This is a genomic window from Paenibacillus sp. An7, assembly GCF_009870785.1.
Taxonomy (GTDB): domain Bacteria; phylum Bacillota; class Bacilli; order Paenibacillales; family Paenibacillaceae; genus Paenibacillus.
On sequence record NZ_WTWX01000001.1, the window covers coordinates 268,065 to 325,735 of the forward strand.

At 42.6% G+C, this 57,671-nt stretch carries 47 protein-coding genes and 1 other annotated feature (1 of these 48 only partly in view); of the genes, 15 read left to right on the forward strand and 32 right to left on the reverse strand.

All coding sequences use genetic code 11. The features are described 5' to 3' along the window. From GQY27_RS01150 to GQY27_RS01200, 11 genes are all read right to left on the reverse strand, one after another. On the reverse strand, nt 1-1,123 hold a 1,123-nt coding region (locus GQY27_RS01150), incomplete at its 3' end, for a nicotinate phosphoribosyltransferase (RefSeq protein ID WP_236570427.1). Beyond that, the gene (locus GQY27_RS01155) at nt 1,120-1,689 is read right to left on the reverse strand and encodes a cysteine hydrolase family protein (protein ID WP_160032020.1); all 570 of its coding nucleotides are present in this window, start codon (nt 1,687-1,689) and stop codon (nt 1,120-1,122) included. The genes GQY27_RS01155 and GQY27_RS01150, both read right to left, overlap by 4 nt. A 184-nt stretch (nt 1,690-1,873) precedes the next feature. Continuing rightward, nucleotides 1,874-2,650, reverse strand: coding sequence for an NUDIX hydrolase (locus GQY27_RS01160; protein ID WP_160031679.1), 777 nt, complete (start codon nt 2,648-2,650; stop codon nt 1,874-1,876). 250 nt (nt 2,651-2,900) lie between these two features. Continuing rightward, complete coding sequence (locus tag GQY27_RS01165) at nt 2,901-5,108, reverse strand: DEAD/DEAH box helicase (protein ID WP_160031680.1); 2,208 nt, start codon at nt 5,106-5,108, stop codon at nt 2,901-2,903. Beyond that, nucleotides 5,105-6,445 (reverse strand): ATP-binding protein, encoded by a 1,341-nt coding sequence (locus tag GQY27_RS01170; protein WP_160031681.1) that lies wholly within the window; start codon nt 6,443-6,445, stop codon nt 5,105-5,107. The genes GQY27_RS01165 and GQY27_RS01170 overlap by 4 nt, the downstream gene beginning before the upstream one ends. Nucleotides 6,446-6,459: 14 nt before the next feature. Then, nucleotides 6,460-8,505: a TerB N-terminal domain-containing protein gene (locus GQY27_RS01175; RefSeq protein ID WP_160031682.1), complete on the reverse strand. Its 2,046-nt coding sequence runs from the start codon at nt 8,503-8,505 to the stop codon at nt 6,460-6,462. 426 nt (nt 8,506-8,931) lie between these two features. After that, nucleotides 8,932-10,260 carry an FtsW/RodA/SpoVE family cell cycle protein gene (locus GQY27_RS01180; protein WP_160031683.1) on the reverse strand — a complete coding sequence of 443 codons (1,329 nt, stop codon included), beginning with the start codon at nt 10,258-10,260 and terminating at the stop codon, nt 8,932-8,934. Between the two features lies 1 nt (nt 10,261). After that, on the reverse strand, nt 10,262-10,591 hold the full coding sequence (locus GQY27_RS01185) for a PadR family transcriptional regulator (RefSeq protein ID WP_160031684.1): 330 nt from the start codon (nt 10,589-10,591) through the stop codon (nt 10,262-10,264). A 198-nt stretch (nt 10,592-10,789) separates the two neighbouring features. Next, on the reverse strand, nt 10,790-11,158 hold the full coding sequence (locus tag GQY27_RS01190; RefSeq protein WP_160031685.1) for a ribosomal maturation YjgA family protein: 369 nt from the start codon (nt 11,156-11,158) through the stop codon (nt 10,790-10,792). 104 nt (nt 11,159-11,262) lie between these two features. Beyond that, nucleotides 11,263-12,492 (reverse strand): aminotransferase class I/II-fold pyridoxal phosphate-dependent enzyme, encoded by a 1,230-nt coding sequence (locus tag GQY27_RS01195; RefSeq protein ID WP_160031686.1) that lies wholly within the window; start codon nt 12,490-12,492, stop codon nt 11,263-11,265. A 58-nt stretch (nt 12,493-12,550) separates the two neighbouring features. Next, nucleotides 12,551-13,711, reverse strand: a complete 1,161-nt coding sequence (locus GQY27_RS01200; protein ID WP_236570428.1) for a glycoside hydrolase family 88 protein — start codon at nt 13,709-13,711, stop codon at nt 12,551-12,553. 233 nt (nt 13,712-13,944) lie between these two features. Here GQY27_RS01200 and GQY27_RS01205 point away from each other — a divergent pair, with 233 nt between their 5' ends. Beyond that, nucleotides 13,945-14,061, forward strand: coding sequence for a sporulation protein YjcZ (locus tag GQY27_RS01205; protein WP_160031688.1), 117 nt, complete (start codon nt 13,945-13,947; stop codon nt 14,059-14,061). 228 nt (nt 14,062-14,289) lie between these two features. On the opposite strand, the gene GQY27_RS01210 is transcribed toward GQY27_RS01205, so the two are convergent. The 3 genes from GQY27_RS01210 to GQY27_RS01220 all read right to left on the reverse strand — a co-directional run bounded on the left by GQY27_RS01210 (nt 14,290) and on the right by GQY27_RS01220 (nt 18,882). Then, nucleotides 14,290-16,629 (reverse strand): copper amine oxidase N-terminal domain-containing protein, encoded by a 2,340-nt coding sequence (locus GQY27_RS01210; protein WP_160031689.1) that lies wholly within the window; start codon nt 16,627-16,629, stop codon nt 14,290-14,292. 209 nt (nt 16,630-16,838) lie between these two features. After that, nucleotides 16,839-18,302, reverse strand: a complete 1,464-nt coding sequence (locus GQY27_RS01215) for a carboxylesterase/lipase family protein (protein WP_160032021.1) — start codon at nt 18,300-18,302, stop codon at nt 16,839-16,841. 85 nt (nt 18,303-18,387) lie between these two features. Continuing rightward, nucleotides 18,388-18,882: a GrpB family protein gene (locus GQY27_RS01220; protein ID WP_160031690.1), complete on the reverse strand. Its 495-nt coding sequence runs from the start codon at nt 18,880-18,882 to the stop codon at nt 18,388-18,390. 179 nt (nt 18,883-19,061) lie between these two features. On the opposite strand from GQY27_RS01220, the gene GQY27_RS01225 reads away from it, so the two are divergent. Beyond that, nucleotides 19,062-20,252, forward strand: a complete 1,191-nt coding sequence (locus GQY27_RS01225) for an FtsW/RodA/SpoVE family cell cycle protein (RefSeq protein ID WP_160031691.1) — start codon at nt 19,062-19,064, stop codon at nt 20,250-20,252. Nucleotides 20,253-20,313: 61 nt separating this feature from the next. On the opposite strand, the gene GQY27_RS01230 is transcribed toward GQY27_RS01225, so the two are convergent. After that, entirely contained in the window at nt 20,314-21,234 is a 921-nt protein-coding gene (locus GQY27_RS01230) for a LysR family transcriptional regulator (RefSeq protein WP_160031692.1), read from the reverse strand. Nucleotides 21,235-21,383: 149 nt separating this feature from the next. On the opposite strand from GQY27_RS01230, the gene GQY27_RS01235 reads away from it, so the two are divergent. Further along, nucleotides 21,384-22,136, forward strand: coding sequence for an SDR family NAD(P)-dependent oxidoreductase (locus tag GQY27_RS01235; protein ID WP_160031693.1), 753 nt, complete (start codon nt 21,384-21,386; stop codon nt 22,134-22,136). Nucleotides 22,137-22,297: 161 nt separating this feature from the next. Here GQY27_RS01235 and GQY27_RS01240 read toward each other — a convergent pair whose 3' ends face one another. Further along, complete coding sequence (locus GQY27_RS01240; protein WP_160031694.1) at nt 22,298-23,854, reverse strand: 2-isopropylmalate synthase; 1,557 nt, start codon at nt 23,852-23,854, stop codon at nt 22,298-22,300. 100 nt (nt 23,855-23,954) lie between these two features. Next, nucleotides 23,955-24,213: a binding site (T-box leader), on the reverse strand. A gap of 52 nt (nt 24,214-24,265) precedes the next feature. Then, on the reverse strand, nt 24,266-25,654 hold the full coding sequence (locus GQY27_RS01245; RefSeq protein ID WP_160032022.1) for an MATE family efflux transporter: 1,389 nt from the start codon (nt 25,652-25,654) through the stop codon (nt 24,266-24,268). A gap of 155 nt (nt 25,655-25,809) precedes the next feature. Between GQY27_RS01245 and GQY27_RS01250 the strand changes: the two genes are divergently transcribed. Then, on the forward strand, nt 25,810-26,676 hold the full coding sequence (locus tag GQY27_RS01250) for an AraC family transcriptional regulator (protein WP_160031695.1): 867 nt from the start codon (nt 25,810-25,812) through the stop codon (nt 26,674-26,676). 107 nt (nt 26,677-26,783) lie between these two features. On the opposite strand, the gene GQY27_RS01255 is transcribed toward GQY27_RS01250, so the two are convergent. Next, complete coding sequence (locus GQY27_RS01255; protein WP_160031696.1) at nt 26,784-27,680, reverse strand: DUF8580 domain-containing lipoprotein; 897 nt, start codon at nt 27,678-27,680, stop codon at nt 26,784-26,786. A 166-nt stretch (nt 27,681-27,846) separates the two neighbouring features. Between GQY27_RS01255 and GQY27_RS01260 the strand changes: the two genes are divergently transcribed. Both GQY27_RS01260 and GQY27_RS01265 read left to right on the forward strand, forming a co-directional pair. Further along, the gene (locus tag GQY27_RS01260) at nt 27,847-28,554 is read left to right on the forward strand and encodes a FadR/GntR family transcriptional regulator (protein ID WP_160031697.1); all 708 of its coding nucleotides are present in this window, start codon (nt 27,847-27,849) and stop codon (nt 28,552-28,554) included. Beyond that, on the forward strand, nt 28,541-29,761 hold the full coding sequence (locus GQY27_RS01265) for a CynX/NimT family MFS transporter (protein WP_160031698.1): 1,221 nt from the start codon (nt 28,541-28,543) through the stop codon (nt 29,759-29,761). Before GQY27_RS01260 ends, GQY27_RS01265 begins: the two co-directional genes overlap by 14 nt. Before the next feature lie 104 nt (nt 29,762-29,865). Here the strand turns inward: GQY27_RS01265 and GQY27_RS01270 are convergent, their stop codons facing one another. From GQY27_RS01270 to GQY27_RS01280, 3 genes are all read right to left on the reverse strand, one after another. Then, the gene (locus tag GQY27_RS01270; RefSeq protein ID WP_160031699.1) at nt 29,866-31,902 is read right to left on the reverse strand and encodes a catalase; all 2,037 of its coding nucleotides are present in this window, start codon (nt 31,900-31,902) and stop codon (nt 29,866-29,868) included. A gap of 154 nt (nt 31,903-32,056) precedes the next feature. Further along, nucleotides 32,057-33,238 carry a NupC/NupG family nucleoside CNT transporter gene (locus tag GQY27_RS01275; RefSeq protein ID WP_160031700.1) on the reverse strand — a complete coding sequence of 394 codons (1,182 nt, stop codon included), beginning with the start codon at nt 33,236-33,238 and terminating at the stop codon, nt 32,057-32,059. A gap of 119 nt (nt 33,239-33,357) precedes the next feature. After that, nucleotides 33,358-34,224, reverse strand: coding sequence for an aldo/keto reductase (locus tag GQY27_RS01280; RefSeq protein ID WP_442950868.1), 867 nt, complete (start codon nt 34,222-34,224; stop codon nt 33,358-33,360). Between the two features lie 158 nt (nt 34,225-34,382). Here GQY27_RS01280 and GQY27_RS01285 point away from each other — a divergent pair, with 158 nt between their 5' ends. From GQY27_RS01285 to GQY27_RS01305, 5 genes are all read left to right on the forward strand, one after another. Next, nucleotides 34,383-35,060, forward strand: coding sequence for a response regulator transcription factor (locus tag GQY27_RS01285; RefSeq protein WP_160031702.1), 678 nt, complete (start codon nt 34,383-34,385; stop codon nt 35,058-35,060). Next, entirely contained in the window at nt 35,057-36,445 is a 1,389-nt protein-coding gene (locus GQY27_RS01290; protein WP_160031703.1) for a sensor histidine kinase, read from the forward strand. The genes GQY27_RS01285 and GQY27_RS01290 overlap by 4 nt, the downstream gene beginning before the upstream one ends. Nucleotides 36,446-36,714: 269 nt before the next feature. Then, nucleotides 36,715-37,815 (forward strand): ABC transporter permease, encoded by a 1,101-nt coding sequence (locus GQY27_RS01295; protein WP_160031704.1) that lies wholly within the window; start codon nt 36,715-36,717, stop codon nt 37,813-37,815. Continuing rightward, nucleotides 37,815-38,516, forward strand: a complete 702-nt coding sequence (locus tag GQY27_RS01300) for an ABC transporter ATP-binding protein (protein ID WP_160031705.1) — start codon at nt 37,815-37,817, stop codon at nt 38,514-38,516. The genes GQY27_RS01295 and GQY27_RS01300 overlap by 1 nt, the downstream gene beginning before the upstream one ends. Nucleotides 38,517-38,690: 174 nt before the next feature. Next, on the forward strand, nt 38,691-39,512 hold the full coding sequence (locus GQY27_RS01305) for an SPL family radical SAM protein (protein WP_160031706.1): 822 nt from the start codon (nt 38,691-38,693) through the stop codon (nt 39,510-39,512). A gap of 104 nt (nt 39,513-39,616) precedes the next feature. On the opposite strand, the gene GQY27_RS01310 is transcribed toward GQY27_RS01305, so the two are convergent. The 4 genes from GQY27_RS01310 to GQY27_RS01325 form a co-directional block, all read right to left on the reverse strand. Further along, entirely contained in the window at nt 39,617-41,128 is a 1,512-nt protein-coding gene (locus tag GQY27_RS01310) for an MDR family MFS transporter (RefSeq protein ID WP_160031707.1), read from the reverse strand. A 63-nt stretch (nt 41,129-41,191) separates the two neighbouring features. Beyond that, nucleotides 41,192-41,737, reverse strand: a complete 546-nt coding sequence (locus tag GQY27_RS01315) for a PadR family transcriptional regulator (protein WP_160031708.1) — start codon at nt 41,735-41,737, stop codon at nt 41,192-41,194. 157 nt (nt 41,738-41,894) lie between these two features. Further along, entirely contained in the window at nt 41,895-42,290 is a 396-nt protein-coding gene (locus GQY27_RS01320; RefSeq protein ID WP_160031709.1) for a hypothetical protein, read from the reverse strand. A gap of 73 nt (nt 42,291-42,363) precedes the next feature. Beyond that, a complete protein-coding gene (locus GQY27_RS01325) occupies nt 42,364-43,827 on the reverse strand; it encodes a SulP family inorganic anion transporter (protein WP_160031710.1) in 1,464 nt (487 codons plus the stop codon). 144 nt (nt 43,828-43,971) lie between these two features. On the opposite strand from GQY27_RS01325, the gene GQY27_RS01330 reads away from it, so the two are divergent. Beyond that, nucleotides 43,972-44,520 carry a recombinase family protein gene (locus tag GQY27_RS01330; protein ID WP_160031711.1) on the forward strand — a complete coding sequence of 183 codons (549 nt, stop codon included), beginning with the start codon at nt 43,972-43,974 and terminating at the stop codon, nt 44,518-44,520. 116 nt (nt 44,521-44,636) lie between these two features. Here the strand turns inward: GQY27_RS01330 and GQY27_RS01335 are convergent, their stop codons facing one another. From GQY27_RS01335 to GQY27_RS01350, 4 genes are all read right to left on the reverse strand, one after another. Continuing rightward, nucleotides 44,637-45,755, reverse strand: coding sequence for a WD40/YVTN/BNR-like repeat-containing protein (locus GQY27_RS01335; protein ID WP_160031712.1), 1,119 nt, complete (start codon nt 45,753-45,755; stop codon nt 44,637-44,639). 191 nt (nt 45,756-45,946) lie between these two features. Next, entirely contained in the window at nt 45,947-46,360 is a 414-nt protein-coding gene (locus GQY27_RS01340) for a PaaI family thioesterase (RefSeq protein ID WP_160031713.1), read from the reverse strand. Between the two features lie 41 nt (nt 46,361-46,401). After that, nucleotides 46,402-48,078: a long-chain-fatty-acid--CoA ligase gene (locus tag GQY27_RS01345; protein WP_160031714.1), complete on the reverse strand. Its 1,677-nt coding sequence runs from the start codon at nt 48,076-48,078 to the stop codon at nt 46,402-46,404. Nucleotides 48,079-48,166: 88 nt separating this feature from the next. Further along, complete coding sequence (locus tag GQY27_RS01350; RefSeq protein ID WP_160031715.1) at nt 48,167-49,957, reverse strand: acyl-CoA dehydrogenase FadE; 1,791 nt, start codon at nt 49,955-49,957, stop codon at nt 48,167-48,169. A gap of 147 nt (nt 49,958-50,104) precedes the next feature. On the opposite strand from GQY27_RS01350, the gene GQY27_RS01355 reads away from it, so the two are divergent. Next, on the forward strand, nt 50,105-50,281 hold the full coding sequence (locus GQY27_RS01355) for a hypothetical protein (RefSeq protein WP_160031716.1): 177 nt from the start codon (nt 50,105-50,107) through the stop codon (nt 50,279-50,281). 375 nt (nt 50,282-50,656) lie between these two features. On the opposite strand, the gene GQY27_RS01360 is transcribed toward GQY27_RS01355, so the two are convergent. From GQY27_RS01360 to GQY27_RS01370, 3 genes are all read right to left on the reverse strand, one after another. After that, nucleotides 50,657-51,862 carry an acetyl-CoA C-acyltransferase gene (locus GQY27_RS01360; RefSeq protein WP_160031717.1) on the reverse strand — a complete coding sequence of 402 codons (1,206 nt, stop codon included), beginning with the start codon at nt 51,860-51,862 and terminating at the stop codon, nt 50,657-50,659. A 75-nt stretch (nt 51,863-51,937) separates the two neighbouring features. Continuing rightward, on the reverse strand, nt 51,938-54,370 hold the full coding sequence (locus tag GQY27_RS01365; RefSeq protein WP_160031718.1) for a 3-hydroxyacyl-CoA dehydrogenase/enoyl-CoA hydratase family protein: 2,433 nt from the start codon (nt 54,368-54,370) through the stop codon (nt 51,938-51,940). Further along, entirely contained in the window at nt 54,367-56,547 is a 2,181-nt protein-coding gene (locus tag GQY27_RS01370) for a (Fe-S)-binding protein (RefSeq protein WP_160031719.1), read from the reverse strand. The genes GQY27_RS01365 and GQY27_RS01370 overlap by 4 nt, the downstream gene beginning before the upstream one ends. Nucleotides 56,548-56,912: 365 nt before the next feature. Here GQY27_RS01370 and fadR point away from each other — a divergent pair, with 365 nt between their 5' ends. Then, nucleotides 56,913-57,497: a fatty acid metabolism transcriptional regulator FadR gene (gene fadR, locus GQY27_RS01375; protein ID WP_160031720.1), complete on the forward strand. Its 585-nt coding sequence runs from the start codon at nt 56,913-56,915 to the stop codon at nt 57,495-57,497. A gap of 72 nt (nt 57,498-57,569) precedes the next feature. Further along, a protein-coding gene (locus tag GQY27_RS01380; RefSeq protein ID WP_160031721.1) for an electron transfer flavoprotein subunit beta/FixA family protein crosses the window boundary here: on the forward strand, nt 57,570-57,671 show its beginning. It continues 666 nt past the right edge of the window; 102 of the gene's 768 nt are visible here — the first part of the coding sequence; its start codon is at nt 57,570-57,572; its stop codon lies beyond the right edge, outside the window.

The window sequence follows — 57,671 nt, forward strand, 5'->3', positions numbered from 1 at the left end:
TAATGATACGGAACACTTTTTTAAGCCCAGGCGTTGTAATTTTTTCAGGATTCGAACTAATTTTGATCGTATCCACCATTTCACCTTGCTCGTCTTCAATCGCAATCAGTTTATAGACTGCACCTAGTGCAGGCTGATCATAGGCCGTAATTAACTTTGTTCCGACTCCCCACACATCGATTCGTGCTCCCTGAGATTTGAGGTTCATTATCGTATGTTCATCAAGATCATTAGAAGCATAGATTTTGGCATTCGTGTATCCAGCTTCATCGAGCATGCGGCGGGCTTCCTTAGATAGATAAGCGAGATCACCGCTGTCCAAACGAATACCTTTAAAATGAATCCGATCACCTAGTTCATTCGCCACTTGAATCGCTGTGGGTACGCCAGATTTCAGCGTGTCATAAGTATCCACTAAAAACACGCAATCTTTATGAACTTCGGCATATTTTCGAAATGCAATATACTCGTCACGATAGGCCTGCACCATGGAATGAGCATGGGTTCCTGCTATAGGGATACCAAATATTTTCCCTGCCCTAACATTAGAGGTAGCCTCAAACCCAGCAAGATAAGCAGCTCTCGTCCCCCATATCGCAGCGTCCATCTCTTGTGCCCTTCTTGTTCCGAATTCAATGCATGAGTCATTACCTGCAACCTGTTTAATGCGAGAAGCTTTTGTAGCAATTAAGGTTTGAAAATTGACAATGTTCAGAATAGCCGTCTCTACAAGCTGTGCTTCAGCAAGCGGCGCCTCAATGCGCATCAGCGGTTCATTCGCAAATACCAGTTCTCCTTCTTGCATTGATCTCACCGTACCAGTAAACCTTAATTTGCGCAGATATTCAAGATAATCTTCGTTATATCCTTCTTCTCTAAGAAACGCCAAATCACTCTCGGTAAAACAAAAGTCGTGTAGATATCGAATTACGCGTTCCAATCCCGCAAAAACAGCATATCCATTCTGAAAAGGAAGCTTGCGGAAGTACACTTCAAATACAGCTTTTCGGTTATGCATACCCTCTTTCCAATAGACCTCAGCCATATTAATCTGATACCGATCCGTATGAAGAGCTAAACTATCATCTAAATGATTATACGGCGTAAGTTTCGTTTTTTTCATTTCACTATTCCTCCATTTCTATAGATTTCTGAACCTAGTGTCCCAGCAAAATGTTTCAGTGCTAAGTGATGAGCGGCTTGATCAAAGCTTGCAACGGCATCCTCATGAATAACAAGCCTGAACCCTTTGTTATAGGCATCTACAGCGGTATGAAGAACACAAATATCGGTGCAAACCCCGACAAGATGCAGTTCTTCTATCCCTCGTTCCCGGAGCTTCATTTCAAGATCGGTTCCTTGAAATGCGCTGTATCTCGTCTTATCTATCCAAAACACATGATTATCATCTTTATGATCTTCATATATTTTCCCCAAACCTCCGAATAGTTTGCGCCCGCTTGTACCTTCCATGTTATGCGGAGGAAAAAGTTTCGTTTCAGGGTGATAGGAATCTTCTTTTTGATGAAGATCGATTGTAAAAAAGACATCCTCATGATTATGAATAAACTCATTTGTTATTGCGTTAATCCTATCTTCAATTCTTTGACCCGGTTCTCCACAGGTGAGTGCTCCATCCTCTGCAACAAAATCATTTGTATAATCAATATTGATCAAGGCTTTTTTCATCTTCATTGATAACAGCTCCTTTAGTATATTTTAACTATTATATATTTGTTAATTGTTATAGCGAGAAGCAGCGAATATGATTTTTCACATTCCTTTTATATCTGCTTTACATATATTCACATACACGTTTTAGGAGGCACTTCACAGATGATTGCGAAGTGCCCTTATTTTAGAGACAATCAGATTATAGCTTCGCATGATAGATGGACTTATGAAGTTGTACGTCTACAAACCGATATAATTGGGTCGGCCTTTTCGAAGTTCTTGTTGTCTTCTGTCCGGTTACTTCCTCAATAAAAGGCAAAGATTTAATTTTTCGAGCAAAGGCTGCTTCAAGGGCGATTGCCGAATCATTCGTTATCGTGAGAAGAACAGCCTGAAGTTCAGAATAAGTAAACTCTTCCGGCAAGAATTGCTTTGCCACAGTTGTCTCGAGCAGCTTCTGTCTAATCACTTGTATGGCATCCGTAATGATCTTAGCATGGTCAAAGGCAAGATCTAGTTCAAGCACCTCACTTACGGAGAAAAGCTGAACATCAGATGCGTCGTCATTCGCTTCTCTTGCTGAAAGTTTATGCTCAGGTACAATCGCAAAATGTGCATTGGTTATAATCCAGCCCCTAGGATCGCGGCCTGGTTTGTCATAGACCCCAAAGTGTTCCAAATGAATGTTTTGAATTCCGGTTTCTTCGTACAGCTCACGTTCAGCACTTTGAAAAGCAGTTTCCTTCGCATCTACAAAGCCACCGGGGAGCGCCCATTTCCCAGCCTCAATATTAGGCCTTCCTTCCCCATCAATCATACTTCTTTGAATCAGCATAATTTTAAGATCCATTACAGGGGGTCTAAATTCTTGATTCTTAACGGGGACAATGGTAAAGACAGCAATGTCCGAAGTATATCCATCAGGTGTTTTGTATTTGTTAATATCGTATTGTTCTAGGGCTTCTTTATTAGACATCGCAATACTCTCCTCAGCTAACAATTATCATTTTGTTAATTGTATTATATGCAGGAAGGGTATGAATGTCAACCAATATTTACCTATTTTTCTTTTTCTATATTTTACTTATCATCTTGAAATTAGATTACCCTCGGCTCTCCTTGCCTATTACATTTAATGCAATAAAAAAGACTACAGACAAACTAGTATAGCTAGTTTGTCTGTAGTCTAACTTGTCCACTTAAGAATGAGAGTTTAAAAAACATAGTTAATTAACCGAAGTCGTTGAATGTCTGTCTATCAATACTTTCGCAAGTCCTTCTAAATCAAGACCATCTACATGAAATGCAGTACGAACAAGCTGCGGAGATACAAACTCATCATATTTACTGAGGTAAGGGGCTTCATCTTCATCAAGAAGTGTACTTGCGTCCTTATTGTTCTCAAGTTCGGAAAGAATCGCATTCCAGATTGCTGATTCATCTGTAGTTCCGGCAACCACCATATAATAGGGTTCCATTGGCACAAGAGAACGAAGTTCAAGCCGTCCTGCGAGGTTATGCTTCAGCATTCGTTCTAGGGTACGAAACTGCTTACTGCCTGCCCAAGGTAAAATAAAGAACGAGTCTCCTCCAGCCGGAATAACGACACTTTTCAAAAGACCGCTTTCTCTAGCAAGCCTTCTCGCACGTTCAAGTCGATTGGCTGCACTTGGTGTAAGGTAAGGATAGAGATCATCACTCTCGAGTACCTCGCGCATTTTCTGTATCACAAGTGTATGAATATCTCCGCCAGCACCGAGCCAGAGCGTGTCCACCTTGCCTTTAGCCGATTTTACATATAAGGATTTGTGCTTCGTATCTATTTCTTCTACTTTCCATAGCTTGCCTGCAAGTGAGAAACAATAACCTGGCGGGGGCACAGTGGTAATCGAGCCTATCTCCTCCGAACCGTTATATACGGTATGCTCTTCATCATCTTTAAACACGGCATAGAATCGGTAGTTATTCACAATTTTTTCTCCGCCTAGACCGATGATGAGCGTTCCTTCCTCTGTCCGCTCTATATGATCGATATCAAGGAGATACTGCAGGAACGTTTTATATTCAGCAGGTTCAATCTGCCGAAACGAAGGAAGCGTAAGCACTGCTCTAGCCAGTTCCGCCGGTTCCGCCTCACCCATGCTTTTCAGTGTACTCATCGTTTGATGATAAAGTACGCCCATTGGCTTTTTACGGATGTAGACTGGTTCGACCCATTTATGCCTTACGTATAGCTCCGTTACTGCAATTGCACGAAGTAAAGTCCACGGCATCCGGGCTGGAAGTTCGGCCTCTTCATCCTCTTCTTCGGGACACAGAAACAGCATCTCAGATGCCTGATCTCCCCTTCGGCCAGACCTTCCAAGACGCTGGACAAAGCTGGAACAGCTATAAGGCGCACCTAACTGAATCACACGCTCCAGCTCGCCGAGATCAATTCCGAGTTCGAGCGTTAATGTAGCCGCTGCTACTGCCGGTCCTTGCCCTTTACGAAGGGCATTTTCCGTTTCTTCTCGCAGCATGGCGGAGATGCTTCCATGATGAACATGGAATACATCTCGCTGTTCTCTTTTTGCAGCAATTCGTCTCAGTTCAAGGGTAGTTAATTCTGCATCGGACCGGCTGTTCGTAAATACAAGCGCTTTTTTCAGATGGGTTACATCGTATAGATAATCATAGTAAGCTTTTTTAGCCAGCTCCAGTTGTTCCGCCTGCTTCTCGTCTCTCGCATCCGGGAACGAAAAATGATCGATCGAGATACGCAGTTTCCGTCTTCCTTGCGGAGATACTACCTCCACCGCTTGAGGTGTTCCCGCTCCAAGCCATCCTGCCGCTGCATCATAATCACGGAGTGTTGCAGATAATCCGATTCTTCTCGGACTGCAGCCTGACATTCGCTGAATACGAATTAACTGCGAGATCACCTGCATTCCTCGGTCTGCGCCCATAAATGCATGAACTTCATCAATAATAATGTACCGGAGGTCATGGAACAGGGCAGGAATGGCATTCGGACGATTCATAAGAAGTCCCTCTAAGGATTCTGGCGTAATCTGAAGTACACCCGATGGCCTTTGCATTAGTTTCGTTTTCTCTGCTTGACTAACATCCCCATGCCAGTGCCATACAGGAACTTGTCCTTCTTTCAGCAGATCACTAACCCGTTCAAACTGATCGTTAATGAGTGCTTTAAGAGGGCCGATATATAGAATCCCCACGGATTCAGATGGATCATGATACAGCTCCGTTAACGCAGGAAAAAAAGCAGCTTCCGTCTTCCCCGAAGCTGTTCCGGATGCGATAAGCAGATGATGATCTGTATCAAAAAGGACACGGCATGCTTCTACCTGCGCTTCACGCAGTGTGTCCCATTTCTTTTTATAAATAAATTCTTGAATGAACGGTGCCAGTCTTCTGAACGGCCCGCTACTCATAGTTCAAACTCCGAGAATAAGTCATCAAGCTCGTCCTTGTCCCTAGATGGATTCACTTTTTGGCTGCCGGCAAATACCGCTTCTTTCTCACCGAGCAAACCTTCAAATGTCGCTTCCGGATGCTGATGCAAGGTATGAAGAAGATCCATAAAGTCTCTGACCACTTCACGCGTGGTTAACATCTCTTCGGCGCCGAGTCGTCCAACAGCTGCTTGCATAAAGGAGATCAACTGTTCATCGCTTAGCTGTGCTTCGTATCCAAAATGCATCGCGTGAATATCACGCAGTTTTTGCAGCAAGATCAGAATCTCTTCATGAGATAACAAGTCCAGCTTTAAAATGGGTGAAGTATACGTTTTGAGAGCTCCACCGCCATAACGCCCATCGATCAGTCTTGAGCGGAGGGCATCATAACTAAATAGCCCTCTTCGTTCATCTTCAACAAACTGCGGAGTACCGCCCATGTAAATCCCCAAATGTTCTGCTTTCCCTTGCATCGTATCATTGAACATCGTCAGCAGTTTCTCATAGTTACTCTGCCGCGATATCGTGTTCGTAATCTTATAGAGATTGACCCCTTCATCGATGAAAAGTAGCAATCCTTTATAGCCAATTTTCGCAGCAAATTCTGACCATAGTTTCATATAGTCATACCAGTTATCATCATCAATAATTACGCCAACACCAAGCTCCTTGCGCGCTTCCGTCTTCGTAGGGACTTCACCCCGAAGCCATCTCAGCGCAGCTGCTTTGCGGTCCTCGTCTGCAAGTTTATAACCAGACCAATAAGCGGCAAGAACTTTAGCAAAATCAAATCCATGCACAAGGTTCTGCATGTCACTCGTTACTGCGTAGATTTTCATTTCGACCGCTTCATTCATCGCCGGGTCATCCGGGCGCAGACCACTGCTATTCATCACTTCCTGCTGAAGGGAAGCAATCCATTTTTGCAACATGATTTCAAGTGCACCGCCATCAGGCCTCGTCTTCGTTGATAAATGCATCATCAGTTCACGATAGGTTGCGAGACCTTGGCCTTTTGTTCCCACAAGTCGGCGCTCCGGTGATAAATCCGCATCCGCTACTACAAAATCGCGATCCATGGCATATCCCCGAATCATCTGCAGCAAAAAGCTTTTCCCGCTCCCGTATCTTCCTGTAATCAGCCGAAAAGCAGCCCCGCCTTCCGCAATGTTATCCATGTCTCTCAGGATCGATTCGACCTCCGGTTTACGTCCCACCGCGATATGTTCCAGACCCACTCTTGGCACGACCCCTGCGGTTAAAGAATTGACGAGTGCTGTCGTTAGTCTTTTTGGTATTTTCAGTTGTTTCATGAAGCCGTTCACCTCTATTCATCCGTATAACTCAAAGATTGTAATGCTTCTATATATTCTTCTGTAATCTCTTCCCCATCAATCAAAATATCACCGATAATCTCCATCGATATTTCGTTAATTTCTTCAATCATTAGTTCAGGCATGGACCCCGCCTTAGTAGCGATCCTTTGCAGCTCAGCAGGCCCTCTTTGATCCCTAAGTATATAGAGAACCTCCAGTTGGTCTGAATTTAACCGCTCCGCCAGCTCCTGCCATTCTTCATCCATATTGTCGGTATTCCACACGAAGTGATAACCTGTCTGTTCCACACTTGTAACAGAATTCATTTCTACATTGGTCCTTCCTGCACCAGTCGTTTCTACATCCGTAGTTTTTACGTCAGTCTCTTCTGCCTTCAAAATTTCTATATTAGGAGATTGATCTTCATCTGCAGATGGAGGGCTGTATAGCACAGAACCGTCAAAGTTCATCTCCGTTTGTATCGTTTGCAGTTTACCTGGATTCGGTGCAGCTTGCTTTCTCGGCGTACCAACATTACCTGCTTCTTTAGCAGTATGTTCTGCATTATTATCATCGATCGTCAGCATGTCTCTTACTTCTTCCGACTCTTGCTGTAAACGTCTTAACTTCTTCGTATTAATCTTCACTGCAGGACGAGCTTTCTTCGCTGCTTGTACTTCACGTTCTTTTATTTCTCTTCTGAGGTAACGGGTTACCAGCTCTTCCACCTCGGATTCCAACTTCACTCGGCGAAGCCGTCCTTTAACCCCCATCAATTCACGAAGCCTATTCTCCGTATAACGCACGAGCTGTGTTAAGTAGGTACGTAGAGGAGGATGCTCGCTGATCGGAAACACCCTGACTTCGGCGTGTTTTCCGTAAAAATCATGATCATACACCGCACTGCGGAATAAAATCCTCTTTCTTGTCACTTCTTCAGGCCAAAAACGATGGATCAGACGAAGCCCATGCTTTTTCAACCAGTACCGATCAACTAAGGCAATCACCTTAGGTGCATAGGTTTTCATCTCTTTACGTCCTTGTTCCTTGAAAAAGCTGCTCTGTTCCGCATTATAATCTAATAACATCGTTAGCATATCCCAGGACAAATCTAAAGGATCTGAAGTAAACCTGCGCATCCATTCGCGTTCCTTTAATTCATCAGACAGTTTGCGCGGGATTTTCTCCATGAGCTCTTTATATGGCATTTCAAGTCCGTGTACTAAGCAAAAATCAAATATCCATTCTCGCATGTACATATCGATCTTCTTTTCGCGTTCTCCATAACCAAACCAGACTTCGTCGAGTAAAGCGAGACCTTCCTCTGGAGCAGACCATCCTACACCATGGATCAGTTCATAGATATATAGAAACAAGTAAGATAGATCTGTATCTGGATATCTGCCTTGTTTTACTTCCTTACGCCAATAAAAATACCATCTCTTCTGGGCTGAACTCATCTGTTCATAGGTTGGCCAGTACGCCCGATAAGAGACAAAGGGTGCTTCCGAACAAACGACAGATTCAAATTCTCTGGCCTGCTTCACAAAAGTTTGCTCACGTGTAAGGAACATGAACTGCTTCTCCCAATCTGCATCTCGTTCAAACGTTTGTGGAGATACGACAAGGTTCCCTTTTCGCTTCAAGGTATCTTCTGGTATCATGATTGGTTTTACTTTATCTATATCAAACGCAGGATCGACATTCCTGTTATATAAGGGAGCCAGAGTCTTACTGTTCTTTACTTGCTTACTTGGAAAGATGTCTTCACTGCTCTCCTCATTCCATGGATTCCAGTCGTCCACCTGCATATCATCTAGAAAATCAAGCCCGTCCCATTCAGCATCAATAGGCACATAAGTAAGATCCTGCACTTCTTCCTCAGGTTCTGAAAGGGCATCAGAAAAATCTTCTTTCCTCGGAATCTTTGCTTCTTTCTCTTCATCCATCCATTCGTATTCCGCAAAGCGAATCTCATTTTTCTGATGAATGGATTGTTTCGGGATCGGGATCCCGTCATTCGCACTTCGCTGAATCTTGTTCTGATTATCATCCATAAAGGCTATACCTCCATCACGATTTCATTATAACAAATCACTTCCTATCAAAGGAGGGTTAAAATAACTTCTGGAATTTATTGTTTAACATGACGACTCTGATTCTATTACTATATACTCTAATATAGACAGTTATCTTCTTAAGCAAGCAATACAAGAGCTAGAGATTGTAAATGCAGATCTTTTTCTTGCCTTAATTTCATTTCATTTCATTTCATTACATAATAAAGATTCTCAGAGACAACTTGCTTCTGAAAGAAGAAAAAAGTGAAATCGAAAGTACGATTTCACTTTTCATTCTTCTATTTGTTTACATGTGAGAAAGATTCTATCACTTTTGAAACGAAAGGTAAATCAGGATTCCCATTTCTTTTCCCATCTTTCTTTTACAGAAGTCGTACACAAAATGGAGTTTGAAACAATAGGTTAAGACTCTGATGAAGAAAGATGGCTGGAAGAAAACGCAGCTGCAGGAATCATATTTTTTCTGCGATAGATAGATAGAACTAGTCCAATAGCGGATAAGTCAATCCACTGATTCGATCCTCCATAGCCGATGAAAGGTAATTCCATGCCTACAAACGGCAGAAATCCAAATGACATAAGTATAGGCCATGCAAATCTTATCGTAAAAAAGAACAATACGACAAAAATAAGATGCCTGCCATATGATTCTTTGACTGTGGATAGTAACTGTACTAAATATCCAAGGAACAACCCGATTAGAATAATGGTGATGAGCCCAAAAATCCAGCCAAAACAGTATATCAAGTAAGGAAATAAAGAATCACTTTGCACATAATCAAGACCAGGATTGCTGGAAGCAAATCCTCGTCCAAACCATCCTGCCGATTGGATTGCTTCGAGTGATTTCATCTGGATATAGGCATAATTCCCGATCGGTTGAAAGAAAGTCATAAATCTATCCTTTAATATACTGAAATGCGGCATTGTAAAATATAACATAGCTACTATAGGTATCATGGTAACGACGGCTAACTGTTTTACATTTCTCTTGGTGAACCACATCATCATTATATACCCCGCCGCGTAAATTACACCGTATAGTACAGAATTCCCTATGTAAGTGATGAGTAATAGAGGGAATACTCCTCGATAAAAAGTGTGAAAGATGGTATGGATCCAGTTCATTTCTTTTATCGGCTTCATTCCCGCAAGTGCCAGCAAGAACAATAAAACAGAGCTGTATAACATATTTATAGAGAAAGGACCTAGCGCTAAATAACCCTTAACACCATTAATCATGGCACTATTCATTAAAATAAATGCATTCATAAATAATAGAAGGAAAAAAACTTGGTCTGAGTATTTCTTTAGCTTCTGATAATCAAAGAAATAAAAAAATACAAGAAATATGAGTCCTATCCCTATTTGCAGAGCTTTTCTAGCCGTCAAATCGGGAATCCGAGATGAACCCGATACGTCAATACAAACGGCTCCAACAATTCCAATCAAAGATATGATCGTAAGAAGAAGTGCAATTCTCCAATTGAGCACTGGTTTATGGGTTTCATTCATGCTTTTCCCTATCACATCGGGAGATCCCATTTCTTCGATAGCCTTATGTATCGCAGTTTCTTTCGAACTGCCTAGCTGCTGGAATTCCTCTATCCGATCTTCGATATGATTCGTAAGTTCTTCTCGAATTTCAGGGTGCATCTTTTTGACCTTAATATGGCGGCATACTTGATCCAAAAATTGCTGAACTACTTCATTCTCTCCACTGTTCTGCACGTTATCCCCTCTCCCCCATTACAGTATCGACTGCTGTACGAAACCGAATCCACTCTTTCTTTTTTTCCTGGAGTTTTCTCTTCCCCTCATCCGTAATCTGATAGTATTTTCGTTTACGCCCATCCTGCTGACTCCAGTAAGCGTTAAGCAATCCTTCTGACTCGAGAGTGTGAAGAATTGGATATAGAGTCCCTTCTTTCATGACAAATACCTGATCCGACTTGTTTTCAATTTCTTTAATCAACTCATATCCATACATTTCTCGTTCATTTAACACAGTGAGCAGCAGAATTACTGTACTTCCCTTCAGGAGCTCCTTATTTACAGACATGTTCACATCTCCTTTTTATACCTAGTAAATCTATGTATCGTAAATCTATGTATATAATACAATAGGTTTTTACCTAAAACAAGAATTAATTCCTTTTGTTTCATAATTAGCACAAACGAACAAGCGATGGGTTTAGTGCCGATCGCTTCTCATCTTATGAGTGCTTGCATGAATAAATTAACGTGATCTCCAATGTTGCTAATTATTCCGGGCAATACGGCGCTCTATAATACCGGTTATTAGGTAAGATACGAGAATTGCGGAGGTGTATGCGATGAGATCCAGGATACCGAAAACACCATGTCCTAAAATCAGCTGAAGGAACCTATTCTCACGGAGTTCATTGATCCAAGGTGCATGAACTAACTGAGTAAACTCTATGAAATAACAGAATAATAACGGAATAAAGAATTGATATCTGCGAGGAGCATTCAAGAAAACGAAGGAGAACAAAAAGAAAATCAGCGCCGCCCATAAAAAATCACCCATAAAGGGTACTTTTGATCGGAGTAGTAATCCTAATAAAATAATAAAGACACAAGTCATTCCCAAGATGATTCTTTTCATATGCTTACCCCTTTCTGTCTATTCATAATAACGTAGTACTTCAAGTAAAGTTTTACATTAAATAAGAAAAGAATCCTGTCACCAGGATTCTCATGATGAAGCAATTAGCGATAACTGCGAATAAATTCCCCAATTCTTCTTGCTGCTTCCTCCAGCCGCTCTTGTTCTTGCACAAGTGCAATTCGTACATAACCCACGCCTTCACTGCCAAATGCATCACCAGGTATGACAGCCACCCCGGTGTGAAGTAATAATGCTTTCGCAAATGATCTTGAATCCCATTCCTCGGGTTTCCCTCGAAATGGCTCTGGGAGCGCTGCCCACAAAAACATCGTTGCACATGGTTTTTTAATGTTCCAACCTTCTTTGGCAAGTAAATCTACGAACAAATCACGACGCGCTTCATAAAGCGGGGCTGGCCCTGTATAATCTTCTCCCTCAGCGATGGCTTGTTCCAAGGCTGTGACCGCAGCTTGCTGAATCGGTTCAAATACACCATAATCGATATTTTCCTTGAGGATCCTTAAAGACTGGATCGCTTGTTCATTACCGGCAAGATAGGCGATCCGGCAGCCTGCCATTTGAAAACTCTTCGAGAATGAATGGAATTCCACCGCGGTTTCAATCGCACCCGGTATACTTAATATACTCATCGGGCGATAACCATCAAAGCCCATTTCAGAGTAGGCCATATCATGTACAATGAGAACGTTCCACTTGCTCGCTTTAGCGATTAATTTTTCGAAATACTCCTGCGACGCAGCAGATGCAATCGGGTTTCCCGGAAAACTCAGTAAAATAAAAACAGCTTCTGCCCAAATCTCATCAGGTATCGCATCTAGGTCCGGCATAAACTGATTGTCTTCCTTAAGCGGAATTTCATAAGCTCGAACTCCCGCAATAGCAAGTGATCCAGAATAAATAGGATACCCAGGATTTGGGACCATCGCTAAGTCTCCCGGATTACAGATGGCCTGAGCCAGATGAGCCAGTCCATCTTGAGAACCCATCAGCGATATGATTTCGGTCTGCGAATTTAGACCGACTTGAAATCGGTGATTCATCCACTTTGCCACCGTAGTAAGGAAGATTTCACTTCCACTCGATTTGGGGTACGCATAGCTTCCCTCTTTCAACACTTCCCTGCTTAGGGTCTCACGTATAAAAGAAGACGGTCCCTGATCAGGGCTGCCTATTCCAAGATCAATCAAATCTTTTCCATTTGCTTTCGCTTCTTCTTTCCAGCTTGCCACTTCTGCAAAAATGGAAGAGCCTAAATGATCTAATTTGGCAGCACGCCAAGGTCGATTTGTATTCTCTGTATGTAATGTCATGATGAGTCCACCTTTATTTTCTTATTTATTACGAACTATGCTCCTTTAATTCTGAGCTCTACTCCCAGAAAATCTGATGATTTCCACGCAGTCTAGCAAGACCTTCCACATAGAAATAATCACCGTAGATTAATGAAACGTCTACATTTTGTTTCTCGGGATAATGGCTCGTACCATGCATAATCAAACCTTCTTCTTCGGGACGATCAAATGATCCATAGTTTTTGTAGAGGGACTCTAGAATTCGCTCCCCTGCCTGCCGGTAAACAGCTCTTTCCCACTCAGGAACAAGTGTTGATAATAGTAAAAGTCCACTAGCTGCACATGCTCCAGCAGAAGAATCTTTGATGTTTCTGGTATTCTCCGGCGCTCGGAAATCCCAAGCAGGGACGAGATCATCCGGCAGTTGTGATAAAAAGAAGTGCGCCGTTTGTTTGGATGCATGTAAAAACGCCTCATTACCGGTGTGATGATAGGCAAGCGCTAGACCGTACAAAGCCCATGCGTTTCCTCTTGACCACGCTGAATCTGGCGCAAATCCTTGACCCCCGAGATATTCTGCCACTTCTCCTGTATCTGGATCAAACCGAACGATATGACGTACCGACCCATCAGGCCGAATAAAATGCGATAGAACCGTGTTCATATGTGCATTCGCTACATGAGCATACCTTGGATCCCCACTCTCCCTAGAAGCCCAGTAGAGTAAAGGTACATTCATCGCACAATCGATAATTGCAAGTCCAGAGTTGATCTCTCCCGGTCTCCATGGGTTCCACGCTCTTATGTAATTTCCTTTGAGATTAAATCTCCCCATCAAGTAATTAGCCGCTTTAAAAGCCCTGCGCCGCGATTCTTCACCGCCATGCAGTTTATAATTTGCTAGACTTGTAAGGGTCCATATAAATCCAATATCATGGTCCAGCCGCTCATAGCCATCAAGTACCTTGTCCAGATGATTCTCACATTGTTCTGCAATATCCCGAAACTGCTGTTCTCCGCTGCCTTCATACAGAATCCATAACATACCAGGCCAAAATCCAGCAGTCCACCATGCTGGTTCTTCTAACACGTAAGCACCTTTACGACTGGCATGTGGAAAATTCGCACCGATTCGCTCCGAGGTGATAAGTACTTTCTTAACCGCTTGTTGAAAAGCCTGATCCTTCCAACATGTAACCTGTTCAGAAATATGCTGATCTTTGGGCTCAAGGGACAAGTATGATTCACTCCCTTCACTGATTAAATTGTGGTTCACAAGTAAATACTGTATTACCCTAAATTCTACCATGAATTAATAAAAAATACCGACACTATTTGACGGTATTCAAATCTTTCATGCTTTTCTATTTAGGAATAATCATCTGTTCTTTTCTCACTTAAGACAAACGTGCAATCCTAACATTTGCTTGCCGCATAAGATAGATTAGAAACAAAGAGGGGGTGAACTACATGAGTGAAGTATATGGAGGCTACGAAGGAAATGGAGACAAAAAATCTAGCGTTGCAGCGATTCTCGTTCTGTTCATTTTGCTCGTTATCATCGCTAAAGCTTTTAAAAGTTACTAATTGATGCATGAAACGGATGAGTTCATGTAACAAATAAAAGCAAAAAACGCAAGGAGCTTACGATCAGATGCAAGTCATCTTTATCGTAAGCTCCTATTTATCAAGTACATATTTCATCTCTATTACCCATTAACAAGGCAGCGATATCATTAACCTGCTCCTCAGGATTCATTCCATAACAAAAAGCCGTCTCCTATACAGGATAGAAGACGACTCTGTTCAACGCATTTATTTTTTTGGCATTTGTGTAAACAGCAAGTTAACAGGAAGATTACTTCCTGGTGCTGCCGTCAGTAGGATTTCTACTTTTTGCTCATAGTCACCTGTTCGGTAGAGTACGGCTTGCTCATTTGGAGCACTCACTTGGCCTTTAGAATAGATCGCTGTTATATCTCCATTAACCATGGCAAAACCAGAATACTTTCCTCCGCGCGGGTTAAAAGAGATTAGTGTATTTGGCGCAACACGGTCAAGTGTGATTTTGTATAATACACCGAAATTCCCGGAGTTAGAAGCTTCTACACCAAGCATGGGGTCCATACCTGCTAGGTTTGGATCGTCCTGGTTGTCTCCGAGAGCAAGACGCATAGAAGTCGCTCCTACCGGTTCCGAATAACGAATAACGCGGGTGGAATTCGGGTACGTACCTCGGTTATGAACGCCATCACGATCTAGAATAGGAAGTTTCTCCAGCACAGTTAACGGATCTAGTTTCTCATCAATCATGATTACATCGTATTGAATTGGATAATCACTGCTCATGTCCGAGAACAATGAGATTACGCCGCCTTGTTTCATAACAGACTTGCTTAGTTCCGTCATGACAAGTTTGCTTTCACCGGGAGCAAGTGTTATGGATGAACGTTTGCTTCCATCTTGCATGGACTCGAAGTAACGTTCAACAGATGATTTCCCAGCAGCTGTCGCAATGGGACTTGGCCCTGCAAACCCAAGGTTTTCTGTTTTAATCGTTGCTTCTGTGAAGTTCGTATTGGTTGCAACTACGTACATTTTCACATTCTTACCTGTATTGTTCACATGGTGAATCATGAAACGTGTGTTACCAGCTGCCGTTTCTTGGTATACAATCCCTTCCGAGTTCACGGTTTCCGGGCTGTTACTACGAATCAGAGTACTTGGTTCATCGCTAAAAGTATATGGAACTTTAGACCAGGATGGAACTGCGGAACCATCAAATGTAAATTTCTCGCCGGCTGGCAAGAACATGCGATTAAATTCATCTTGCGAATAAAGCGTCTCACTTGTTACCACTATTGTTTTTTCGAAATAACCTGTTTGTCCGCTATCGTCAGTTACCGTTAGGCTGATGTTTTTAGGACCTGGTGTAAAGAACGCATAAGCGTTGTTATTCCAGTCATGTTTTACAATTTTACCGTCATCCGTACTTTGATCGGTGATCGTAATGAGTTCACCCATTTTGTACTCTTCTTTATCAGTTGTAAACATAGCTACCGGGGGAAGATTAGGCTGTTTAACTTCAATGGTTACTGTATAAGGATCGCTCCACGTACCATTTGAATCCTGTACAGAATAGGAAACATCATACTTTCCAGCAGATGCAAACACTTCCTGTTTTCCTTCCCAGCGTTCGTCAACAATAGACAGCCCTTGCGGTGAAGAAGATTCTGTACTGTATGTAACTACCGTTTGTCCCGCCATAATCTCACCCGGCTGAATTGTGAACTTGGCAACAGGTTTGGTAGCTAGATCCATAATGACTTTCTTACCTATATTATCGACTTTATATTTAATGTCCAAGGCTGCTGTAATCGCAGTCAAAGGAACCATAAATGTATTTTTCGTCTGATAGGAAGTACCTTTCATCGTTTTCGTCACGCCATTAACCGTGTATTTGCTGCTATCTGTCTTGAACCGCAGTTCATTCACACCGCTGACAATAACGGTTTCCTTCGTCTTTTTATCATAGCTTACTTTATACCCGACACGGTCCACTAGAGCGCGAATCGGAACATAAGATACTCCCTTTTTAACTTGCATAGGCTGAGGAGCATTGTATGTGACTCCGCCTTGTTCCATTTTTGTACTGTTAAAATAAAGAACCAAATCTGTTGGAATTGCACTTTTAACTGCGTTCGTCGCTGGTTTTGATTGCACAGACTCTTCGCTTGGTGCTGTCTTCACATTAGGTGCAGTTGTTACTTCGCCTGTAACTTCGTCCGTTAGTTCATTCGTCACCGTTGTTTTGTCTGTCGATTTCGTAACTCCTGTTGCGGATTCAGCTGATGCTGCGGGTTCTGTTTCTTCCTTAATCGATGTTGCTTTCTCTGTTTTTGAATCCGCTGCTGTTTCTTTTTCAGTTGCTGTTTCTACTGACTCTGTTGCCACTTTGTTTTCCGTTTCTTGTTTCGTTACACGTGCTTGTGGTGCGTTTTGACTTTCTTCTGCTGTTTTGTTCACTCCGTAAACTTCCTGAGCAACGACCTGTTGAGCAGCAGAAGCAGCCGCTTCCTGTGCGCTTACCGGAACTGCTGTTGCCACTTGGGACAAAGCTAGAACGGTCAGCATAGATAATTTCTTCAGTTTCATGCTTAGACTCCTTTTGATTCTATTTTCTATTCTCTTCGAATTCGTCTACTATTAGACGCTTAATCCCTGAAAAAGTTTCTGATGAAATGGGATAAATCTATAATAAGTGATAAAATGTTCCAAATAGCAAGAAAATTTCTCTTCTTTCTACTAGATTTACAATAAATAACCCCTTAATGAGATTGGCTCATCAAGGGGTTTATTTTATATCATAATCCTAAACGTATTCTTTTTTCTTGATCTGGATCTTGAATCACTTCAAGGTCCGTATTAAAGATCATTGTTGCTCTAAGATCTATTGAATAAGGGGGCCAATGATGACCTGCCGGAACGGGATCTTCCCCTTTTGCAAATGCAATCCATGCGTCTTGCATCGAAGAAGCAAGTTGCTGCATTGAATCACTCGGGTTAATTCCCAAGGGTTTAAAAAACTGCAGATTATGAAATACAAAAGCAATTTCACCTGCATGGATCGCTTTATTTAATAGCGGATGACCTTCGAGTGTCCAATCAAACCGGTACATAAATACCGGTGCATATTTAGACTGAGCAGCAGCGAACTGCACGGAGGAACGCCAAAAGAAAAGATCTGTCATTAACTGTGCCTGTCCATCTGTTGTTTTCGGATACTGGGAGACGATATCATGCCCATCAGATACACCTGTCATCATTTCCATCGCTCTTACAATATCACCATCGTTCATGATATCCGTTTCTGGACGGATAAATAGTGCTCCTTCGTCAAGGTTGGTTCCAATAAGGAGCCGTACGTCACTGGCATCGCCATCTTTCACTGCTTGCACAGGTGATTTTGGAAGTGTAGATTGATCCACCACAGGCTGGAATAACATAGCAAGACCTGCACCTGTCTGCTGTTTGAAGCGTTCTCCGGCAGCAAGGATTTGTTCAGCAGGCAGGGTTCTCAGTTTGTGGACCTCGTCAGAACCAATTCGCAGCATCTGCAGCATACCAGCTGTAACCTGAGCTGCTTGTTCTGCTGGTATAAGCTGCGAAGCGCCGCTTTGCATAATGGCCTGTTTGAAGAGCCCTTTTGCTTTTGGCATGGCCATAAGAGCAGCGATACTCATACTGCCTGCTGATTCACCAAACACCGTCACTGCACCAGGGTCTCCTCCAAAACCATCTATATTCTCTTTCACCCATTCCAAGGCAGCAATTTGATCAAGCAGTCCCGCATTCGATATAAATGATTCACCAAGCGGTGATAAATGCATAAAGCCAAAGGGACCCAGACGGTAGTTTAGGGTAACGACAATAATCTCACCGCGTTTCACAAACTTTGTAGCATCATAGAACGAGGTGCTGCCTGATCCGCTGACGAATGCACCTCCGTGGATCCATACCATAACTGGAAGCTTTTGTTCCGCTACTTGTTCTGGAGCCCATACATTGAGATAAAGACAATCTTCCGATTCTACCGGCTCATATCCTGGAGTCTGAAATAATCCCCCTTCTGTTCTTGGCTGTATACACTCCGGTCCAAACTGATCAGCTTCCTTGACACCTTCCCAGGAATCAGGCGGCTCGGGCGCTTCAAAACGCAGTTCATTCACAGGCGGTTTCGCATAAGGGATTCCTTTCCATACTGCTGCTCCATTTATGTTCCGTCCCTTTAACGCACCATATTTTGTATTTACTCTCAGCTCTCTCATCTCGTATTCATCCTTCCTGATGTCCGTTTCTTCAAACGTCTGCATCATGCTGTATTCCTTCCACGATATCTACATACCCAAGTTATTACATACTTCTATATTCCGGCGTTTTCTTTAACTGATCAAAAAAATGACGTTGGGCTTCTCGGTAACTCTCCAAATCTTTTCCCTCATAGGAAGCTTTCAGTTCATCGTATTGATCACGGTATCCTTCATTAATTAACAATACATCACGAAATTTATGAAATACATCATGTTTGGAATGACATACGGTTAACTGAACACCTAATGGCAGAACCGTCTCCTTTGTATAAAAGGAACGAAAAGAAGCCGTTTGTTCTCCTTTTTCATCGACTGGGTATAAAGATTCCAGCACACGGACTGCTTCATCAAATTCTTCTTGCTTCACTCGAACCTGAATATCAACATCTCCTTTTGTCAGGGTGCCGGGAATTGCCGAGCTTCCTACATGATGAATATCTGCATGTTTAAGACGTTCCTTTAGCTTCTTATTTTCCTGCAAAAATAGTTCTGCCGCCTGGTCATTATATTTATTTCTTGCGAAAGTTACGATTTCCATACCGCTTCCTCTCCTTATGTATAGAGTAGGGATGAATGACCATCCATTTAAACCAAAGTGCTATCTTTCAAACATTCGAAATCAGAATGAAAACTCCTTCTGGGTTGGTAAATAAAACAATATTCATCTATAATTTAGTGATATGTAGCATTAGATTAACAAAGGAGTGACTCATTTACATGTTGCAAAAACTAAAAAAGATAGATTCTACCATCATCTGGATCCTTTGTTTTTTCATGCTCGCCAGCATTCTATTAATACATAGTGGGATTCAATACAGCCCGGAAAAATTCGCCGGTTCCGAAATGAAAATGGTGATCTATTACCTGCTTAGTTTTGCGGCTTTAGTTGTGACTTCGTTAATTCACTACAAACTCATCTTGAAATATTATTGGTATATCTACGGAGCAGGTATATTGCTGCTTGTATATGTTTCGTTTTTCGGTAAGGTCCTCAACGGCTCCAGGGGCTGGATCTCTATCCCTCATTTATTTAATGTGCAACCCGCCGAAGTTTTTAAAATAATACTGATCATTACGCTTGGCGGTATCTTAATGAAACAGAACAAAAAACTCACCTTCTGGGCAAATGTCATCCCCCTTTCACTTGTCACCCTTCTTCCTTTCGCCTTAGTCATGAAAACAAATGATATGGGAAATGCACTCAGCTATCTTGTCATCTTAATCGGCATGCTGTGGATCGGGGACATTAAGAACAGACATGCTCTTATTATACTTCTGCTCATCGCTGCTCTTTCCATTGGTGGAATCAAGTCATATATTACCTTTCATGATCAAATTACTACCTATCTTTCTAATACGGAAAAAGGACACTGGCTCGATCGGATCGATCCATGGCTTTTGCCTGAAGAAGCAGGCAAAGATGCTTCTTACCATACAAGAAATGCGAAAATCGCGATTGCGTCAGGCGGCTTATTAGGAAAGGGATATAAGCAAGGGACAATGGTGCAGACAGGTTATGTTCCTTATACTTACTCGGACTCGATTATCATCGTCGCTGCGGAAGAATTTGGGTTTCTAGGGGTTTCTCTTTTATTATTTCTCTATTTCATACTCATTTACCGGCTCATCTATATCGGACTTGAATGTGGAAATAAGGCGGGACCTATTTTAATTGTGGGTATTGTGGCTATGTTCATCTATCAAATTTTTGAAAATGTCGGCATGTTTATCGGACTCATGCCTTTGACGGGGATTACTTTACCTTTTCTTAGCTTTGGAGGTTCTTCACTGCTCATTAATATGCTCTGCATAGGTGTAGTACTGAGCATTAAAGTAAATGATGAGGTAACAGATGATATGTTACCAAGTACGGAGAGCTTGCAGTTAAGTAAACGAACCGTCTTATAGGACGGTTCTAGAGCGGTAGACAAACTAGCTTATACTAGTTTGCCTACTGTCTTTTTTTATTTTACAAGCTTTCGTGACGTTCATGAAAACGATATTGATTTGCCAACTGATTCAAGAAAGCCGATACTTGCTTTGGGATATTTCTCCTATTCGGCTGTACCCACCCTACATAAGAGGAGACGGAAGTTGGGATTGCAAGCGGTAAGATTACAATATCACTGCTGGACATATGGGCATGTTTACCAAATGACAAATCAAATCCAATCGTCATCGCCACATTTTCTCGAACCAATTTCCAAATGACTGAAGTCTGATTCGTTGAAAATAAGAGTTGACCTTTTCCATAATTCTGCTGGAGATCTTCGTAAAATTTCAGCAGCAGATCATCTTTATATAAAACCATCTGATGCTTCAGAATCTCCTCTGGGGTAATCGAATCCTGTAAAGCAAGGGGAGAGCGTTTGCTAACGCCTGCGACCATTTCTTGCTGAATCAGCTTACCGAATAATAAGGATTTATGCTGTTGTCTCAGCTCTTCTTCAAATATAATCAGTCCCACATCAAAACGTCTTTCATTTATTTCATGAATGATATCATTCGTACTCATCTCACATAGTTCTAGCGTAACTCCGGGAAACTGTTTCTTAAAATCAATAATTGCATCGGTATAGATCAGTGTCGGAAGCGGAATAGTCGCTATTCTTATAACGCCAGTAAGCTGTTCGGGCTGAACCTCAGTCTCTTGTTTCAGTTCCTCAAGTGCATCAAGTACCTTATATGCTTTGGATAAAATACGTTTCCCATCTTCTGTAGGGATAGCTCCTGCACGAGATCTTTTAAATAAGGAGAACCCCAGTTCGTTCTCAAGACTTGTAATCGCCTGACTAACTGCAGATAGCGTAACATTACATGATTCTGATGCTTTGGTGAGTGATCCTGTTCTGGCGGTTTCTGTGATATACAAGAGTTGATCCATGTTCATAGATCTCCCCTCCTTTAGTTAACTTATTCTTAACTTGACTTAAAATACTTTAAATATAGTTAATGATAAAACGAGTATATACTAAATGTAAGTTAAACAGAAGCAATGATATCTATCACAAATACGTAATTTACATAGGAGGATTTATCATGAGTAATGAAAAAAGAGTAGCTGTTATTACAGGCGGAGCAAGTGGAATAGGCCGCGAAACAAGCCTCATTTTTGCAAGAAAAGGCGATCGTGTTATTGTTGCAGATTATAATGAAACAGGCGGTAAAGAAACCGTTGCTATGATCCAGAAAAATGGCGGCGAAGCTACTTTTATTCAAGTTGATGTTTCTAATTATGAAAGTGTAGAAGCGCTTGTGGAACAAACCGTGAGGCAATATGGCCGTATTGACGTCATGTTCAATAATGCAGGAATTGGTCTGCCAACCCCCGTTGCTGCCCTAGACTGGGATACGTACCATCGCGTCATTAATGTGAACCAACACGGAGTAGCTCACGGAATTATCGCAGCCAGCAAAAAAATGAGAGAACTTGGTATCAAAGGGGTTATTATTAATACGGCTTCAGTATTCGGATTCCTTGCATCACCAGGATCTTTCGCTTACCATGCTACCAAAGGTGCTGTCATTATGATGAGTAAATCGGCTGCATTAGAACTTGCGCAGTATGATATTCGTGTTGTTGCGGTTGCTCCAGGTGTAGTAGATACTCCTATCATTCAAGGATACAAAGATCTAGGTATGGCCGATGAGATGGCTCATAAAGTCATGGGCGGCAAGCTGACTCAACCGGAAGCCGTAGCGAAAACCGTATATCTTATATCTCTAGAAGAAGCGGAAGCGATTAACGGCAGTGTAGTCATGGCTGACCAAGGTTATGCTTCCTTTAAATAGGGTTCGCGAAATCAATTTATAACTGATTAAAGCAACTAAAAGTATTGTGAAATGGATTCGACATATTGAATTAATCAAAAAAAGATGACCTCAGGTATATTTCCGAGAGTCATCTTTTTTGATCGTTATTTGAGTTATCATGATATGAAGTTCATGAATGGTTACTGTTCTACCAAGTTTTCCGCAAGTTCCATCTGGTCCAAGATCACTGCGTTAATCCCATTAATATATGCGATCGCACTAGCCTTAATGATATCCGTATCCATCGCACGCCCTGTGTACGTCTTTCCATCACATGAGATCTGCAGATGCACTCGTCCGACCGCTTCTTTCCCTCTCGATATACTATTTATTTTGTAGTGGGTCAGCTGAACATCCAGATCCGTTAACGTTTTAATGACACTATAAAGCGCATCAATCGGTCCGTCACCGATGGAACTTCCTCTGAGGACATCACTTCCCTTTTTCAGTTCTACACTGGCCGTTGGATACTGATCATTCGTCACTACTTGAAAAGATGCCAGTTCATATAAATGTCCTCTTGACTGCGGCTTATTTAAATGTTCGGTCACCAGATAAAACACATCGTGATCGTACACTTCTTTTTTGGCATCAGCCAGGGTAATGAATTTTTCAAATAACAATTCAAATTCTTCGGTACTCGTAACGCTGAACCCCATACGCTCCACTGCATTTTTAAATGCATGCCGTCCCGATCTTGCCGTAAGAATGAGCTCCATTTTTTCTCCGCCCACTTCTTCAGGTGACATGATCTCATATACATTTTTATCTTTGAGCAAACCGTCCTGATGAATTCCAGAGGAGTGAGCAAAAGCATTATCCCCCGTAATCGCCTTATTCACTTGGACATCCAGCCCCGTTAAATGCGTCAATAGCCGGGAAGTCTGCAAAATTTCTTTTCTTTGAATTCGGGTCGTACAGCCGTAAAAGTTCTCTCTTACTTTCAGTCCCATGACGACTTCTTCAAGAGAGGTATTCCCGGCACGCTCACCGAGTCCATTAATGGTACACTCTACTTTTTGTGCCCCGTTCTTAATGGCACTCAGCGTATTTGCTGTCGCCATCCCCAAATCATTATGGCAATGAACACTCAGTATCACTTTATCGTCTAGATTCTTAAGACGCTCATTAATTCTTCTTACCAAATCACCAAACTCTTCAGGAACAGCGTACCCAACGGTATCTGGAACGTTAATAATGGTCGCTCCCGCTTTCACTACCGCCTCAATCGTTCTCCACAAATATTCAAAATCAGACCTTGAAGCATCCTCCGTCGAATACTGTACTTCAGGAAGCAGCGTCTTCGCATATTTCACCGCATCTACCCCCATCTGCATGACGGCATCCTCTGAACGGGCGAATTTTTTCTCAAGATGAATACTAGAAGTTCCAAGCACGATATGAATGAATGGATTCTGTGCGAGCTTAATACTTTCATAAACGGCATCAATATCACTTTTCACCGCTCTTGCGAGAGCCGTTATTGAAATTTGATCTCCTACTTTTTTTGCAATTTGTTGAACCGCATGAAAATCTCCCTTAGAAGAAGCAGGAAAACCTGCCTCGATCATATCTACATTTAACCTTTTCAGCTGTTGTGCAAATTCAATTTTCTGCAAGGTGTTTAGTTTCGCTCCAGGAACTTGTTCTCCATCTCTCAGGGTCGTGTCCAGTACCAATACATTGCGATTTGTCATGAAAACTTCCTCCTCACGGAAAATATGAATGTAATTCATTTTATGTAAACACGAGGCTTGCTAAACCCGGATTTTAGCAAACAAAAAACCTCGTCTCTACTATAGAGACGAGGTTAACCCGCGGTACCACTCTAATTCGCTTCTTATCCCTACAAATATACGGATAGGAAACAATCTTTGTTCGATGGCGAAGACCATCTATCCTTGTAACGGCGGAATCCCGGCAAACCCTACTATATACTATATTCAGGCAGCTGTTCATAGATGAGTTCAAAGTGGTCCCTACTGCCGTATTCCCACCTGCCAACGGCTCTCTGAAAGAGTTCCTCACTTCTACTATTTCTAATCAGCACATTTGATATGTTCAATTGGTTAAATGGAGTATATTGGTATTTATTTCCTTTGTCAACCTTAAATTACTACAGCAGGTTCTACCGTCATGCCATCCGGCTTTTGCTGCTCTGCCGCTTCTGCTTTTCGTAAATACTTCTGTCCCCGCCACCTCACATAAGATAGAATTCCTCTCAAGTACTCATCTACAATCATGCAAGAATAGATGCCGATCAGACCAAAACCTAGATGAATCCCAAGTACATATGACATTCCTGTCGCAATGATCCACATGGAACCGAGCGAGATATACATGGTGAATCTCGTATCACCAATTGCATTCAGTGAGTTACCAAGCGCCATGTTCAGCATTTTACCCGGCTGAAGAATGAGGTTCATCCCCAGTAAGGATGCACCAATCGCGATAATCGTCTGATCATCCGTAAAGAGTCCGAGAAGCTGTCTTCCGAATAAAAAAAGAATCAACGCATTGACAACCACATAGATTGCCCCGATACCCAGTGCACGGTAAGCACTCCGGTAAGCTTCCCGAACTCGGCCAGCTCCGAAGAGATGCGCTATTTGGATCTGTGCTGCCATTGCGATCGATGACCCAAGCAGAAAACAGAACGATTCAAGCGTATTCATATAGGTCCGCGCCGCTAGTTCTGCCGCACCAAGTGTGGCAATGTAGGAGTAAATAATAAGCTGAGAGAACACCCAGCAAGACATATTAACGCCAAGCGGCCATCCAATCTTCAGTATTTCACCGAATAAAGGCCGATTAAATACGGTGAGTTCTTGCCATTTGATCCGGTATTCAAAGGACCGTAAGAACATCAGAAGAAGCAAAATAACAGCGAGCAAGCGACTTGCTACAGTAGAAATGGCTACGCCGGTCAGGCCCCACTGCGGGAATCCAAACGCTCCAAAAATGAAGGCATAATTCAAAAACACATGAATCACATTCATCCCAAGTGCGACATACATAGGTCCTTTCGTATTCCCTGTATTCCGTATGACCGTGCTCATTGTAGCCATCATTGCGATTAGAATCATACCTCCGCCAACAATCGAGATATAGATACCTGCCAGCGGCAGCAGATGCTCCGGTAATTGTAATACCATTGCTATTTTTTGTGGAGATGCTACAAGGATTACACTGCATATTGCTCCAAGGATGGTTGTTACCGTGAACGCCATGATTCCAATAACACGGGCATCCACCTTTTTATGCGACCCCAGCTTCTGAGCGATTAGTATTCCTGCTCCGCTGGCCACCGTTGTGAACAGAACTGTCATCGCTTGAAACAGTTGATTTGAAAATCCAACGACGGCTACTGCGTCATCCGAAATACGACTGACCATTAATGTATCTACGGCTCCCAGCAAAAATTGCAGAAACAGTTCAATAAAAATAGGCCAAGCCAGCACCCAGAGGGTAATTTTTTTGGTATTCATATCTAGTATTCCAACCTCCGATGAGAAAGTAGCGCTATAAGTAAAATGACGAGTACAGCGCATTAACTTTTCAAATTATAGTTGGTATAATGAATTTAAAATATCATTTTATGAACTCATACTTATAAATTTGCAACCTCAATTCGATTTGAAAGGTTATACCTATGACAACTCTACATTTTACGGTCCCTCCTCTTCCTGAGTACATCATAAGCGGTCTGTGTGAGGCACCTTATGCAGGAAAACAGCCTAATCGAAAGAATTTCGGCATTTTTGATCTGCTTGTTGTCGTCAGCGGTCAACTTGATGTGATAGAGAACGGCGAACCGTACCAAGTTGAATCAGGGATGTATCTTATTCTACGGCCGGATGCTCATCATTATGGGACGAAGGATTGTTCTGCAGATACAACCTACTACTGGCTGCATTTTAAGACGAGCGGAGAATGGGGCATCGACAAGTCACTGATGTTTCAAAGGGAGGATGCAATTGAGCTGCAGTTTATGATCCCCAACTATTTTACGATTGAAGTCCCTCAGTTCGGTCGTTTGACACAAATGCAGCGCACGATCGAATTATTAGATACGCTCACAGGACTTGTACAAAACGGGCATCAGACAAGAGCGCTGTGGAATCAGCAAGTTCTTTTTCAAGAACTCATTCAGCTGCTTGCCGCAACAGGCGTACATCCTTCCGCTTCCCCTTCTTTAGCCTGTGCTGAGAAAGCAGCCAGTTATTTACGTTCACACTACCGAGATGAATTCAAAGCGCATACCATGGGTCTGAACATTAATTTTCATCCCGTATATATTGCTCGCTGTATGCAAAAAGAATATGGCTGTTCTCCAGTAGAGTACTTACAGCGGTATCGAATTGAACAAGCCAAGCTTCTACTTATGCAAACCGATTACAGTATCAGCCGTGTTGCAGAAGAAGTCGGATTTAATCAGGCTGCTTATTTCACTTCTTGCTTTACCAAGCAGGAGAACATCTCTCCGCAGAAATATCGTCAGCAGTTTTTTATGGATTAAAAAAAGCGCATCCCCTTGTTCTTAAGGGGAGCGCTTTTCTCTTCGCATTCTTCACTTGGTATTCTTTTGTCCTTTCTCTCGTCTTTGCTTTTTCCCTTGGCAATTGCTTATTCATGTTCCAGTTCAATCGTATTTAAACTTGCATAAACATGCGGTACAAAACCTTCCGATGGTTCACCTGCAGGGATGGTGATGGTAAAAGCGAAATTAGTACCGTCTTGTTCCTTTACAATATACTGATGTACTGTTCCGTTCTTCTCTTCCTTGGCAGTTAGAAAGAGCCTGGCATCCTTCATTGCTTCAGGTCTCTTCTCTTCAGATACGACCTCTACCTCTCCATACTCAGCAAGGACTAGCGTTCCTTTCTCCTCCTGTTCCTGGAGCTGTAGATCAGCAGGCAGATTCTCGATCTGGACCGCATAATTCGGATCAACGTCCATTGTGAACAGCCCTGTTTCCGGATTGAATGTGAAAATATCAAAAACATAAAAGGAATAACCGTCCGCAGCCGATATGATACTTGCTTCTTTCTGTTCAGTCATCCCTTCTAACGTAAGTGTCAGCTCTTGTGTAGCGGGACGACTTTCGGATTTGTCATCCTCTTCGTTAGGTATAGTTCCACTGCTTGTCCCTGTTTTGACTATCTCGATAAGTACCCGCTGCTTCAAGGTATCTTCTCCTTCAATCGGCTTTTCTTCATATTTTAACGTTACGATATCATTCTCCTGAAGAGTAGAAATTTCTTTCATCAGCGATTCGTCAAATTGATACGCCTCTGCTTCCCCATTCTCAAGAATGACTTCAATGGTATGCGAATCAGCGAGTCCCGTAAATGTTCCCCTGGCTTCCTTTACAATCACTTCAGGTTCAGTGGGCCGATTATTTTCCTGATCGGTTCCAGGTTCTGTTGATGGTCCGCTTGCTCCATTCTGCCCGCAAGCTGCCAGGGTAAGTACCAAGATGGTAATGAGTACTGCGGTGCTTTTTTTCATCTTTTTTCTCATCAGAACACCTCCTTATCTTATGTAAACGCACGCAACCCTGCAGGAGTTACGTAAGATTCACCTTATTTTTAAAAAGAGATTATTTTCCTTTTTTATCCTTTTCTTTTTACTCTTAGAACCGCTATAATATCAAAGGACCAAACATCCTACGTTTGGAGGTAGAAACATGAGTTTACATAAAACAACGAAACGTTCGCTGACCGAACAGATTGTAGACCAATTGGAAAAATTGATTGAAACGGGAGAATGGCCTCTCGGATCGAAGATTCCCCCGGAACCTGAACTCATGGGTCAGTTAGACGTTAGCCGAAATACGCTGAGAGAAGCGATTAAGGCTTTAACCCATGCGGGTCTTTTGAAAACGAGACAAGGCGATGGAACCTATGTTTCTGCGTCTAGTTCCCTTGGTCCCATATTACGAAAAAGAATGAACAGGACGGATTATATACAATCTCTTGAAGTACGCCACGCTTTGGAGCGAGAAGCGGCCTATCTCGCAGCAAATAACCGAACCGAGTCCGATATAGAACAAATCAGGCTATGTTTTCAGTGTCAGAATGAAGCGATACAGAATGGACAGTATGAAGATTTTGCGGAATGGGATGTAGCATTTCATAAGGCAATTGTTGCAGCAAGCAAGAACGGTCTCCTTATGGACCTCTATGAACATATTACGGATGCTCTCAAAGATATGGTTACCAAAATCATTGCAAAAACAGGCGACGCCTACTACTGTAAAGACACGCATGAACAACTGTTAAACGCAATTGTAGAACAAGATCAGCTGCGAGCAGTAGATGCTGTCCATCAATACATCGAAGAATCAAAACAACATTTTATACAACTTGGAGGCAGCATGAATGAAATCAATTGAAAAAACCACTGTAAGTCAGCGGCAATGGAGAATAAGCGAAAGCTTTATTCTTGTAGTAGCCCTTCTTTTAATAGGAGCAAATTTACGTGCTCCCATTACTTCCATTGGGCCATTGCTTGGTTCTATTAAAGAAAGTACAGGGATATCGAATACATTAGCCGGTATGATCACCACCGTACCCTTGCTTGCTTTCGCTGTACTCTCCCCATTTGCTTCAAAACTTTCACGCCGATTCGGCATGGAACGAGTTATTTTTTGTGCCTTATTATTCATTGCGCTTGGGGCCATAGGACGCACCTTATTTGGTGCTGGATCCCTTTTTGCAGGTACGATATTCGTTGGACTTGGCATCGCCGTATGTAATGTTCTCTTACCGAGTCTCGTGAAACAGGAATTCCCAAATAAAGTAGGAGTTATGACCGGAGCCTATACACTGTCTATGAATATATGCGGTGCTCTCGCTTCTGGGATCAGTATTCCGCTTGCTGTACAGCTTGGAATTGGCTGGAAAGGTGCTCTTGCTTGCTGGGTCATTCTTACCGTTCTTGCGCTAGCAACCTGGCTGCCTCGGATGAAATCGGCCCGGCTAAGTGCAGCTACCACAGCTTCTTACCGATCTAAAGTGAACATGTGGAAGTCACCGCTTGCTTGGCAGATCACCTTCTTCATGGGACTGCAATCTTTTATTTTTTATAATATTGTATCCTGGCTGCCAGAGATCCTTATGGACCGCGGAATGGTAGCAGATACAGCCGGATGGATGTTATCTCTCACCCAGTTTTCGATGATGCCATTTACTTTTTTGGTTCCGATCTTGGCTAGCCGGATGAAAAGCCAAACTCCACTTGTATACGTAACTTTCTCGCTGTATACGGTTGGAATTTTAGGACTGATTTTCGGCAGTACCGCCTTCGTTCCTCTCTGGGTTTCCCTAATTGGAATTGCCGGTTCCTTCTCTTTTGGATTAGTGATGATGTTTTTCAATCTACGTACAAAAACAGCCGAAGAAGCAGCCGAACTATCCGGTATGGCGCAGTCTGTTGGTTACCTTATGGCAGCTGTTGGTCCTATGATGTTTGGTTACCTGCATGATCTGACTGCAAGCTGGACGATTCCGCTGTTCTTATTGTTTGCGGCAAGTATCTTCATTTTCATCTGTGGGCTTGGAGCAGCAAAAAACAGATTCATAGGTGAATCAATTTCATAAATGGATTCAGATTCAAGTGATAAAATAAATCATGATATGGTTCATACAAAGAGGGTCTTCCTGCATTCAGGAAAGACCCTCTTTTCACTATTTAAAAAATGAGCTTAGTAACGATCCCAGAAGCGCTGTTTTGCCATGGCTTCGGTAAATTCTTTTGCAAAAACTTTTGGTGAATGGTCAGTAACTACGCCTGGTTTACCGACGATGCCGAGTTCCTTAAGTAACTTCTCGCCTAATAATGTACTTCCAATCGGTTTAAAATGATTATACGATTCCACAATAAATGCCCTCGCCCGGTTATTAAAATACGGATCAGCATTCTCACTTCCTACTAGGTAAAGACCGTCATAGAGTACAGGAGATGTCGTTAAAAAACTTGCATTGACTACCCACTGGTCTCCCTTATCATCACGAATCATGCCATTTCTTACACTGATGATCACTGGTTTCAATCCATTATGAATTAGCATTTCTAATACTTCTCTTGTTTCTCCACCTGCAAACCCTTCATCAACGAGCACACCTACTTTTAAGGTATTCGGAAGATAACGAGTGTTCTTCATACTCAGTGCAGGGCTCGATTCAGTCACTGTAGATTCAGGAACATCTGCCGGTTGTAAAGTTAAATTTTCTCCCACGCGTGCTGCCAGTACCCGATCAATATGAGCTAGCATGTTCACTAGTTTTTGCCGAATTTCAATCGAGTTCACTTTTCCAAGTTCAAAAGAGTAAGCGTCAATAATATGATGTTTTTCTACGGGACTCATACTGTTCCAAAATAATTTTGCTTGTGAGAAATGATCTTCAAAACTAGGAGCGGTAGCTCTTACTTCATATCCATGTACTAATGAAGGGTAAGTTACAAATCCGCCTTTTGTCCCAGGAACGGTGTAGGGAGTATTATTCGCGAGTGAATTTTTATGATAGGCTACTTTTCCTTGGTCGATTACATACCTGGCACTACCATCTCTTTGGTTATTATGAACAGGACAAACCGGTCGATTGATCGGAAGCTGCTGATAATTTGTGCCGACACGATAAAGTTGTGTATCTGTGTAGGAGAATAATCTGCCTTGTAATAAGGGGTCGTTCGTAAAATCAATTCCGCGGACAATATTCCCCGGGTGTAAAGCAATCTGCTCTGTTTCTGCAAACACATTATCTACATTTCGATTCAGCGTCATTTTCCCGATTTTACGGACTGGAATGAGCTCCTCAGGCCACAGTTTAGTAGCGTCAAGGATATCAAAGGTGAATTTAAACTCATCTTCTTCTTCAATGACCTGAACGCCTAGTTCCCATTCCGGGTAATTACCTGCTTCAATGTTCTCCCACAAGTCTCTGCGATGGAAGTCAGGGTCAACACCGCCTATCTTCTGAGCCTCATCCCATAAAAGAGAGTGAACTCCCAGCATAGGCTTCCAGTGGAATTTCACAAATCGTGATTTTCCATGTTTGTTAACGAGCCGAAACGTATGTACTCCAAACCCTTCCATCATGCGGAAACTGCGAGGAATCGTTCGATCTGACATAATCCAGAGGGTCATTGCTGCCGACTCTTGATTCGAAGTAATAAAATCCCAGAACGTATCATGTGCGGTCTGTCCTTGTGGAATTTCATTATCAGGTTCTGGCTTCACTGCATGGATCAGATCAGGGAATTTAATACTATCCTGAATAAAAAAGATGGGTATATTGTTGCCTACAAGATCAAAGTTTCCCTCTTCTGTATAAAATTTAGTTGCAAAGCCGCGCACATCACGGTCTGTCTCATTCGCTCCTCTCGATCCTGCAACTTGTGAAAACCTTAGAAACACAGGCGTTTTTAAGCTGGGATCTTGCAGAAAATGAGCCATTGTTAATTCTTCTTGAGATTCATATACCTGAAAAATACCATGTGCTCCGTATCCCCGGGCATGAACAACACGTTCGGGAATTCGCTCACGATCAAAATGAGCAAGCTTCTCCCGAAATAAAAAGTCTTCGAGCAGGGTAGGTCCGCGGTCTCCCGCTTTTAGCGAATTTTCATCATCTGAAATCTTAATTCCCTCATTTGAAGTAAGCGGCTTACCTTCATTATCCCGTGTAAAGACTTTTAATTGTTCTGTTTTTTTATTTTCATTCTTAAACTTTTCATTCAATGTGATCACCTCATCATTATACTTACGATGACGGGAACAGTTTCATTACTAAAGCTTAGATTTCCTTCTCTTCTTCCTTTGCTTACCGAAAATAAAAAGACGAAGACACGTTGTCTCCGTCATTAAGGTATCCTTTCATTGGTCCTGGGAGCTTTTAAACAAACAACCCAACAACCGTAGCCGTCAGAATGGAAACAAAGGTAGCAGCAAGCAGCATTTTAAGTCCAAATGTTGCGACTATCTTTGCTTTTTCCCCATTTAATGCTTGGATAGAACCCGAGATGATCCCAATCGAACTGAAGTTTGCAAAAGAAACGAGGAACGAAGACACAATCGCTACCGTTTTTGCGGATAGCTCCGGAATCAAAGGTTGAAACTCCAACATCGCTACAAATTCGTTCGTTGCGAGCTTCGTTCCCATAATCGTGCCTGCAGTTGTAATTTCATTCGATGGAACTCCCATGATTAGAGCGATTGGGCTAAATATATAACCTAAAATCTGGGTAAAAGAAAGGCCAATCAGAGAAACTAATAAGCCGTCTACAAGAGCAATGAGACCTACATACGCAACTAGCATCGCTGCTACAATCAGCGCAATTTTTCCTCCGTCCAGTGCGCCAGCGGATATGGCTTCGAATAAAGATTTTGAATTGGTAGCGTCCTTGATATTAATGACTTCCTCTTCTACTTCCTTCGTTGGTGCCATAAAGGTCGTAATAATGAGCCCTGATAGTGCATTAAGCAGCATTGCAACCAGCACGTACTGAGGAGGAATCATGGTCATATAAGCCCCCATAATCGAAGCAGAGACACTCGCCATCGCCACGGTCGATACAACGAATAACTTATTGCGATTCATTTTATCAAGATGAGATTTAATCGCAAGAAACGCCTCGGACTGACCAAAGAAAATACTATTCACACTATTGAAAGTTACTACTTTTGATAATCCGGTAATTCTGGCCAGACCACCACCTATGTACTTGATTGCTATGGGCAATATTCGAATATAGGTAAGAATGGATAGCAGTGTGGACGTGAAAATAATCAGCAAAAGAACATTAAAGAAGAATATGCTGCCATCTGCCGGAACTAAATCGCCTAGAATAAAGCGAATTCCTTCATGTCCATACATAAGCACATGAGAAACCCCATTCGAAATGGCTTCCACAATGGTATTCCCAAATGTCGTTTTAAACATAATTAAGGTCACTGCCAATTGAACTACAAACAGGACAACAATCGCCTTAAAATTGATATTCTTTTTATCGTTGCTCAGTAAATAACATACACCAAGCAACAAGAGTATTCCTACAATACCAATGAAAACTGACATGAATATCAAGCCCCTTTTGATCCAAGTGTTATCACCATTGGGTAATGGCGTCTCATGTAAAACCATTTCACGATTACATAGTGTATGGTGATCTAATCGGGGCTTGTTTATTCTAATTTTTATACAATATCAAGCGGAACCTTGTTCTTAGGTGCGGGAAAAGCCTCATCCAGTTGTGTAAGATCTTCCGCAGAGAGAACCACTTCATATACGAATGCATTTTCTTTAACATGCTTTTCACTTGAGGATTTAGGCAACGATAGAACATTGCCCGAGCGGAGTGTCCAGGCTAGCAGTAATTGATAGGGAGTAATGCCGTGTTTTTCGGCTACATTAATCACCGTCTCGTGTTGCACTAACTCTTTCCTAAGACTTCCTCCTTGAGCAAGAGGTGAATACGCCATGATTGGCATCTGATGTTTTTCCTGCCACGGTAATAAATCGACTTCAATTCCTCTCGATCCCAGATGGTACAGCACCTGATTAACCATGCACCTGTTCCCTTTATCCAGCTGCATTAATTCTTCCATATCGTCCTTATCCAGGTTCGAGACGCCCCAGCGGTCAATCTTTCCTTCGTGGACGAGTCGTTGCATCCCTTGTATGGTTTCTGCGAGTGGAATGTCGCCTCTCCAGTGTAATAAATATAGATCCAGGTGATCTGTTTTTAGTCTTCTAAGACTTTGTTCGCAGCTTGTAATGATTCGGTTTTTCCCTGCATTATGGGGGTATACTTTAGATACAAGAAACACTTCGTCTCTGATTCCGTGAATCGCTTCACCGACCAGTTCCTCTGATAAACCTTCCCCATACATTTCGGCGGTGTCAATCACTTTCATCCCGAGTTCTACACCCAGCCGAAGAGCTGCTATCTCCTCCATTCTTTTGCTTGGGTCATCCCCAATATGCCATGTTCCTTGTCCAATCGCTGGAAGCTGTGTTCCATCTGGAAGTGTAACGGTGGGTTGTTTCATCATATTCTTCATCCCTTCTTTATTCATTATTATGTGTTTATTTGCCTTTCTGCGGTTCGGGGTATAAGATAATTTGTTGAATAGCATGGTTTACTGTACATTAACCTTTAATTTGTGCGTTATATCCTTCTATTTCAAAGTTTTAACAATAAAGAAAGGTATGAACTTTTATGATCCACATTTTAGTTGCTGATGATGACGCACATATCCGCGAACTCGTCCATTTTTATCTATCTGCAGAAGGATACACTGTATACGAAGCGGCTGACGGCAATATGGCTTCCTCTCTTCTATCTACGGAACAAATTCATCTTGCGGTCATTGACATCATGATGCCTGGAAAAGATGGGTATGAGCTGGTTGAGGAAATCCGCAAGTATTATGATATCCCTGTCATTTTGCTGACTGCGAAAGATCAGTTGATTGATAAGGAAAAAGGATATGAGCTAGGAACGGATGATTATGTAACCAAACCGTTTGAGCCAAAAGAACTTATTTTTCGAATCAAAGCACTGTTACGACGTTACCGAATGGTGAATTCTCAAAAGATTACACTCGGAAGAACGATCATTGATCGAGACAGCTATGAAGTGTACTGTGATGACCAGTTATTAATGCTTCCCATGAAAGAATTTGAGTTATTATCCCAGCTCGCCAGTTACCCAGACCGAATCTATTCCAGAGAAGAATTAATTCATCTCGTATGGGGAGCCGATTTTAGGGGTGATGATCGTACAGTTGATGTACATATTAAACGTCTTAGAGAGCGATTCCAACATCGAAGCGATGACTTTGTCATTAAAACAATTCGCGGAATTGGTTATAAACTGGAGGTTTGCTCACCTTGAAAACACTGTATCTTCGTATTGTACTTACGACTGCCTTAGTCATGCTGCTCAGCAGTCTGCTGGCTTTTGTCATCTCTAATACTTACTACCAGTATAATTTAAAGCCTTATAACGATGAAAAGATGACAGACATGACAAACGATATTATTCAGTTCTATAAAGAAAACCCGGAAGTGAACTTATCTGCTTATCTGAACAGTATCGGAGATTTAGGGTATCAAATCTATCTAGCAGGTTCACCGGAACAAGGAACTTTTTATGGCGGAGATTTTCGCAAGAAAAATTTAGAGGCAGATGTTATTCGCCAGGTGCTCAGCGGACAAGTATATCACGGCATTGCCGACTTTCCTGCAAAACTATTCATTACAGGTTTTTTTGACAATTCACTGGATAACTCAATTGGGATGCCTATTACCGTTAATGGGGAGACGCACGCTCTTTTTGTTCGTCCTAATGTAGAGCTGCAGTTTGGAGAACTTCGTATTTTCTTCGCCTTACTTCTTGTTCTGACGACACTAATCAGCATTATACTTGTCTTCATTAGCACGAGATATATTGTGAAGCCCGTCACTCGCTTAACGGAAGCAACCAAACAAATTGCCAAAGGCAATTATCACATTAAGTTAAATGACCGAAGACGAGATGAGATTGGGAAGCTGGCTAATCATTTTTCACAGATGGCAAAAAGCTTAGAACAACTCGAATCCATGCGGCAAGAGTTTGTCTCGAACGTTTCTCATGAAATCCAATCCCCCCTTACTTCAATCCAAGGATTCTCGGAGCGCTTGAAATCAAATCAGTTAACGGAAGAGGAGCGCTTGCATTACCTTGATGTTATCTCTGATGAGAGCCGAAGATTATCTCAATTAAGTAAACAACTGCTTACTCTAGCCTCACTGGATAAAGAAGAATCCATCATTGATAAGCAGCTTTATTCAGCCAAAGATCAGATAAAACAGGTTGTGTATATGCTGGAGTGGAACTGGCGGGAAAAAGAAATTGCTCTAGATCTGCAGCTTTCTTCCGCACAAATCTATGCAGATCCAAAATGGATGTATCAAGTATGGGTTAATCTCATTACAAACAGCATTAAGTTCACTGAACCCGGAGGGACGATTCGTATTCGGCTTGAAGAGGAAGATAACCATCATCTGATCGAAATTGAAGACACCGGCATAGGGATTAAGGAAGAAGACCTCCCTTATATCTTCAATCGATTCTATAAAACCGATAAAGTTCGAAATCGCAGCGAAGGAAGCAGTGGTCTTGGACTCGCCATTGTAAAGCGAATTATTGATATGCACGATGGACAGATTACGGTTCATAGTGAACTAAGAAAAGGCACATGCATTCAAATAAGGATCCCGATCTCCTCCCCTAAGTGAAAACCTGGGGAGTTTTTTATATGTCCCATATGTATAAATCAATTTCATAACTCATTAAAATGATGAATTTGTAACTATATATAGACAAACAAAACCATTTTGATCTATATATACCCCTGATTAAAGCAACTAAAGGTATTATGAAATTGATTCGTATATGTTTCATTTGTAATATGCTGTTCATCCTCCGTTCATATTTCAGCCCGATACTTAAGCAGTGGATAGGAAATGAAAAATATAGAAACGCTTATGAAATGGGGTTGAATCGTATGTTTTTAGCTTTACGAGAAATGAAACACGCCAAATTACGCTATCTGCTGATCGGTCTCATTATGGTTCTCATTGCCTGGCTCGTCTTGTTTGTTACGGGTCTTGCCAAAGGTCTCAGTAATGACAACGTATCGTCACTGCAAAATATGGACGCAGATTACATTGTGATGCAGAATGAATCCGAACTCAAAATAAATCGTTCTGTATTATCAAGTGAAACACTAGACCAAGTTAAGAGCATCACAGGGGATGAAGGGGCTACCCCTCTCGGTCTGCAGATGAGTACGTTAACCAAGGAAGGGACAAGCACCAAGATTGATGCTTCCTTCTTTGCCATTGATAAGGACAGCTTTATCGCTCCGACCGTTGTAGAGGGTTCAATGATCGATAATAAAGCAGCGGATGAAGTAGTCGCTGATATTTCTCTGAAGGAGGATGGATTTGCGGTTGGCGACCGAATCCAGGATCAATCCTCAGGCAAATCGTTTACGATTATCGGTTTTACAGAAGGTCAATCCTACAGCCATACTCCCGTTCTCCACATAAATATGGCAGGATGGTTTGCACTTCATGATGCAGATCCGGATAGTGAGATTTACCATTTTAACGCGATTGCTTTAAAAACAACAGATGCCATTGCTGACGAAGTCAGTCAGATCAGTGGTATTGAAGTCTTCGCCAAAGATGACACGTTAGCTGGAATTCCGGGGTATAAAGAAGAAAGCGGCTCGCTTCTCATGATGATTGCCTTCTTATTTGTCATTGCTGCCTTTGTTCTGGCCGTATTCTTCTACGTGATTACCATTCAAAAGATGAATCAATTCGGTGTACTCAAAGCCATCGGCGCAAAAAACAGTTATCTGGTGCGTAATGTAATGTCCCAAATTTTAATCATCACGATGGTCAGTCTCGTCTTGAGCATCCTGCTGACTTATGGTGTCGCATCCATTCTTCCGGCAAGTATGCCATTTGACCTCAGTCCATCACTGGTTGCTCTTTGTTCGATTCTATTTATCGTCGTATCGATCCTTGGTTCCCTACTGTCCGTGTACCGGGTTGCTAAAATTGATGCGATTGAAGCTATAGGGAGGGCTGCTTAATGAACACAGCAAATCTTAAATTACAACTCGAAAATATTACAAAAACATTTGGTGACGGCGACTCTTCTATTAAAGTGCTGAAGAATGTAACCTTGAATGTAAAGGCCGGTGAATTTGTAGCCCTAGTCGGTCCATCCGGTTCCGGGAAAAGCACCTTTCTCTCTGTTGCCGGCGCACTGCTTGCGCCTTCCAGCGGACGTATTATCATTGGCGGACAAGACCTGAGTCAATTCTCAGAGAAGCAAATGAATGAAATACGTCTTGATAAAATCGGATTTGTATTTCAATCGGCCAACCTCATCCCTTATCTGACGGTGAAGGATCAGCTCCTTTTAATCGCTGAACTGTCTGGTAAGAAAGGCAAACAAGCAAACCAAAAATCGGATGAAATGCTAAGCAGACTTGGGCTGAGTCACCGAGCCCATGCTTATCCAGAGAACCTCTCGGGCGGTGAACGTCAGCGTGTTGCGATTGCTAGAGCCTGGATGAATGATCCAGAAATTCTGCTGGCCGATGAACCAACCGCAAGTCTTGATTCAGAACGGGGCCGAGCAGTTGTTGAAATGCTCTCACAAGAAGTAAAAGAAAGAAAGAAAGCGGCAATCATGGTTACCCATGATACCCGGATGCTCGATCTCTGTGATCGGGTCGTATATATGGAAGATGGCGTACTCACGGAACAGCCTGTATTCCAGCATTAAATGATGAAAAGCAGCAGCCTTATTCATAGGGTCGCTGCTTTTTTTGATATCTACTTTTCAACTTCCTTAGGTGTCTGCTCGAACATTCGATGCCTGTTCGCACATTCGATTATTGGATGTAAACCGTGTAAAATAATGAGAAAAGACATAACTCTTCTTGAAGGGATTTTACCTATGAATATAGATTATGAATATAAACAACCTAAAACTTTACTAAATAAGGGCACTGGTTTTCTAGCTGGATACTCCCATTCCCTTAACCCATATACGGGCTGTACTTTTGGCTGTTCCTATTGTTACGTTCGGAAGATGCCCGTTTCATTATTCCGAGGAAAAGAATGGGGAACTTGGGTGGACATTAAGAAAGACAGTGCAGCATTGCTGCACAAAGAGCTATTAAGAGAAAAGAAAAAGGGTCCGGTTACGATCTTTATGTCTTCAAGTACGGACCCCTATCAACCTGCCGAATATAAAGAAGAAATTACCCGTTCTTTACTGGAAGTTATGACAGAGGTTCAGCCCGATTTTCTGCTGGTACAAACCCGAAGTCCACTCGTTAAAAGAGATATGGATCTTCTTCAAAAACTGGGCAATCGGGTCCGGGTAAGTATGACGGTAGAAACCGATCTTGATGAGATTCGCACCCATTTCTCTCCCTCTGCCCCTCCTATTCAGGCTCGTATACAAACACTTCGCAAGCTGCGCGAAGCTGGAATCCCTGCACAGGTTGCCATCGCCCCCGTACTGCCTAGCAGTGAAGCATTTCCCGAACTTCTTCGTCCTGTGGTAGACCTCATATGCATTGATGATTTTTTCATGGGAGACGGAGCCCATGGCAGACGAACGCAGCAACTAGGCATACGAGATAAATACGAAGAACTAGGATATGGTGATTGGTATCATCCCGAAGCCTATCAAGTGGTGGCTCGCCGGATGTGTGAAGTTTATCCCGAACAGCAGGTCCGAATCAGCCAGGAAGGATTTGCTCCTTTCTAATCTATAATAGAAGAATTCTATAGTTCCATAAATAAAGACCATGAGAGGTATATCTTCTCATGGTCTTCATCTTTCTATGAATATTCAGTTGACATCCGTAATCATTAGACAGACTCATTCAATTCTGCTTCACTAGACTGCGCACGCTCTGGTCCCATGAGGAACACGATAACTACAGCAATCGCAATTGGGATAATAGCAATCTGGAATACATGTGTAATGGAGTCCGACATCGCTTGCGTAATTTTGCTTAGAACCTCTGGTGGTATTTTTTCACGTCCCTGAGGAGTAAAGATTTCTCTCGTATCCATACCTCCAGCAAAGCTGCCGCTCGCTCCCCCAAAAGCGTCAGTTAGACGTTTGGTAAAGGTATTCGTCTGGAGTGTACCAAAGATGGTTAAGCCCACGGTCATCCCAAAGGATCGAAGGAACGAGCTTGTCGAGTTCGCCGTTCCGCGGAAGCGTGTAGGAAGTTTGTTGATAGAAGCTGTTGGCAACAGTGAAAAGGAGAACCCAACACCAAAACCAGCAATAAACATGTATAACGTTAAAATGATTCTTGAAGTCTCAGGTGTCATCGTTGACAGTAAGATCATACCTGCGAGGAAACTAAATACAGACACAATCATCAGGGAACGAAAACGGATCTTGGTCTGAGTAATTCCGCTGATCATACTGCCAATGACTGTCCCGATAACCATCGGCATCAGTACAACTCCTGCGTTGGTTGCAGAACCGCCGTACACAGCTTGCACAAAGATCGGTATAAACACGGAAAGAATGATAAATGTTCCGCCGTAAATAAAAGCAAGTGCTTGTGAGGTGGCAAACAAGCGCTTTTTAAACATCCAGAAAGGTATAATGGGTTCCTCTGCTTTTGTCTCAACAATAATGAACACGATCAGGGATACGATGGCTACGGAAAGAAGCGTAAGTATGATGGCCGAATTCCAAGCGTATGGATCTCCGCCGAGCTCCAGGGCAAACATAAGGCATACAATAGCCAGTACAAGGGTAAAAGCACCCGCCCAGTCAATCTTCTGCTTCTTGTGTTCCATTGTTTCTTTATAATATTTAGCAATGAAGAAGATCGATACGGCACCGATCGGTAAATTCACAAAGAAAATCCAGTGCCAAGTTAAAGCATCTGTCAAGAAGGCACCTAATAGCGGCCCTACTACACTTGATAATCCAAATACTGCACCTAACAAACCGGTCATTTTGCCTCGTTTTTCAACGGGAAACAGATCAAAGATAATGGTAAATGCGATAGGCATAAGAGCCCCGCCGCCAATCCCCTGAATGACCCGAAAAGCAATAAGCTGCCCCATCGTTTGTGACAACCCGCAAAGGGCTGAACCAATAATAAACACGGTTAACCCAAATAAGAAAAATCGTTTTCTTCCATACATGTCAGACAGTTTACCGTAAATCGGCATCCCTGCCATCATCGCCACCATATAAGCAGCAGTTACCCAGATGAACTGGTCAAAGTTACCCAGATCGCCTACAATGGTTCCCATTGCCGTTGCAACAATCGTGTTGTCGATAGCGGAAGCAAAAATCCCGAGCAAAAGTCCGACCGTTACAAACGTGGCGGCACGATTCTTATTCATTTTCTCATCTCCATTTACATATCTATTAAATTAGATTGCAATAAACATAAATCATTATTTAGATTATTTTTTATCTTCGCTCTCTTCCTCGTCCTGTAATTCCCTTAGCTGATCTTCAAGCCAAGAGATCTCTGAACTCACGAAGTGTGATCGGTGATGTAGCGTCCTTTGGATGCTTTTTCGCTCATTCTCACTCGTCACAGGAATTTTCATCACGATCTGCTCTCCGAGATCATTATGTTCTTGAAGATAACCTAGATACTCGCGATAATCCTCGTAAATCTGTACCTGCTGCTCCTTAGAAACATGATGAAGATTTGCGAATTTGATATCAAAATAATCTTTTGTATCCGAATTGTACGTAGTTTTCTCACCCATTAAATGAAAAAACTGTCCTTTACCTGCTTCTGTAATACAATAAATCTTTCTATTCCCATCTTTCCCAGACATTTGAATCAAATTCTCTTTTTCAAGTCTTTGAATAAGTGGATATAGCACTCCCCAACTAACTTGTCTTACCGGACCTATAATTCTGGATAGGATATGATGTAGCAAGTATCCATGCATAGGTCTATCCATTAGCTCACCCAGAACAAATAGCTCATACAAAATTCATATCCTCCTTTTCTGATAATGGAGTACATTACCGTTCAAATATATCGTGGTGATATAAGACTATATTATAATATATCGCAGCGATATAAAAATCAATATCCCAATGAACATAAAAAAACCGACTGTTTTTATAAACAGATCGGCCTGTATCTTATTGTTTAAGAAGTATACCCAGTTCAACTATTTTCTCTTGATTCGGGGCTTCTTGTATGCTCTTAATCTTTTCTTTAAGTTTATCTGTATCTTTTAAAGTTTGATCATTTCCTATCTTCTCTTGTAAGAGATATGCTAAATTAGAGCTTATTTCAAGATCAGAATAGTACGATAAAGTATCGATAATGGAGGCAGAATTTAACAGAGAAGTATTCGGGATTTTCCCCTCTTCTAGTTGAGAAGCAAAAAAAGTAAGCTCACTGCTTATTCTTTGATTGAGATTTTCCTGAAATAAATGTTGTTCATTTTTATGGGACTGATAGAGAAAAATATTTAGAAATAATGATCCAATAAGTAACAGCAATAAAGCTGGAATGTATTTTGTTTTTTTCATATAGATCCTACCTTTATCCCTTGATTGGGTTATGATCATGAATATTTAAACAGACGGTTCACACATGGATAGGTTACGAACTTACACTGTTCGCTGTGTTTTCAGGAATAACAGCTAGCTGATGCAGTATTTTCTGACTAGAGTCGTTTAGTCCCATCATGGTAACTTCATTATGATTCTCTGTATATTTTAGCTTGATTTTATCAATCGCTCCTACAGCCGAATCATCCCAAATGTGCGAATCCGAAAAATCAATGACGATATGCTGTTCTTGAACCGATGTATCGAACGCTCTTTCAAAACTTTGAGTGGAAGCAAAGAACAACTGTCCTTTGACATAAAACACTTGCTTATTCTCTTTCTTCTCACTTGTTACGGTAAGTTTAGAAATCTTGGCAACAAAGAAGATGGAACTCAGTATGACCCCTGCAATCACACCTTTCGATAAATCATGAGTCGCTACCACGATCATCACCGTCATAAGCATGACAAATGCATCTCCTCGTGGAGCTTTTTTCAAATAACGAAAGGAAGTCCAGTCAAAAGTGCCCACACATACCATGATCATAATTCCCGCTAATACCGGCATGGGCATAAGGACAACAAAATCGCCAAGAACTAGAATGAGGAACATTAAGAAAAGTCCAGCTACGAGGGTAGATAACCTGCTTCTGCCTCCTGATTTCACATTAATGACCGATTGACCAATCATCGCACACCCTGCCATGCCGCCAAAGAATCCGTTGATGAAGTTCGCGATGCCTTGTCCTCTTGCTTCTCTGTTCTTATCACTTTCTGTATCTGTCATGTCATCAATAATAGAAGAAGTCAGCAGTGACTCTAATAAACCGACAAGTGCCAGTGCAAAGGAATAAGGTAAAATGACCTGCAGCGTATGTAGTGTCAGAGGAACATTAGGAATCAATAAATTGGGAAGAGTTTTTGTAATTGTGCCCATATCTCCTACCGTTTGAAGGTGTACACCCGCTACTGTAGAAACAATCGTAAGGACAACAATCGCAATTAAAGGAGCCGGGACCACTTTTACATACCTTGGAACGAAGATGAGTATCAATAATGTAATTCCTAGAAAAACAAAGGTCATGGGTGATTTCCCTAAAAAATAGGGGACCTGCGCCATAAAGATAAGAATAGCGAGGGAATTGACAAAACCGATCATAACCGCCCTCGGTATAAATTTCATTAGGCGAGCAACCTTGAAAGTACCTAATAGAAACTGAATAACTCCGGTTAATATCGTAGCCGCAATCATATACTCAATCCCATGATCTCTTACAAGCGGGGCGAGCACGAGTGCCATGGCTCCGGTTGCGGCTGAAATCATAGCCGGTCTTCCTCCTGCAAATGAAATAATAATGGCTATACAGAAAGATGCATAAAGACCAACCATCGGACTTACACCTGCGATCAGGGAAAAAGCAATCGCTTCTGGGATCAGCGCCAGCGCAACAACCATACCTGATAATATATCTGCCCGTACATTAAAAAACCAGTTGCATTTTAACCGTTCCACCAACTTAACTCCACACCTTTTCATTATGATATAAATCATGTAGTATTTTTCCATGAGTGTATCACGAATCGTTCCTAAATGGAACCTTTTTGATACTCTGAAGTATGTTATGATTACGAGTAAAAGTATAGTTTAGGAGAAAAACCTATGCGCATCGGATATATGAGACCCTATCAGGATGACAAGGAACTGAGCATGCAGACTCGTGCTTTGGATCCGTTGTCCTGTGATAAAATTGTTATAGAAGAACATGCATCCGCTAAAAGAAGATATGAACTTGAACAATTAATGAATGAACTCAGCAAAGGCGATATCGTTGTTGTATACAAATTGTTTGCACTTGCCGATTCGACCAGGCATCTTGTAGAACTACTACAAAAGCTGGAAGAGAAACAAGCTCATCTCTTCTCATATGCAGAAGGCATTGATACGAGTAAATCCGAAGGGTATCCTTTTCCTGAAATCGTCAAACATCTAGTGGATTTTCAGAGTGATGTCATTAGTGAAAAGACGAAAAAAGGACTTTATGAAGCAAAACAGAAAGGCAATCACCCCGGACGGCCTCGTAAAGCCGATGATAATGTAAAAAGAGCGATTGTTATGTATCAGAGTAATAAGTATAGTCTCGCCCAGATTCGCGAGGAAACAGGGATCAGCAAATCGACGCTGTACCGTTATTTGGACTCTGAAAATTAATAATCTGAGGATTAATCAAATTCAGGTACAAGAAACAAGAAAAAGAGCAATTCAGCCTTAACGCACAGGCAGAAAAGCTCTTTTTTCAATCGATCAATACCTATTTATTAAGAGTACTACTTATTGATCTTCAGCTTCTGTGTCCAGGTTTTCCCTCCGTCTTTGGTCAGATAAATAGCCCCTTCTGAACTGGTATCCGCCATCCAGCCTATTTTCCCATCAATAAAATCAATATCGTTTTCGAAACCGGTGATCGGCGGCATGTTAGTCCAAGTTTGGCCTCCATTATCGGAGCGTCCTACTCCAATCTTCTCACCTGCCGGGGAGAATCCCCCAAGGTAAACGATGCCTTGTGCGATCGATAGGTTTCCAGGATGACCACCTGGGGAAGCGGGTCCTTCGAGCACCATGCCTGCTGAATTCCCAGGTGCTTCACCTCCGCCTGCTGTATTTTGGCTGATTACTTTCGTCCAACTTTCTCCGTTATTTTTTGAAGAGTACAGCGCATACGATTGTTGTGACATTCCCGTTCCACCGTTAAGTCTTATCCACACTTGATTTCTATCTGCCGCAATTTCCCCGCCGCTAATACCTTTTGAAGGGACGGATAAAATAGAGCGCCATTTCTTGCCTCCATCCGTTGTTTTATGAATCTTGTATCCGAAACCAGGAACCACGACAAGTGCATATCCATTCTGCTCATTAGTGAAATCAGCATATCTCGTATTCGCTGGTGTTTTTATTTTCGTCCAGTGGTGTCCGCCATCTGCTGTTTTGTAGGTAAATGCCCGAGAGTAACCAAAACCTACGTTTTTGTTCTTAAAGGAGATCCGTTCAAGATTCATTGATCCCGTTTTCATTTTGGTCAGTGTCGTGCCACCGTCTTTCGTATAGAGCAGAGCATTCGGACCATTCACCGCGGATTTCGCGAGCATCCATCCGGTTGTGTTATTAATGAAATCCAGCTGTGTGAATTGCCATGTCCCTATATAGATCGATTGCCAATCGTTTCCGGAGTTTGAAGTACCAATCATAAACCCGTTTCCAGCTGCTCTCCCAGTAGTCCCGCCTAAGAACTGAATATCACTAATCTGAAAATAATCCGAACCTGCTGGCTTGTTACCTAACAATTCATTCGCTGATCCAGGTGCGGCCTCTGCTGGAATTACGCCCGCTACTAATGCGGCAGTCATTGCAAGTGCTGCTATTCCTTTTGTGATTTTTTTTATTCTCATTGGTCGTGCCTCCTGTCTTCTTAACGGATTTTTGTCTATATGGTTTCCCCTATGATCTAATTAAACCATCTACGCATATGTAATCATAATCATATAAGAGTGAAGTCATAAAAACAGACGAACCTTTGGTGGTTCGCCTCAGTTGTATCAGCTAAATAAACTATCTTCTTTGCCCTGGTTCAGGCTTCTATCTATTTTATGATCCGAAATGATCCCGTACTTAGGGCAACCAGTTCATGGTCACGATCTACCACTCGTGATTCGGTCGTTAGCGATCTGCCGGTTTCATGAACTATTTTTGCAGTAACGGTAAGTGGGCCTTTTTTTGCTGGTTTCACGAAATGTACATTCAGATTACTCGTCACTGAAGCTTCGCCGGGACGCCTTACCATGACCGCAATCCCCATTGCGTTATCCATGAGGGAAGAAAGAACTCCCCCATGAACAATTCCCATGAGATTCAAATGGTGCGGCTTCGTATCAAGTGTAACCACCACTTCATCTGTTTGAATGGATGTAAGCTCACATCCCAGATATCCCCAAAACGTGTGTTCCGCTGCCTTCGATAATGACTCAAGATACTGCTTTCCTTCCATGCTCTCCATCAAAAAGAGCCTCCTTCTCTATCCGGGCAAGCGGCAAACTTTCAACCTGCCGGAGTTTCTTCCTCTTCCTCAAGTAATTTACGGCGCAACACTTTCCCTACAAGAGTCTTCGGGAGTGATTCACGGAATACATAGTGTTTAGGCACTTTATAAGCTGCAAGCTGGGAACGACAGAACAGTTCTATATCTTTTGGATCAGGCGCCTTTCCATCCTTAAGGACAATATAGGCTTTCACTGTTTCACCGCGGTATGCGTCTTTTATTCCTATTACAACAGCCTCTTTTACTGCTGGATGTTCGTAAAGAACTTCTTCAATTTCACGCGGATAAATATTGAAGCCGCTTGCAATAATCATATCTTTTTTCCGGTCAATAATCGAAAAGTAGCCTTCCTCATCCATAGTTGCCATGTCACCGGTAAATAACCAGCCGTTTCGTATCGTATCAAAGGTTTCCTCTGGCCTATTCCAATATCCCTTCATCACCTGCGGTCCTTTGACAATGAGTTCCCCTGCTTCCCCCGGCAGAACTTCTTCACCTGTTACTGGATTCACCACTTTCGCTTCCGTGTCAGGAACCGGAATACCAATCGTTCCTATCTTTCTTCTTCCCCATATCGGATTTACATGCGTTACAGGCGAAGTTTCGGTAAGTCCGTAACCTTCGATTAATTTTCCTTTTGTCAGCTCCTCAAAACGATCTTGCACTTCAAGCGGAAGCGCAGATGAGCCGCTGATACAGGCATTAATCGAGGATAAGTCGTACTCTTTTATCTTAGGATGATTAATAAGGGCAATATACATCGTCGGTGCTCCTGGAAAAAGGGTTGGTTTTTTCTTATCGATGATTTTGAGAAGGGAATTTGGATCGAATTTAGGTATGAGGATCAGCATTCCTGCACGGTAGACCCCTTGGCCAAGAAGTGTGGTAAGCCCAAACACATGAAAACAAGGCAGTACAGCTAAATATCGTTCTTTGCCATTCTTCACTTGATAACACCAATTGGCGGATTGGATCGTGTTTGCGATGAGATTTGTGTGGGTTAACATGACCCCTTTGGGAACACCTGTCGTCCCGCCGGTGTACTGTAATAATGCTAAGTCATGGTCTGCATTCACCTTTTCACAGCAAGGTGCATCGTCCGCTGAAGCAAGAAGTGCGGTAAACGAATGGACCGATTGGCTGTATTCAATTTGTGGCAGCGGTCCTTGTTTTTTTGCGACGAAGGGATACAGTATTTTTTTGATAAAAGGCAAGTAATCAGGGATAGCCGTAACAATCGTATGCTCAATCATCGTCTCCTCAGCAACACTCTGAACTTTTGAATAAAATTGGTCCAGGGTAATCATGATCTTCGCCCCTGAATCCTGCAATTGATATGCCAGTTCCCGCTCTACATAGAGCGGATTCGTCATTACAACGATGCCTCCTGCAAGGAGAGTTCCATAATAGGAAATTACAACCTGGGGACAATTGGGCAGCATAATCGCCACCCGATCCCCCTTCTTAAGTCCTTTGCTTTTCAGCGTATTTGCCATACGGTAAGCAGACTCCAGCAGCTTTTTATAACGAATGGTCTTTCCCATAAAGTACATAGCTGGCCGGTTCGGGTACTGCCCAGCCGAGCTGATCAGAAACTGCGCCAGATTCTGCTTCGGATAATCAAAACTAGGGGCCACTTCGGTCGGGTAATACGGAAGCCAGGGCTTTGCATTCATCGAATATCAATCCTTTCCTCTCGGAATGCTTCCTGCTGACCTACTCCTCATCCAAAACGATTTTATATCTAGCAAATATAATGCGCAGTTATACGGTATAACGTTCGTTTGTTACCACCCTAGCAGCAATGCTCCGTTTTAGTGCTACCTTGTCTACGGGACTTAATTTTGTCAGCTTTTTCAGCACAGATAACTGCATACGGAGCAGATCGCCGGACTCAAGAGAGGTGAGTGTTTCCTTGGCGCTAGCTTCCGCTCTTTGCAGCGCTTCATAAGCATACACTTTCGTCATCTCCACCATGTTCAAGACTTTTTCTTCAGATACGCGGGCTAGTTGTTTCTTTGTACGAAGCAGCGCACTCTCCAGTGCAAATACATCAATTAAAATATCCGCTAGATTGGACAAAATCTCTTGTTCCTTCTCTAGTCTGGTACCTAGTTTCTGTACCGCATATCCGCCTGCGAGCAGGAATATTTTCTTCACCATATCCAGAATGTGTTCCTCTTGTCCGAGCACTCCTTCATATTCCTGAGCCGGAACCATTTGCAGCAGTTCACCTTGCAGACCTTGTGCTTTTTGCAGAAGAGCAATTTCCCCTTTTAACACTTTTTTCACTAAGGTACCGGGTATAAGGAGCCGGTTAATTTCATTCGTCCCTTCAAAAATTCGATTAATACGGGAATCTCGGTAGATTCGTTCAATTTTATATTCCTGAATGTATCCATACCCTCCATGAATCTGGACTCCTTCATCTGCAATAAAATCGAGGCCTTCTGAAGAAAATACTTTATTGATCGAGCATTCAATGGCATAATCCGAAATTGCGTTTGCGGAGTGAACACCTGCATCGGGATGATTGTAATCAATGTCTGCGAGCGCTTCATCGAGCAGCCCTGCTGTACGGTACACCATACTTTCCATCACAAAAGTAATGATATTCATTTCAGCCAGTTTTTTACGTATAAGCGGGAAGCTCGAGATCGGTGTTTCAAATTGTTTACGCGTATTCGCATACTTGGCACTGAGTTCTATTGATTCTTTTGATGCACCCACGGTACCTGCCGCAAGTTTATACCGACCGATGTTAAGAATATTAAAAGCAATTCGGTGACCTTTCCCAATCTCTCCGAGTACATTTTCTTTGGGGACTTTCACATCTTCAAAAAAGAGCGGACGTGTAGAGGAACTTTTGATTCCCATTTTCTTTTCCTCCGGCCCGATCGTAAATCCTTCCATCTCTTTCTCTACAATAAAAGCAGTGAAATGCTCTCCATCCACCTTCGCATAGACAATGAAAATATCCGCAAATCCCGCATTCGTGATATATAGTTTTGATCCATTCAAAATATAGTGCTCTCCATCCTCGGAGAGACGAGCTGTTGTTTTTGCAGCCAGAGCATCTGAACCAGATGTTGGCTCGGTCAGACAGTATGCTGCGATTTTCGCTCCGCTTGCTAAATCGGGTAAATATTTATGTTTTTGCTCTGCTGTACCAAAGTAAACAATAGGCAGCGTTCCAATTCCTACATGAGCACCGAAGGAAAGGGCAAACCCTGAACTTTTGGAAAAATACTCGGTAATGATTGTTGAGCTTACTTTATCCAGCCCAATTCCTCCAAAAATCTCAGGAACATCTGCTCCGAGAAGTCCAAGCTCTCCTGCTTTTTGAAGCAGCTCTACGGTCAACTCATAATTTAGTTTCTCTAGTTCCTCATCTTTAGGAATGACTTCGCCATCAATAAAATCACGAACCGTTTCTCCAATCATCCGGTGTTCTTCGGTAAAATCCTCGGGGGTTACGATGCGATTCAGATCTACGTTATCGATGATAAAACTTCCGCCTTTAATTTTCGGTTCTTTGGTTTGGTTGTCAGTCATGGGGGGTAACTCCTTCCGGAAGGGGATTTGTGGTGAATCAGGTTTGGCTGAGTATCGTTAGACGGTGCTTCGAATGCGGATCCATTGAGCATCGCTAGGTGGTGCTTCGAATGCGGATCCATTGAGCATTGCTGGGTGGTGCTTCGAATGCGGATCATCCTTACGATCGCTGTTGAATCTGGATTTCTTGGATGGAATGAGGTAAGAGTGAAATCCAGATTCAAAGGCGAGCGCTTCGCTTCTTCAGGACGATTCCGCTTTCTACGCAAGCTGGGTTGGGTACCGCTTACAGAGAAATACTGCTCCTACACAAATTTGGTGTAGGCAGGGGCGAGTTTCAAGGTTTCTCCCCTTGAAACTGCCCTGGGTAAAGTGACCTATTTAGTGCGAGTTCAAGTACGAGTGAGAGTTTGAGTATAAGTTCGAGTGTAAGTTCGAGTGCAAGAACGAGTACGAATGTGAGTGTGAGTGCAAGTGCGAATATGAGTGTGAGTGCGAATGCAAGTGCGAGTATGAGTGCAAGTGCGAGTGTGAGTAATGAGGTAAGGATCAGCTTGGGCTCGTTTCGCTTCCAGTTTTGCTTCCAGCACGAATTTTTAAGCTCTATGTCGGCTCACTGCATCCCAATCTAAGGAAGTAACTCCCTTAGATTGGGATGTTAGACATGAAAAAGCGGGTACGCGAGTAGCATTCAGTAACTCAATACCCCATACTGAACTGTTTCTGTGCATGGACTTCAAACACCCCGGCGGCTCCCATCCCTCCGCCGATACACATACTTACTACACCGTAACCTCCTCCCCGCCTAGCCAGTTCGGAGATCAAGCTGACTGTAAGTTTGGCCCCAGTACAGCCTAATGGGTGACCCAGGGCAATTGCCCCTCCATTCACATTCACCTTGTTCTCATCGAGGTCTAAAGCTCGAATGATATGAAGGCATTGCGATGCAAAAGCTTCGTTAATTTCAAAAAGGTTTACATCGTCTTTTTCGATTCCTGCCATTTTAAGTGCCTTGGGAATTGCTTCGACGGGACCTACTCCCATGACCTCCGGCTCCACCCCGGCAAGGGCAAATGAACGGAAAGTAGCAAGCGGTGTAAGTCCAAGTTCCTGCGCTTTTTCCCGGCTCATCACCGCAACGGCTGCTGCTCCGTCACTGGTCTGGGAAGCATTCCCTGCCGTTACCGTACCTTTGATGGAAAATGCAGGTCTGAGACGACCGAGTCCTTCCATTGAAGTATCTTCACGTACTCCTTCATCGGTATCAAATGTGAACGTACGGCTCCGCACTCTTCCTTGTTCGTCTACTGAAGTGGCGGCTGCAGTGACAGGTACGATTTCTTCTCGGAATTTACCGGACGCGATCGCTGCTGCAGCTTTGCGGTGACTTCCTACTGCAAAGGCATCCTGTGCTTCGCGGTCCACACCGAATCTTCGTGCAACCTCTTCCGCCGTATGCCCCATGCCCATGTACACTTCCGGCTTTTCTTCCACAATTCGGTGGTGCGGGGCAGGTTTGAATCCGGTCATGGGTACATGACTCATGCTTTCTACACCGCCAGCAATGATAACATCTGCGTGCCCAAGCATAATGCGCTCTGCTGCAAAAGAAATGGCTTGTAAGCCAGAAGAACAGAAGCGATTGACCGTCAGCGCAGGAACCGTAACTGGGTACCCTGCATATAGCGAAATAATCCTTGCTACATTTAAACCTTGCTCGCCCTCTGGCATTGCACAACCAAGGATAATATCGTCCACGTCTTCTTTTTGCAGTCCCGGTGCACGGTCAATCACGGCTTCGAGTACCGCTTTTCCTAAATCCTCTACTCTCGTCTGCGCGAGACTCCCCTTCTTCGCTTTCCCGATCGCAGTCCGAGCCAGCGATACAATCACGGCTTCTCTCATGATTTTCACCTCATCTTTTTGGATTAAAGGACTTGTTGAATCAATTTTACGACTCATTAAAATGATGAAATGGATTCAGTTACGTAGCGGTTTTCCTTTGGACAACATGTGCTGCATACGCTGCTGTGTTTTCACTTCTCCAAGCAGACTGAGAAAAGCTTCCCGTTCCAGATCAAGTAAATATTGTTCACTGACAACCGTTCCTGGCGCCACATCTCCTCCGGTCAGAACGTGTGCTAATTTCCTTGCAATCAAATAATCATGATCACTAATATATCCGCTGTTTTTTAATCCAAGTGCCCCTACTTGCAGGACCGCGCGGCCGTCTCTTCCCGCTACTCTTGCTTTAGCAGGTAGGTTTGGCTGGTAACCTGCCCGCTCCATTTCAAGTACCGCCTGTTTGGCTTCAAATATTCGGAAATCTTGATTCATAACGACACGATCATGACGGCGACCATACATACGAAGTGCTTCATGACCACTAGTTGATGTTTTCGCCATGGCAATCATTTCAAAAATACGGTTTAACTCAGGTTGAAGATCTGAATCAATATCTGGATAACGATCACTCGTCATGAGTGCCAGTTCTTTACAACCGCCGCCCGCAGGAATCAGCCCTACACCGGTCTCGACTAATCCAAAGTAAGATTCTGCGGAGAAAATAATACGATCTGCTGGAAGACAAGCCTCCACACCGCCGCCGAGGGTCATTCGGTGAGGTGCTGCCACTACTGGTTTTTCAAGACCTTTTAATTTCATCATACTGCCCTGGAATAAACGAATGATATCATCCACTTCATCCCAGTCCCCGCTTTGCGCTTCCATCAGCATGAGCATTAGATTGGCGCCCACACAGAAGTTACGCCCTTCATTCGCAATGACAAGACCGCGATAATTATTTCTCACTTCCTCGGCACTTTGCTGAATCATGACTAGAATATCTGCACCAATGGCATTGTTTGGCGAAGTAAACTCCAGACAAGCAACGTCATCTCCAAGATCAATCAGGTTCGCACCTGAGTTTTGGCGAATGATCTTGTTCTGTGCCTTTAAGCTTTGAAGCGAGATTACCTCTGGCTGTATTTCGACTTCTTTGAAGGCTCCTTTATAGAAGTGGAATACAGCTCCGTCTTTTTGCTCATAGAAAGACTTGTTGCCCGCAGCAATCCATTTTTTGACCCACGCTGGGACGACTAGACCTTCTGCTTCCATCCGCTGTACGGACTCGGGTAATCCAATCAAATCCCAAGTTTCAAATGGTCCAAGTTCCCAGTTAAAGCCCCATTTCATTGCATTATCGATATCTTCAATGGAATCTGCAATTTCCCCCAGTTTTTCTGCAGAATAGACTAGTACTTGTTTAAGCACATTCCAAGCCAGTTCCGAATAGCGATCCTTCGCACCAAGGAATGCTTTTATTTTCTTACTTGAACCTTTTACCGCTTTTGCAGCTTCAATGGAAGCAGATCTAACTTTTGCGCTTGGATTATAGTCCATCGTGGACAGATCAAGTGAGAGTATCTTGCTGCCCTCTTCCCCTTTCACTTTCTTATAGAAACCTTGCCCGCCCTTTTCTCCAATCCAACCTTTTGCTACCAATTCATTTAGGACATCAGGTACAGCGAAAATATCTTTCTCAGGTCCGTCTGCAACGCTGTCAAATACATTCTGAGCAACATGAACAAACGTATCGATTCCGACAAGATCCAGGGTGCGGAAGGTTGCGCTTTTCGGTCTTCCGAGAACAGGACCTGTCGCTGCATCTACTTCTTCTACGGTATAGTTGTTCTCTTGCATTTCATGTAAAGTAACGAGCAGTCCATATGTGCCAATTCGGTTTGATATAAAATTAGGTGTATCTTTTGCTAGGACAACCCCTTTGCCAAGCCTTTTTGTACAGAAATCTGCCATAAATGCGGTAATCTCCGGATCCGTATCATATCCTGGAATAATCTCTAGCAGCTTCATATGTCTAGGAGGGTTAAAGAAATGAGTTCCAATAAAATTCCTGCGGAAATTTTCGCTGCAGTCCTCCACCATTGCATTCACCGAGATTCCCGAAGTGTTGGTACTTACGATCGTTCCTTCCTTTACCACTCCTTCCATCTGTTTTAGAATGGATTTCTTGATCTCAAGCTTCTCCGTCACCACTTCGATAATCCAGTCCACATCTTTCAGTAGATGAAAATGATCGTCTATATTCCCCGGTGTAATTCGCTCTACAAAATCTGCCGCATAAAGCGGAGCGGAACTCGATTTAGGAAGAGATGCGATTGCTTTTGCCGCCAGTTTATTTCTAAACTTAGGATCCGCAAGGCTTAACCCTGCTTTTTCATCTTCTGCGCTTAGCGACTTTGGAACAACATCAAGCAATAAACAAGGAATGCCTGCATTGGCAAGATGGGCTGCAATACCCGACCCCATAACACCGGACCCGATCACGGCGGCTTTTGAAATTGTCCTAGTAGCAGTTTTGTGAGCCGTTTGTTTTGCTATCGTTTTATTCATTTCACTACGACCTCCCGTTGGCGAGTTTCTTTTCTTCCAAACACAGACTCCTCCAAAATCTCAGCAATATCTCGAGTCTTCACTTGCTCTTCTACTTCTTGCAGCTTTGTACCATCTTCCAGCATTGTCAGGCAGTAAGGACAAGCGGAACTAATCATCGTTGGCGATACCGCAAGGGCTTGCTCTGTTCTGGCTAGATTCACCCGTTTTCCTTCATCCTCTTCCATCCACATTTGCCCCCCACCGGCACCACAGCACATTCCATTTTCACGAGTTCGCTCCATTTCAAGAAGTGTTACGCCTGGGATCGCCCTCAGTACATTACGCGGCTGATCATAAACATCGTTGTACCGACCAAGATAACAGGAATCGTGATACGTAATTTTTTCTTCCACCGTATGTTTCGGAGAGAGTCTTCCTTCTTTCACAAGTTGGTCTAAAAGCTGCGTGTGGTGCAGTACTTCTGCCTTTAGTCCAAAATCAGGGTATTCGTTCTTAAAAATGTTAAAGGTGTGCGGACAAGCGGTGACGATCTTATGGACACCATATTTGTTAAAAATCTCGATATTCTCAGCACATAGCTGCTGGAATAGGAATTCGTTACCCATTCGGCGCGGTGTGTCGCCTGAATTTTTTTCTTCGTTACCCAAAATGGCGAAGTTCACGCCTGCTTCATTCATCAAGCGAACAAATGCACGGGTTATTTTTCTGCTGCGATTATCGTAAGAACCCATTGAACCTACAAAAAACAAATACTCGAAGGTCGGATTCTCTTTCACGGTCGGAATCTGAAGATGAAGAATATCTTCGGGATCGATTTCCTTTACCCATTTACTGCGTTCAGTTCGGCTAATGCCCCATGGGTTACCTTGACGCTCAATGTTCTGCATCGCTCTTTGTCCTTCTTGCGGTACACTGCCTTCCATAAGAACCAGATGTCTGCGCAGATCAACAATTTTATCTACATGTTCATTGGAAACGGGGCACTGATCTTCGCAATTACGGCAAGTCGTACAAGCCCATATTTCTTCTTCTGTCATCACTCCGCCAATAAGCTGAACATCACTGACATTTACACCTTCCACCTGATGCCATGCTTTCTTCTGAGCTGCCATCGTAGGACGAATATCAGTAATACCTTCTCCCTTCCACTCCGTGAGTTCGTGCTTTGTTTCATCCACCTTATAAACTCCCGAGTAGCCAAATATGCCAGCGGGCACCCAAGGGGATTTGGAAGTGAGCACAGCTCCTTTTTCCGTCAAATGATCTCTCAGTTTCACGATCATGTGCATGGGCGACAGCATCTTTCCTGTGCTTGTTGCAGGACATACATTCGTACAGCGTCCACATTCAACGCATGCATAGAAATCAAGCATTTGTTTCTGAGTAAAATCTTCTATTTTACCTACACCGTAGGATTCAGCTTCTTCATCATCGAGGTCTAATGCGGTTAGTTTTCCTGGGGCATTTGTTCTGCGAAATAAAATATTAATAGGGGCTGTTATGAGATGAAAGTGTTTGGATTGAGGAACATAGAGCAGGAATGACAGCAAGATTAGAAGATGCAGCCACCAACATACATAGTATAGTGCGCTTATTGCCATGTCAGGCATCCAGTTTACAGCAGCCGCGAGACTTGATGAGATCGGAGCGAGTGAAGATGACTCCGTGCCTTCTCTTACTCTCTCGAATGCCATGGTAAATAGTACAGATATCATAAGCGTAGTAATGAAGATGACGACAATACTAGGTTTAAATCCACGTTTTAATCGGTCCAGCTTCTCCCCGTATCTGCGGTATGCGGCGTATGCGATAGCCAGAAGAATGAGGACAACAGTAATCTCCTGCATGAGAATAAATCCTACATAACCTGGAATCGGAAGCTGATGACCACTTAAGCCTTTCCAAATAATATCCAGTGCGCCAAACTGTAAAATAATAAAACCGTAAAAGACAACAAAGTGCATAATGCCGCTTCTTGGATCTTTAAAAAGTTTCGTTTGACCAAATACCTGAACGGCAAAGGCGCGCAATCGTTCGTTCACATCTCGCCTGAGGTCAGCCGGTTTTCCTAAACGAATATACAGATACCGATGATACACGACTCTTATGAACAGATATACCGCCAGACCGGTAACGAGGAAAAAGAGCAGCGCATTTCCGATTTGCAAGATCATCCTCATCAGCCCCTTGTATCTTCATTCTTTACCTAGAATCCTTCTCTTTACTGTCTTTCTAAAGTGTGTCACCCCCTTCTTTATTTCTCATCAAGTCAAGATTAGGGTTTTTTTGTATGAAGCGCTTACATCTAATGTATAAAAAAGAGACCCCCATACTCCGTTTGACTGTAATACAACATGGATTCGTCAAATAACTGAATGATGAACGTCTCTATTCTCTATAAAGTAGATGTTTTTGCGGCATATTTAGGATTTGTTAACCCGTCGTTGACAATGATCAGAACGTATTCTATGATGATCAAAAGAAACTGAATGAGTATTCATTCATAAATTTAATTGTAGTCTAACATCGGGGTGACGATATGACAAGTAAAAAAACAGAAAAATATGATTTGATTCTTCAGGGTGCCCTCAAGGTATTTGCTGAAAACGGCTACCACCGTTCACAAGTTTCCAAGATTGCCAAGGCAGCCGGCGTAGCGGATGGAACGATTTATTTGTATTTTAAAAGAAAGGAGGACATACTCATTCATTTGTTCCAAGAGAAGCTTGGAGAACTGGTAAATAAGTTTCATGAAAGCGTAGCTGAAACGAATGATGCATGTGAAGCGCTGCGAATGATCTGCACCATTCATTACACGGAACTTGAGAATAATCCAGAGCTTGCTTATGTGACTCAGATTGAAATGCGGCAAAGTGAGCTGGAACTGCGAAAAGAAATAGGGATTACACTGAAACCTTACATCGAGCTGATCGAGAATATTGTTCAACAAGGGATCGACAATGGACAGTTTCGAGCGAACCTCAATGTGAAACTTGTGCGAAATTTAATTTTCGGTTCCATGGACGAAGTAGTTACTTCTTGGCTTTTATCGGGTCAAAAGTACTCCTTGCGTGATCAAGTGGATGAGACACTTCAGTTTTTTATTCATGGCGTTTCCAAGTAGAGAGGTTCTACATCTCTACGATTCACATATAAAAAACTCACAAGCATTCATTTTGAAGGGAGAGCGTAAACGATGAAAATGGTAGTGCTCATGAAACAAACATTTGATACAGAGGAAAAAATCGTAGTGAAGCAAGGTACGATTGTGGAAGATGGAGTCAAGTTTGTCATTAAC

Excerpts from the sequence above, each read along its gene's own strand:
- GQY27_RS01155 (WP_160032020.1), bottom strand. The coding sequence starts at position 1,689 with ATGAAAAAAGCCTTGATCAATATTGATTATACAAATGATTTTGTTGCA.
- GQY27_RS01160 (WP_160031679.1), bottom strand. The coding sequence starts at position 2,650 with ATGTCTAATAAAGAAGCCCTAGAACAATACGATATTAACAAATACAAA.
- GQY27_RS01165 (WP_160031680.1), bottom strand. The coding sequence starts at position 5,108 with ATGAGTAGCGGGCCGTTCAGAAGACTGGCACCGTTCATTCAAGAATTT.
- GQY27_RS01170 (WP_160031681.1), bottom strand. The coding sequence starts at position 6,445 with ATGAAACAACTGAAAATACCAAAAAGACTAACGACAGCACTCGTCAAT.
- GQY27_RS01175 (WP_160031682.1), bottom strand. The coding sequence starts at position 8,505 with ATGGATGATAATCAGAACAAGATTCAGCGAAGTGCGAATGACGGGATC.
- GQY27_RS01185 (WP_160031684.1), bottom strand. The coding sequence starts at position 10,591 with ATGTCTGTAAATAAGGAGCTCCTGAAGGGAAGTACAGTAATTCTGCTG.
- GQY27_RS01190 (WP_160031685.1), bottom strand. The coding sequence starts at position 11,158 with ATGAAAAGAATCATCTTGGGAATGACTTGTGTCTTTATTATTTTATTA.
- GQY27_RS01195 (WP_160031686.1), bottom strand. The coding sequence starts at position 12,492 with ATGACATTACATACAGAGAATACAAATCGACCTTGGCGTGCTGCCAAA.
- GQY27_RS01205 (WP_160031688.1), top strand. The coding sequence starts at position 13,945 with ATGAGTGAAGTATATGGAGGCTACGAAGGAAATGGAGACAAAAAATCT.
- GQY27_RS01210 (WP_160031689.1), bottom strand. The coding sequence starts at position 16,629 with ATGAAACTGAAGAAATTATCTATGCTGACCGTTCTAGCTTTGTCCCAA.
- GQY27_RS01215 (WP_160032021.1), bottom strand. The coding sequence starts at position 18,302 with ATGAGAGAGCTGAGAGTAAATACAAAATATGGTGCGTTAAAGGGACGG.
- GQY27_RS01220 (WP_160031690.1), bottom strand. The coding sequence starts at position 18,882 with ATGGAAATCGTAACTTTCGCAAGAAATAAATATAATGACCAGGCGGCA.
- GQY27_RS01225 (WP_160031691.1), top strand. The coding sequence starts at position 19,062 with ATGTTGCAAAAACTAAAAAAGATAGATTCTACCATCATCTGGATCCTT.
- GQY27_RS01230 (WP_160031692.1), bottom strand. The coding sequence starts at position 21,234 with ATGAACATGGATCAACTCTTGTATATCACAGAAACCGCCAGAACAGGA.
- GQY27_RS01235 (WP_160031693.1), top strand. The coding sequence starts at position 21,384 with ATGAGTAATGAAAAAAGAGTAGCTGTTATTACAGGCGGAGCAAGTGGA.
- GQY27_RS01240 (WP_160031694.1), bottom strand. The coding sequence starts at position 23,854 with ATGACAAATCGCAATGTATTGGTACTGGACACGACCCTGAGAGATGGA.
- GQY27_RS01250 (WP_160031695.1), top strand. The coding sequence starts at position 25,810 with ATGACAACTCTACATTTTACGGTCCCTCCTCTTCCTGAGTACATCATA.
- GQY27_RS01255 (WP_160031696.1), bottom strand. The coding sequence starts at position 27,680 with ATGAGAAAAAAGATGAAAAAAAGCACCGCAGTACTCATTACCATCTTG.
- GQY27_RS01260 (WP_160031697.1), top strand. The coding sequence starts at position 27,847 with ATGAGTTTACATAAAACAACGAAACGTTCGCTGACCGAACAGATTGTA.
- GQY27_RS01265 (WP_160031698.1), top strand. The coding sequence starts at position 28,541 with ATGAAATCAATTGAAAAAACCACTGTAAGTCAGCGGCAATGGAGAATA.
- GQY27_RS01275 (WP_160031700.1), bottom strand. The coding sequence starts at position 33,238 with ATGTCAGTTTTCATTGGTATTGTAGGAATACTCTTGTTGCTTGGTGTA.
- GQY27_RS01280 (WP_442950868.1), bottom strand. The coding sequence starts at position 34,224 with ATGAAGAATATGATGAAACAACCCACCGTTACACTTCCAGATGGAACA.
- GQY27_RS01285 (WP_160031702.1), top strand. The coding sequence starts at position 34,383 with ATGATCCACATTTTAGTTGCTGATGATGACGCACATATCCGCGAACTC.
- GQY27_RS01295 (WP_160031704.1), top strand. The coding sequence starts at position 36,715 with ATGTTTTTAGCTTTACGAGAAATGAAACACGCCAAATTACGCTATCTG.
- GQY27_RS01300 (WP_160031705.1), top strand. The coding sequence starts at position 37,815 with ATGAACACAGCAAATCTTAAATTACAACTCGAAAATATTACAAAAACA.
- GQY27_RS01305 (WP_160031706.1), top strand. The coding sequence starts at position 38,691 with ATGAATATAGATTATGAATATAAACAACCTAAAACTTTACTAAATAAG.
- GQY27_RS01310 (WP_160031707.1), bottom strand. The coding sequence starts at position 41,128 with ATGAATAAGAATCGTGCCGCCACGTTTGTAACGGTCGGACTTTTGCTC.
- GQY27_RS01320 (WP_160031709.1), bottom strand. The coding sequence starts at position 42,290 with ATGAAAAAAACAAAATACATTCCAGCTTTATTGCTGTTACTTATTGGA.
- GQY27_RS01330 (WP_160031711.1), top strand. The coding sequence starts at position 43,972 with ATGCGCATCGGATATATGAGACCCTATCAGGATGACAAGGAACTGAGC.
- GQY27_RS01335 (WP_160031712.1), bottom strand. The coding sequence starts at position 45,755 with ATGAGAATAAAAAAAATCACAAAAGGAATAGCAGCACTTGCAATGACT.
- GQY27_RS01340 (WP_160031713.1), bottom strand. The coding sequence starts at position 46,360 with ATGGAGAGCATGGAAGGAAAGCAGTATCTTGAGTCATTATCGAAGGCA.
- GQY27_RS01345 (WP_160031714.1), bottom strand. The coding sequence starts at position 48,078 with ATGAATGCAAAGCCCTGGCTTCCGTATTACCCGACCGAAGTGGCCCCT.
- GQY27_RS01350 (WP_160031715.1), bottom strand. The coding sequence starts at position 49,957 with ATGACTGACAACCAAACCAAAGAACCGAAAATTAAAGGCGGAAGTTTT.
- GQY27_RS01355 (WP_160031716.1), top strand. The coding sequence starts at position 50,105 with ATGCGGATCATCCTTACGATCGCTGTTGAATCTGGATTTCTTGGATGG.
- GQY27_RS01360 (WP_160031717.1), bottom strand. The coding sequence starts at position 51,862 with ATGAGAGAAGCCGTGATTGTATCGCTGGCTCGGACTGCGATCGGGAAA.
- GQY27_RS01365 (WP_160031718.1), bottom strand. The coding sequence starts at position 54,370 with ATGAATAAAACGATAGCAAAACAAACGGCTCACAAAACTGCTACTAGG.
- GQY27_RS01370 (WP_160031719.1), bottom strand. The coding sequence starts at position 56,547 with ATGATCTTGCAAATCGGAAATGCGCTGCTCTTTTTCCTCGTTACCGGT.
- fadR (WP_160031720.1), top strand. The coding sequence starts at position 56,913 with ATGACAAGTAAAAAAACAGAAAAATATGATTTGATTCTTCAGGGTGCC.